Origin of the sequence: Martinezella rhizogenes, assembly GCF_007002745.1 — a bacterium.
Classification (GTDB): Bacteria; Pseudomonadota; Alphaproteobacteria; order Rhizobiales; family Rhizobiaceae; genus Agrobacterium; species Agrobacterium cucumeris.
The window spans coordinates 1-57,553 of sequence record NZ_SGNY01000006.1 but is presented as its reverse complement, the minus strand read 5'-3'; the positions used below and the strand labels follow the sequence as shown (position 1 = coordinate 57,553).

Here is a 57,553-nt window from a genome sequence, read left to right as displayed (position 1 = left end):
TGAGGGCCGGCGAGCACGCACCGATGCGATAATACGGGCAACCGGCTTTACGGCATATTCCTCGAATTCCTTTTCACCGAGCACGCCGGCCCAGGAATCGAAAATCTGCACCGCATCAGCACCGGCATCGATCTGCGCCACCAGATAATCGGCGGAAACATCGGCAAGAAAAGCCAGCAGCTTTTCCATGGCTGCGGGTTCCTGATACCCGAACAGCCGCGCTGGCGCCTGATCCGGTGTCCCATGGCCGGCGATCATATAGGTCGCAACTGTCCAGGGCGCACCGCAGAAGCCAAGAAGCGTCGTTTCATCCGGCAACGTCGTGCGCAGACGCGAAACGGTTTCGAAAACGGGCGCAAGATGCGCCATCACATCCGTCGAATCCAGCTTCTCGATGCCGCGTACATCGATCGGATCCATGGCCGGACCCTTTCCTTCGCTGAAGGATACATTGCGATGAAGCGCATCCGGTATCACCAGGATATCGGAAAAGAGAATGGCGGCATCAAGCCCGAACCGGCGAATGGGCTGAAGGGTCACTTCAGTTGCCAGCTCGGGATTATAACAGAGATCAAGGAAACTTCCCGCGCTCTTTCGCGTTTCCCTGTACTCCGGAAGATAGCGTCCCGCCTGACGCATCAGCCATATGGGTGGCGGTGTGACCGTCTGCCCGTTCAACACCATCATTACCTTGCGTTCGCTCATGGCACCCAACTTCTAAAAAATAAAATCAAAGAGATTTAAAAGATTTTCTATTTCTTAGAGTCTGTGGGTAGCAAGGATTAAAATCATTCCAGTCGAAATGCCGCAGCGGCAGGGTTTGATGACCACCAGCGGATATTGCTCGGCGCAGCATCGCGAGCTAAATGGGAAAACAGATATTTTCAGAATAATTTCAGTACTTTAGATTTCCAACCGAAATCATCCCATCTGTGGATAATCTGGGGAAAAGTTTGAACAGTTTTACATTCTTCCAGTAATTCACAGGCACGCCGGGCAGGATTGCAGCCACTTGCGGATTGTGGAAAAACACCACCTTATTCACGTCGCGGCTCGGCCCTCAGGACAATTTTGAAGTTTGTCCCGGTTTATCAACAGCGGGAGAAAAACAGCGTGGAGAACAAAAAAAGCTTCTTCCATCTGCACCTGATTTCGGACTCAACGGGAGAGACTCTCATGTCGGCGGGTCGCGCCGTCTCGGCCCAGTTCCATGCATCAATGCCGGTGGAACATGTTTATCCAATGATCAGGAACCAGAAACAGCTCGGCCAGGTCGTGGATCTCATCGACAAGGAACCGGGCATCGTTCTTTATACCATCGTCGACCAGCAGCTGGCCGAGTTCCTGGATCTGCGCTGCCATGCGATCGGCGTTCCCTGCGTTAATGTCCTTGAACCGATCATCGGCATTTTCCAGACCTATCTCGGTGCGCCATCGCGACGACGGGTGGGGGCGCAGCATGCGTTGAATGCCGATTATTTTGCGCGGATCGAAGCGCTCAATTTCGCCATGGATCATGATGACGGGCAAATGCCGGAAACCTATGATGAGGCCGATATCGTCATCATCGGCATCAGCCGGACGTCAAAAACTCCAACCAGCATCTACCTCGCCAACCGGGGAATAAAGACCGCGAATATACCTGTTGTTCCCAATGTGCCCCTGCCCGATAGCCTCTATGCAGCCACCCGCCCGCTGATCGTTGGTCTTGTCGCGACGTCAGACCGCATATCGCAGGTGCGCGAGAACCGCGAACTCGGTGTGACGGGCGGATTTGACAGCGGCCGCTACACGGATCGCGCCACCATCATGGAAGAGCTGAAATATGCCCGTTCGCTCTGCGCCCGCAACAATTGGCCGCTGATCGATGTCACACGCCGTTCCATTGAGGAAACGGCCGCTGCCATCCTTGCCCTTCGCCAAAGGACACGATAATCCGAATCTCACCATTCGGAGCAGACAGTCGATGAAACAAGAGTTGATCCTCGCCTCGTCCAGTGCATCCCGCCAGATGCTGATGCGCAATGCGGGGCTGACATTTTCTGCAATACCCGCGGATATTGATGAGCGTGCGCTTGATGAGCAGCTGGAACGAGACGGTGCGAACCCGGAAGAGGTCGCGCTGGAACTGGCAAAGGCAAAGGCCCTTGCAGTCGGCAGGCTGCATCCGGCGGCGCTGGTTCTTGGATGTGACCAGACCATGGCGCTCGGGACCCGTGTCTATCATAAGCCGAAAACCATGGCGGAGGCCGAAGCCCATCTGCTGTCATTGTCAGGTAAGGTTCATCGGCTGAACAGTGCTGCTGTTCTCGTTCATGGCGGTGAGGTGATATGGCAGACGGTCTCCAGCGCGGAACTTGCCGTGCGGATTTTGACCGCCGAATTTGTCTCCCGTCATTTGCAGCGGGTGGGTGACAGAGCCCTGACCAGCGTCGGCGCCTACCAGCTCGAAGGGGAGGGAATCCAGCTATTCACCTCCATCGAGGGGGATTATTTCACGATTCTTGGCCTGCCGCTTTTGCCACTTTTATCGAAACTGCGCGAGATGGATGTCATCGATGGCTGATTCACGTGAAACATTAACCATAAACGCCTTCGTCGCGGGTTACCCGATCAAGCATTCGCGCTCACCGATCATTCATTCCTACTGGCTAAAGAAATTCGGCATTGCCGGGTCCTATAGGGCTGTGGAAGTTTCTCCGGACGATTTTCCGAATTTCATTGCCACACTTAAGGAAGCCAAACCGGGTACGGCGGTTGGAGGCAACGTCACCATTCCGCACAAGGAAGCGGCTTATAACTTAGCCGACAGCCCCGATGCTCTGGCGGAAGAACTGGGTGCCGCCAACACCATCTGGGTGGAAGAAGGTAAGCTCCACGCCACCAATACGGATGGTTATGGTTTTGTCGCCAATCTCGATGAGCGCCATCCCGGCTGGGACAAGACCGACCGTGCGGTGGTTTTGGGAGCCGGCGGTGCGAGCCGGGCGGTCATTCAGTCCCTGCGCGATCGGGGCATTGCCGAAATCCACGTCCTGAATCGCACAGTTGAGCGCGCGCGGGAACTGGCCGACCGTTTTGGCCCCCGGGTTTTTTCGCACCCGCAGGCGGCACTTCATGAAGTCATGCGGGGTGCCAGGCTTTTCGTGAATACGACATCGCTCGGCATGGACGGCACCGAAGCGCCTGAATTCGATTTTTCGCCACTCGCCACCAACGCCGTCGTGACTGATATCATCTATGTACCGTTGAAAACACCAATTCTGAAGATGGCGGAAGCGCAGGGCATAACAACGGTGGATGGGCTCGGCATGCTGCTTCACCAGGCAAAACCCGGCTTCCAGCGATGGTTCGGTGAAATGCCGCAAGTCGATGAAACTCTCCGCTCCCTGATCATTGCGGACATGGAGAAACATTGATGATCGTCATCGGTCTCACCGGCTCGATAGGAATGGGGAAAACGACGACGGCGAAGCTGTTTGCCGAAGAAGGCGTTCCGGTTCTGGATTCGGACGAGGTCGTACACGCGCTTTATCGTGGACAAGCGGTTCCGCTGATTGAAGCGGCCTTTCCCGGTACCAGCATTTCCGGCGCTGTGGATCGGCAGAAACTCGCTGAAGTTCTGCGCGGGAATCCGGCTAATTTCAGCAGACTCGAAGCGATTGTCCACCCGCTGGTCCGTGAAAGCCAGGAAGCCTTTCTGGCGGAGGTGAGGGAAGATGGTCGCCAGTTCGCCCTTCTCGATATTCCACTGCTGTTTGAAACCGGGGCGGAGAAGCGTGTCGATAAGATAGTGGTGGTGAGCTGCGCGCCGGATATTCAACGGCAGCGGGTTTTATCCCGGCCCGGCATGACGCAAGAGAAATTTGAAATGATCTTGGCCCGGCAGATGCCAGACGCCGAAAAACGCCAGCGCGCCGATTTCGTCATCGATAGCGGAAATGGTGTCGAAGCGGCACGGGATCAGGTAAGAGGAATATTGCAGAGATTGGCCAAGACGGGTCACGGAGAGAATAATGCGTGAGATCATTTTCGATACGGAAACCACGGGCCTTGAATCGAAACTGGATCGTGTGATTGAAATCGGCGGCATTGAGCTTATCAACCATTTTCCGACCGGCCGGACGCTGCATCTTTATATCAGCCCGGAAGACCGCAAGGTTCATCCGGACGCGCTTGCGGTTCACGGCATCACCGATGACTTCTTGAAAGACAAGCCGAAATTCGCCGAAGTCGTCGATCAGATCCGCGATTTTTTCGAGGGTGCCCGCTGGGTGGCGCATAATGCGACATTCGATATGGGTTTCATCAATGCGGAATTTGCCCGTCTCGGCATTGAGCCAGTTGCAGCCGATCTGGTGACGGACACGCTTTCGCTCGCCCGTCGCAAGAACCCGATGGGACCGAATTCCCTGGATGCGCTTTGCCGGCGTTACGGTATCGACAATTCCCATCGCACAAAGCACGGCGCGCTTCTCGACTCCGAATTGCTTGCAGAAGTTTATATCGAAATGATCGGCGGGCGTCAGACGGCCCTCGGTTTCGGTTCCGCCGCCAAGCAGGAAGCAGTCATCATTGAGGACGATGTGCCACTCGAGCCGCTACAGAGGCCGAGGGCATTGGCGTCGCGGCTGGATACGGAGACGGTTGCAGCCCATGGCAAGCTCGTTCTCGGCATGGGCGACAAGGCGATCTGGAACCGTTACCAGAATTGAAGATCTGCTCAGACCCAAAAACTGCGAATGCCGAAAAAGAAAAATGAAGGCAAAGAAAAACCCGGGCGAAGAACCCGGGTTTGTTTTTTTGAAGGCTGTTGAAGGCTTCAGTTCGGTACGGCCTGAACCTTGGCTCTGGCCTGCTCTTCGGCAACGCGCTGGGCGAACATCTGAGCGAAATCGATCGGGTCGATCATCAGCGGAGGGAAACCACCGTTGCGGGTAACGTCCGCAATGATCTGGCGGGCGAAGGGGAACAGCAGGCGGGGGCATTCAATGAACAGCACCGGCAGCATGTGCTCCTGCGGGAAACCGGCAATGCGGAACACGCCGCCATAAACCAGCTCGGCCGCGAACAGGACCTTGTCACCATCCTTGGCTTCCGCATTCAGCGACAGAACAACGTCGAAATCCGAACCGGAGATCGGGTTTGCGTTGACATTGACGTTGATGTTGATCGCCGGCGCATTGTCACGAGCCTGAAGCGAACGAGGTGCGCCCGGATTTTCAAAGGAAAGATCCTTGATGTACTGGGTAAGAATGTTGAGGGAAGGACTAACTGCGCCCTGTGCACCATTTTCAGCGGTCATTACGTTTCCTCGCGGCGTGAATTCGTGGATGGCGGTCTATCATTTCGACCGGAGCCTTACAACCCTTCGTGATCGGGGCCTTACATCGGTTCTGAGGGGTGGATCAGGGCTTGGGCAGATCGCGATCATCCGGCTTGTGCGACCATGGAGAGCCCTTCTGCTCTTCACGGTGAAACTCCTCCTCGTCCAGATCAACCACTTTCGAATTGCCCGCATGTTCCGAACCATTGCGGAACCCGGAATAGTCTCCCGGCTGTGGACCGGCCTGATGACCTGATTGCCGGCCCGATTGGCGGAACGAACCCGCCACGACGACACGCGGTCCGAAAGCCTTCCAGAAAAAACGCCGCACCGTGGTCGACAGAAGCAGAAGGCCGAGGATGTCAGTGATGAAACCGGGGATGATAAGCAGGATCCCGGCAACGACCCGCATGGCGCCATTGACCAGCTCGTCCGCCGGCTGGGCGCCGGTGCGTCCCGCATCCTGAAGATTTCTCACCATGCCGATGCCGCCGAGGCGCAGGATGAGCAATCCGAGAAACGACGTGAAGAGAACGAGTGCCAGGGTCAGCCAGAGGCCTATGGCTTTGCCGACAATAATGAAGCCGGCAATTTCGAGAATGGGCATCATCAGGATGACAATGGGGAGAAAGGAAAAACGCATCTTCTAGCCTTGCGTGTGCATCTCTGGCAGATTGCCGGTTCCTGAGGACACCCTGGGACACCAATGATTGAATCTGCACATTTGAATGATGATAAGATGCAGACTATATGATGGTGTGGTTTTCGAATTTAAATGGCGGTTTTGGTAAAAGATGGGCTTTAGCGACTTTATCACATTGTTTTTTCTCGTTGCGGCGGTGCTGATATTCCTTCAGTTGCGCAGTGTTCTCGGCCGCCGGACGGGCAATGAGAAACCGCCATTCGATCCCTATAGCCCGCGCGATGTCGCCAAAGGCCCTGTAACGGATGATAACAAGGTCGTGACCCTGCCGAAACGCGGTGAGGCCGAGGATGAAAATCCCTTTGCCGAGGCGGATGCTCTGGCGCCGGTGGATTCTCCCTTGAATGCGTCCCTGCGCGAGGTGATGACCAAGGACCCGACGTTCCGGCCCAAGGAATTCCTGAACGGTGCTCGCATGGCCTATGAGATGATCGTCATGGGTTTTGCTGATGGCGACCGGAATACTCTCAAGAATCTCTTGTCGAAAGAGGTCTTCGAAGGCTTCGAGGCGGCGATCTCCGAACGCGAAAGCCGCGGTGAGGTCGTTAAATCCACTTTCGTGGGTATCGAGAAAGCCGATATCACCCAGGCCGGCATTCGCGATTCCGAGGTGCAGATCACGCTGAGGATCGTCAGCCAGCTGATTTCGGCAACCTATGACAAGGACGGCAAGCTGGTGGATGGCGACCCGGATGCGGTTGCAGAAGTGGACGATATCTGGACCTTCTCGCGTGACATGCGCTCGCGCGATCCGAACTGGAAGCTGATCGCCACCGAATCCGAGCAATGACCGCGCCCTTTTCGATCGAGGAAGTTGCTTTCCAGAACCTGCCCGGCTGGCAGGAAGACGATCCCGGCAAGCTTTTTCCGGTGATGCGGACGGTTCTGTCTCATCTCCGGAATGCGAAACCTTACAGGAGCGGTGCGCTGGGTCTGACCGCTGCTGAGCTGGTTTCTCTTCTGGAAGTGGCCAATGAGAAGGACGGAGCTAGTCCGGAACAGGCCCGCCGCTTCTTTGAGACAAATTGTGTACCCTTTAAAATTTCTCCACCTGGAGGAAAAAGCGGTTTTGTAACCGCCTTCTATGAACCCGAGCTGGAAGTCTCGTCCGTTCGTGATGATGTCTGGTGCCACCCAATCTATCGCAGACCGCCTGAGCTGGTGGATATAAACGACGACAATCGTCCCGCCGGTTTCGATCCGTCCTATGCTTTTGCAAAAGCGGAAGAGGACGGCATTTCCTATTTTCCCGATCGCCGGGCGATCGATGAGGGATATCTGGAGGGTAGGGGTCTTGAGATCGCCTGGGCGAAATCGAAAGTCGACCTGTTTTTCGTCCACGTTCAGGGTGCGGCCCGTCTGGTGTTTCCGGATGGTACGGTAAAACGCATCACTTATGCGGCCAAGGCCGGGCATCCGTTTTCACCGATCGGACGGCTGCTTCTGGATCGCGGTGAACTGGACCCGAAAACGATCTCGATGCAGACGATCCGCAAGTGGCTTGCCGACCACCCGGATGAGGTAAATGAGGTGCTGTGGCATAACCGCTCCTTCATTTTTTTCCGCGAGGCAGATGTCGTGGATGAGGACATGGGACCGATTGCCGCCGCCAAGGTGCCGCTGGTTGCCGGGCGGGCGCTGGCCGTGGACAGGCTTATCCATACTTTCGGTTTTCCCTTTTTTATCCATGCGCCAACCCTGACCCATCTGGATAATGGAAAACCCTTCGCCCGTCTGATGCTGGCGCTCGATACGGGCTCGGCTATCGTCGGCCCGGCGCGGGGCGATATTTTCACCGGCTCCGGTTTCGAGGCAGGAGAGCTTGCCGGAACGGTGCGTAATGAGGCCGATTTTTATATACTGTTGCCGCGCATTGCTGCGGAAAGGTATCGGCGATGAAAGGCAGTCGAAAGCTTGGCAAGGAAGAACGCATTCTGTGGGGCAAGGTCGCAAGAACCGCGCGACCTATCTCCGGCAGGCTGGAGGATTTGCTGGCTTTCGACGACATAGAAGAGGCCCCGACGGAGGCCATTATCCCGCAAACCGGCAGCAGCCCTTTTCCGCGCATGCTTGTGGAACCGGTCGACGTGCCGCCGGCAACTTTGGACAAGAAGCCGAAAATTCATCAGCCGATGGAAAAACCGGTCAAACGCAAACTAACCCGTGGCCGGTTGCCGCTGGAAGGGCGTATTGATCTGCACGGCATGTTTCAGAGCGAAGCCCATGCGGTGCTCTTGGATTTTCTATTGCGTGCGCATGAGCGGGGTCTAAGGCACGTGCTTGTCATAACCGGCAAGGGTCGCTCGATCGGCAGCGATGGCGCGCTGAAGAGAGCCGTGCCCATGTGGTTTTCCAAACCAGAATATCGCCACCTCATTTCGTCCTACGAGGACGCATCCGCCAATCATGGCGGCGACGGCGCCCTCTATGTGCGGCTGGCGCGCCGGCGGGGCGAAAAATCATGACGCCGTTTGCTGAGGCCGTGCGGCAGCTTCGCGAACGCAAGGGCGTGACGCAGAAGCAGATGGCGGCGGCAATCGGTGTGTCGCCCGCCTATCTCTCGGCGCTTGAGCATGGCAAACGCGGCAAGCCGAGCTTTGATCTGCTCCAGCGTATCGCCGGATATTTCAACATCATCTGGGACGAGGCTGAGGAATTGTTCTTTCTGGCCGGCTCGTCCGACCCCAAGGTGGTGATCGATACGGTCGGGCTTGCGCCGCAATATACGGCTTTCGCCAATCGCCTGGCGCGGGATATTCGCAAGCTGTCGCCGAGTGTGATAGAGGAACTGTCAGCGGTGCTGCAAAAAAGCCGTTCTTGCGATTGAAACCCCCTCTATCCCCTGCTTTATGCAGCATCCTGAAGCATGCGGCCTTTGGGATTGGGTGTAGAATTTCTATAGTCGCATGTCGGATTTGAGTGATTCGCTGGCTTCAGGCCTTCTCACTGGAAAACCTGGCCAGGAAACTTTGGAAAGAGTACTTATGACCGAAACATCGTCAAGCGAAGTCGGCGTGAACACGGAATACGGAGCCGATTCGATCAAGGTCCTCAAGGGTCTTGATGCCGTGCGCAAGCGGCCCGGCATGTATATCGGCGATACCGACGACGGTTCGGGCCTCCACCACATGGTCTACGAAGTGGTCGACAACGCCATCGACGAGGCGCTTGCCGGTCATGCCGATCTGGTGACGGTGACGCTGAACGCCGATGGATCGGTGACGGTGACGGATAACGGCCGCGGCATTCCAACCGATATCCACCCTTCTGAAGGTGTTTCCGCTGCCGAAGTCATCATGACCCAGCTGCATGCGGGCGGAAAGTTCGACCAGAATTCCTACAAGGTGTCCGGCGGTCTGCACGGCGTGGGCGTCTCGGTGGTCAATGCGCTGTCCGTCTGGTTGAAGCTCAGAATCCGCCGTAACGGCAAGCTGCACGAAATTGGCTTCACCCATGGTGTTGCCGATGCACCGCTTTCGGTGATTGGCGAATATGAAGGTCGCTCCGGCACGGAAGTTACCTTCCTTGCAAGCCCTGAAACCTTCACCATGACGGATTATGATTACGGAACGCTGGAACACCGCCTGCGTGAACTGGCGTTCCTGAACTCCGGTGTCCGCATCCTGCTTACCGACAAGCGCCATTCGGACGTCAAGCAGCAGGAATTGCTGTATGACGGCGGGCTTGAGGCCTTCGTCCGTTATCTGGACCGCGCCAAGAAATCGCTGGTGGACAAGCCTGTTGCCATTCATGGCGAGAAGGACGGTATTACCGTCGAGGTCGCGCTGTGGTGGAACGACAGCTACCACGAGAATGTGCTCTGCTTCACCAACAACATTCCCCAGCGCGATGGCGGCACCCATATGGCCGGTTTCCGCGCGGCGCTCACCCGTCAGGTCACCTCCTATGCCGATACGTCAGGCATCATGAAAAGAGAAAAGGTAAGCCTGCAGGGCGAGGACTGCCGCGAAGGCCTGACCGCCATTCTCTCGGTCAAGGTTCCTGACCCCAAGTTCTCCTCGCAGACGAAGGACAAGCTCGTTTCGTCGGAAGTGCGCCCGGTCGTGGAAAGCCTCGTCAACGAGGCACTCTCCACCTGGCTGGAAGAGCACCCATCGGAAGCGAAGATCCTCGTCGGCAAGGTCGTGGAAGCGGCCGTCGCCCGTGAAGCCGCCCGTAAGGCGCGCGAATTGACGCGTCGCAAGGGCGCGCTCGATATTGCTTCTCTGCCCGGCAAGCTTGCCGACTGCTCCGAGCGCGATCCGGCTAAATCCGAACTCTTCCTCGTCGAGGGCGACTCCGCCGGCGGTTCCGCCAAGCAGGGCCGCTCGCGTGAAACGCAGGCCATCCTGCCGCTTCGCGGTAAGATCCTCAACGTTGAACGCGCCCGTTTCGACAAGATGTTGTCCAGTCAGGAAATCGGCACGCTGATCACCGCGCTCGGCACGTCGATCGGCAAGGACGAATTTAACGCCGACAAGCTGCGTTACCACAAGATCATCATCATGACGGATGCTGACGTCGATGGCGCCCATATCCGTACCCTGCTGTTGACCTTCTTCTTCCGCCAGATGCCGGAACTGATCGAGCGCGGCCATCTCTATATTGCCCAGCCACCGCTCTATAAGGTGACACGCGGCAAATCGGTGCAGTACCTGAAGGATGAGAAGGCGCTGGAAGAATACCTCATTTCCATGGGTCTTGAGGAAGCATCGCTGACCCTCGGCACCGGTGAGGTTCGAGTCGGCGCCGATCTTCGCGAAGTCATTCTCGATGCGCTGCGCATGCGCTCGCTGATCGATGGTCTGCATTCCCGCTACAGCCGTTCAATCGTCGAACAGGCTGCCATTGCCGGTGCGCTTAATCCGGAGCTTTCGGCCGATGCGGCCCGTGCTCAGGAAACCGTTGCCGAAGTGGCCCGACGTCTGGACATGATTGCGGAAGAAACCGAGCGCGGCTGGTCCGGCACGGTGCTGGAGGATGGCGGTCTGCGCTTCGAGCGCATGGTGCGCGGCGTCAAGGAGGTCTCGACGCTGGATATGGGGCTGCTCGGTTCGGCCGATGCCCGCCATATCGATCAACTCACGGCCCGCACCCGGGAAATCTACGCCACGCCGCCGGTCCTGCAACGCAAGGACGGCACACTGGAACTGGCAGGACCGCGCGCCCTTCTGGATGCGATTTTCGCCGCCGGTCGCAAGGGTCTTTCCATGCAGCGTTATAAGGGTCTCGGCGAAATGAACGCCGAGCAGCTGTGGGAAACGACGCTCGACGCCAATGTCCGCTCGCTGCTGCAGGTCAAGGTCAACGATGCAACCGACGCCGACGGCCTGTTTGCCCGCCTGATGGGTGACGAGGTGGAACCGCGCCGCGACTTCATCCAGGAAAACGCGCTCAGCGTCGCCAACCTCGACATTTAATCCTGTGCAGCGTCTCGCGTAGCGATTCACGTGAAACGAAACTTTAACAAAAGGCCCGGCGATCAATAATCGCCGGGCCTTTTCTTCTCAGAATCGCCCGATATCAATCGGCCTTGCCGGTGAAGCGCCCCTCGAAAGCCACGTCCGCAAGCGGCAGGCGCTTGCTCGGCACCTCCCTTTCCGCCAGATCGTTCGGAAGGACGGAACTGTCGGTCAGCGTACCGATGGCGATCCCGGCTTCCACCTTGTAGCCTTCAGGAATACCCAGCGCTTCAACGATCCTGTCCTTCAGGATGCCGCCCATGCCATGGGCCTGATAACCCAGCAGATGCGCCTGCATCGCGAGTGAAAACCAGGCAGCGCCAGCGTCGAAAGAATGGGTCGCGGAAGGTTTTTTCTCGCCTTCGCGGGAAATATTGTAGCCCCGGGAAACCACGAACAGCAGCACTGAGGCATTTTTTGCCCAGCGCTGGTTTCCTTCCATCAGCAGCTCCACGAAGAGCGGCCAGTCTTCGCTGTCCTTGTGGGCATAGACAAATCGCCATGGCTGCAGGTTGGATGCCGAGGGCGCCCAGTGAGCCGCATCCAGAATGGTCAGCAGATGTTCCTGCGATATGGCGCTGCCATCAAAGGCGCGTGGAGACCAGCGGTCGAGGAAGAGGGGATCGACGGGATATTCGGATTGCCGGGAATTGCTGTTCGTCACGGGCCATGTCCTTTTGGTTGACGGGAAGGAAAAGGTATTTTTCGAAACTTGCCGCAGTCAAGGGGTGACAAGGATGAATGCATCGTTCATATATGCATCATCTTGTCTGACAACCGGGAGAGAGTTCCATGAAATTGATGCGCGTTGGCCAACCCGGCCAGGAAAAGCCTGCTATTCTCGACGCGGAAGGAAAAGTCCGCGATCTGTCCGCCCACGTGAAGGATATCGGCGGCGACGCCATCTCTCCCGAAGGCCTCAAGAAGATTGCTGCCATTGATCTTGCCACGCTGCCGGTTCTGAACGAAGAGCGCATCGGCGCCTGCGTTGCGGGAACCGGAAAGTTCATCTGCATCGGCCTTAATTTCTCCGACCATGCCGCCGAAACAGGTGCGACCGTACCGCCGGAGCCTGTCATTTTCATGAAGGCGACCTCGGCCATCGTCGGCCCGAATGATGACGTTACCATTCCGCGCGGCTCCGAAAAGACCGACTGGGAAGTCGAGCTTGGTGTCGTCATCGGCAAGACCGCGAAATATGTCTCCGAAGCTGATGCCCTCGATTATGTCGCTGGTTATTGCGTTTCCCACGATGTTTCCGAGCGCGCCTTCCAGACGGAGCGTGCCGGGCAGTGGACCAAGGGCAAGTCCTGCGACACCTTCGGCCCGATCGGCCCATGGCTGGTAACGAAGGACGAAGTTACGGATCCGCAGAACCTCGGCATGTGGCTGAAGGTGAATGGCCAGACCATGCAGGACGGCTCCAGCAAGACCATGGTTTATGGTGTTGCCCATGTGGTTTCCTATCTTAGCCAGTTCATGTCGCTGCATCCCGGCGATGTCATTTCCACCGGCACGCCTCCGGGCGTCGGCATGGGTCAGAAGCCGCCGCGTTATCTGAAGGCCGGTGATGTCGTGGAACTCGGCATCGAGGCCCTCGGTTCCCAGAAGCAGACTTTTGTCGCCGACATCTGATTGTTGCCGGGCATTCAACTGAAATTGAGGCGTCGGCGGGAAACTGTCGGCGCCTTCGATTTTGTGCACTTGCGAAAAGCTGCTATGGTCAAAAAAAGAGCTTGATCCGCGAGGGAGGCGTCATCAGTGTTCTACCATCTTTATGAAATGAACCATGCGGCCATGATGCCGCTGCGCGCCGGTGCCGATATGATGCGCCAGGCTTGCAATAATCCGCTGAACCCGCTTTCCAGCACTGCCTTCGGCCGTAGCCTTGATGCCGGTTTCGAGGTGTTCGAGCGACTGACCCGACGTTACGTCAAGCCCGAATTTGGTCTTGGCAGCACGATCGTTGATGGCCATAGCGTCACTGTGGCGGAAGAGATCGTATGGTCGCGTCCGTTCTGCAATCTCGTTCATTTCAGTAGAGAACTTGATGCGGCCCGTCAGTTCGATCCGAAGGTTCTGCTGGTGGCGCCGATGTCCGGTCACTACGCCACCCTGCTGCGCGGAACGGTAGAGGCCCTGTTACCTTCAGCGGATATCTACATCACCGATTGGACTGATGCCCGCACCGTGCCGGTGAGTGAGGGGACTTTCAATCTCGACGATTACATCAGCTATGTCATTGAGATGTTGCAACAGATCGGCCCGGGCGCGCATGTAGTCGCCGTGTGTCAGCCATCCGTGCCGGTGCTGGCCGCCGTTTCCCTGATGGAAGCGGATGGAGATCGTTTTGCGCCGGCATCCATGACGTTGATGGGCGGGCCAATCGATACGCGCATCAATCCCACCGCCGTCAATGGTCTGGCCAAAGCCAAGCCGATTGAATGGTTCCGCGACAACGTCGTCATGCAGGTGCCGTGGCCGCAGCCTGCCTTTGGCAGAAATGTCTATCCCGGCTTCCTGCAACTGTCCGGTTTCATGTCCATGAACCTCGACAAGCACATGACGGCGCACAAGGATTTTTACCTCAACCTCGTCAAGAATGACGGCGATTCCGCCGAAAAACATCGCGAATTTTACGATGAATATCTGGCAGTCATGGATTTGACGGCGGAATTTTATCTGCAGACGGTGGAAACCGTCTTCATTGACCATGCGCTTCCCAAGGGAAATATGCAGCACCGGGGCAGGGCGGTTGATCCCACCGCCATTCACAATGTCGCATTGTTCACCGTGGAAGGTGAGAATGACGATATCTCAGGCGTCGGCCAGACAAAGGCCGCCCATGATCTTTGCCGAAACATCCCAGATGAAAAACGCGCGCACTATATGCAACCCGATGTCGGCCACTACGGCGTGTTCAACGGTTCGCGGTTCCGCAAGGAAATTGTGCCGCGCATGATGGATTTCATCCGCAAACACCAGACCACATAGGGGTGAGACCGCAGGCGGTGCCGCGCATTTGCATGGCCAAACCGGCGGCGAATCGGCTATGAACAGCGCATGTTTTCGCTCTTCGGAAAATCCGTGAAATCGCCGGCAGCCAAAAAGGCCGCACCCAGCCAGCGCACTGTCGCCGTGGCGGGCAGACAGGTGCCGATCACGGTAAGGGAAAACCCACGTGCCACCCGCATTACCCTGCGTATTGAACCCGGTGGCCGGGCGCTGAAGCTGACGATCCCGATGGGACTCCACCACGGCCAGGTTGATGATTTTCTCGAAAGGCATCAAGGCTGGCTGGAAGGCAAGCTTCTGAAATTCAGCCCCGATGACGGTCTGCATCCCGGCGCGGCCATCGATATTCGCGGCATACCCCATCGCATAGAGCACACCGGCAGCCTGCGCGGCCTGACCCATGTTGCTGAAGACGCAGACGGCGCGGCCATTCTGAAAGTCAGCGGTGCGCCGGAACATCTGAGACGGCGGATCGCAACTTTCCTGAAAAAAGAAGCGAAGGCTGATCTGGAAAGGCTGGTTGCGGTCCATGCGACCGCGGCGGGCCGGCCGGTGCGGTCGATCAGCATGAAGGATACCCGCAGTCGCTGGGGCTCGTGCTCTCATGATGGAAATCTGAGTTTCTCCTGGCGCATCGTCATGGCCCCGGAAAAGGTCATCGATTATCTCGCCGCCCACGAGGTCGCTCATCTCAGGGAAATGAACCACGGCCCGAAATTCTGGGCTCTATGTGAAAAGCTTTGCCCGCACACAGAAGAAGCCAAGGGCTGGCTGAAGCGCCACGGCTCTAAACTGCACGCCATCGATTTCGATTGAAACTTGAGGTGCGGATCGCCATCTGGATTCACGTGAAACATTCCATAGACGAATGCGATTTGGCTCGACTCTCGTCGCATTTCATGTCAGGTCGCGGGTATGAAACCGGATATCAAGATTTGCGGATTGAAGACACCGGAAGCGCTGGAGCGCGCCGTCAGGCGCGGCGCGTCCCATGTCGGTTTTATCTTCTTTGAAAAAAGCCCGCGCAACATCGAGCCCGATATCGCAGGCAGGCTCGCGGATGACGTCCGTGGCGCCGCCAAGGTTGTCGCCGTCACCGTCAATGCTGATAATGATTATCTCGATGAGATCGTCGATCTCGTAAAACCGGATATCCTGCAATTGCACGGTAGCGAAAGCCCGGAGCGACTGCTGAACATCAAGGCGTTGTATGGCCTGCCTGTCATGAAGGCCATTTCCATTCGTGATGCCGCTGATCTTGCCAAAATCGACCCTTATATCGGTATAGCCGACCGTTTCCTGCTGGATGCCAAGGCACCCGCCGGTTCCGACCTGCCGGGCGGTAATGGTGTTTCCTTCGACTGGACCATCCTGCGCTCTCTTGACGGAAGTATTGATTACATGCTTTCCGGGGGGCTGAACAAGGACAATGTCGCGGAAGCCCTGGCGGAAACCAGGGCAAGCGGATTAGATTTATCGTCCGGCGTCGAAAGCGCACCGGGCGTCAAGGATCTGGCCATGATCGATGCATTTTTCGATGTGGTGAATGATTGGTCGAAAGGCCCAAAGGGAGCTTGAAGTGAACGACGCGCCAACACCCAATTCTTTCCGCGCTGGTCCCGATGAGGACGGCCGTTTTGGCATTTACGGAGGCCGCTTCGTTGCCGAAACGCTGATGCCGCTTATTCTGGATTTGCAGGCGGAGTGGGACAAGGCCAAGAACGATCCCGAATTTCAGGCGCAGCTGAAATATCTCGGCGCTCATTACACCGGTCGTCCGAGCCCGCTTTATTTCGCGGAGCGCCTGACGGCGGAACTCGGCGGCGCGAAGATTTATTTCAAGCGCGAAGAGCTGAACCACACCGGCTCGCACAAGATCAACAATTGCCTCGGCCAGATCCTGCTTGCCAAGCGCATGGGCAAGACCCGCATCATCGCCGAAACCGGTGCCGGCCAGCATGGTGTGGCCTCGGCCACCGTTGCCGCGCGTTTTGGCCTGCCTTGCGTGGTTTATATGGGCGCGACGGATGTGGCCCGCCAGGCCCCGAATGTTTTCCGCATGAAGCTTCTGGGCGCTGAAGTTAAGCCGGTAACGGCTGGCCACGGCACCTTGAAGGACGCCATGAACGAGGCGCTGCGCGACTGGGTCACCAATGTCGATGATACCTATTATCTGATCGGCACTGCTGCCGGCCCGCATCCCTATCCGGAAATGGTCCGTGATTTCCAGGCTGTCATCGGCGAAGAAGCCAAGGCGCAGATGCTGGAGGCGGAAGGCCGCCTGCCGGATCTGGTCGTGGCGGCTGTTGGCGGCGGCTCGAACGCCATCGGCATCTTCCATCCTTTCCTCGATGACAAGAATGTCCGCATCGTCGGCGTTGAAGCCGGTGGCAAGGGTCTTTCAGGCGACGAGCACTGTGCATCGATCACCGCCGGTTCGCCGGGTGTTCTGCATGGCAACCGCACCTATCTGCTGCAGGATGAGGATGGCCAGATCAAGGAAGGCCACTCCATTTCCGCCGGTCTCGATTATCCCGGCATCGGCCCTGAACATTCCTGGTTGAACGATATCGGCCGCGTCGAATATGTGCCGGTCATGGACCATGAAGCGCTGGACGCCTTCCAGATGCTGACCCGCCTCGAAGGCATCATTCCAGCACTGGAGCCGAGCCACGCATTGGCTGAGGTCATCAAGCGCGCACCGAAGATGGGCAAGGATGAGATCATCCTGATGAACCTTTCCGGTCGCGGCGACAAGGATGTCCACACCGTCAGCAAGTTCCTTGGAATGGATGTATAAGATCATGACTGCACGTATGGACAAGCGCTTCGCCGATCTGCGCGTTGAAAATCGCCCGGCCCTGATCACCTATTTCATGGGCGGCGACCCGGATTTTGAAACCTCGCTCGGCATCATGAAAGCGCTGCCGGAAGCGGGCGCCGATATCATCGAACTCGGCATGCCGTTTTCTGATCCGATGGCGGACGGCCCGGCTATCCAGCTGGCCGGACAGCGGGCGCTGAAGGGTGGCCAGACGCTGAAAACCACGCTCGATCTCGCGCGTGAATTCCGCAAGGGTGACGATGCGACCCCGATCGTGATGATGGGATATTACAATCCGATCTATATTTACGGTGTCGACCAGTTCCTGGAAGATGCGCTGGCAGCCGGCGTCGACGGTCTGATCGTGGTCGATCTGCCGCCGGAAATGGATGATGAGCTTTGCGTTCCGGCTCTTGAGCGGGGTGTGAATTTCATCCGCCTCGCGACCCCGACGACGGATGGCAAGCGTCTGCCTGCCGTTCTTAAAAATACCTCAGGTTTCGTTTATTATGTCTCGATGAACGGTATTACCGGTTCCGCGCTGCCCGATCCCTCGTTGATCTCAGGCGCGGTCGGTCGTATCAAGGCGCATACGGAACTGCCGGTCTGTGTCGGTTTTGGTGTCAAGACGGCCGATCACGCGAAAGCAATCGGCGCCGTGGCGGATGGTGTGGTGGTCGGTTCGGCCATCGTCAACCAGATTGCCGGCAGCCTGACCAAGGACGGGAAGGCGACCGCAGATACCGTGCCAGCCGTTACGACGCTGGTAAAGGGACTTTCAACGGGCGTGCGTGCGTCGCGCCTTGCCGTTGCGGAATAAGCGCGGCTCAGTCAAGGAGTAATTGATTGAACTGGATCACCAATTACGTTCGGCCCCGGATCAATTCCATGCTTGGCCGCCGTCCGGAGGTTCCGGAGAACCTGTGGATCAAATGCCCGGAAACGGGTGAGATGGTCTTCCATAAGGATCTCGAGGATAACAAGTGGGTTATCCCGGCCTCGGGCTATCACATGAAGATGCCGGCAAAGGCGCGTCTCGTCGATCTTTTCGATGGCGGTGTCTATGAGGCTCTGCCGCAGCCAAAGGTGGCGCAGGACCCATTGAAGTTCCGCGATTCCAAGAAATACACCGATCGCCTGCGTGACAGCCGCACGAAGACCGAGCAGGAAGACACGATCCTTGCTGGCGTCGGCCTCCTGAGAGGCCTGAAGATCGTTGCCGTCGTGCATGAATTCCAGTTCATGGGCGGCTCCTTGGGCATTGCCGCCGGCGAAGCCATCGTCAAGGCATTCGAGCGCGCCATTTCCGAGCGTTGCCCGCTCGTCATGTTCCCGGCCTCCGGCGGTGCCCGCATGCAGGAAGGCATTCTTTCGCTGATGCAGCTGCCGCGCACGACCGTTGCAGTGAACATGCTGAAAGAAGCCGGCATGCCCTATATCGTGGTTCTGACGAACCCGACGACCGGTGGCGTGACCGCTTCCTACGCTATGCTGGGCGATGTTCATATCGCCGAGCCGGGTGCGGAAATCTGCTTTGCCGGCAAGCGTGTGATCGAGCAGACCATTCGTGAAAAGTTGCCGGAAGGTTTCCAGACATCCGAGTATCTTCTGGAACACGGCATGGTGGACATGGTGATCGACCGTCGCGAAATCCCGGATACGCTGGCCAATCTGCTTAAGATCATGACCAAGGCGCCTGCTGACAACGCAAACGCTGTCGTACCGCTGGCCGCTTCGGCCTGAGCAAAAAAATATGTCGCCCGAAGGCCTGAACGGCCTTCGGGATGATGCTATACGTTGCATGATTTCATCTTTGGTGCGGCGGACAAATGGCAAGCAAAACGCCTGAAAGGCGAACAGAAGACATGACGAAGCCCGCGATTAGTGAGGCAGAGAAGATCATTGAAGAGCTGATGCAGCTCCACCCCAAGGGTTTTGATCTTTCACTCGACAGAATTTCCCGTCTTCTCGAAAAACTCGGCAATCCCCAGAAGAGGATGCCGCCCGTTATTCATGTGGCGGGCACCAACGGCAAGGGTTCGGTCACCGCCTTTTGTCGTGCTTTGCTGGAGGCCGCAGGCCTTTCCGTCCACGTCCATACCTCTCCGCATCTCGTAAACTGGCATGAACGCTATCGCATCGGCGTTCCCGGCGATAAGGGCCGGTATGTCGAGGACGAGGTCTTTGCGGATGCGCTTCGCCGTATTGAAGCTGCCAATGGCGGCCAGATGATAACGGTTTTCGAAATCCTGACCGCCGCGATGTTCGTGCTCTTTGCGGAACAGCCTGCCGATGCCGCCGTTGTCGAGGTTGGTCTCGGCGGGCGCTTTGATGCGACCAATGTAATCAACAATCCTGCCGTGTCGGTCATCATGCCGATCTCGCTGGACCACCAGGCCTATCTCGGCGACCGTGTGGAGCTGATCGCCGCCGAAAAGGCGGGCATCATGAAGCCCGGTTCCCCCGTTATCATCGGCCATCAGGAATATGATGCGGCTCTGGAAACTCTTGTTGCCACGGCCGAACGCCTGGGTTGCCCGGCATCGGTCTATGGTCAGGATTTTTCCGCCCATGAAGAATTCGGCCGCATGGTCTATCAGGATGAATATGGCCTGACCGATGCGCCGCTGCCGCGGCTTCCCGGCCGCCACCAGCTTGCTAATGCCGCCGCCGCGATCCGCGCCGTTAAGGCCGCCGGTTTCGAAGTGACGGAACGGATGATCGAAAAGGCCATGACCTCCGTAGAATGGCCCGGTCGTCTGCAACGCATTCAGACCGGCAAGATTGCCGAGATGGCTCCGAAGGATGCGGAAATCTGGGTCGATGGTGGTCACAACCCCGGCGCTGGCGAAGTGATTGCCGAGGCGATGGCCGGGTTTGAGGAAAAGACGCCCCGGCCGCTGTTCATCATCGCCGGCATGATCAATACCAAGGATCCCGTGGGCTATTTCAAGGCTTTCGCCGATATTGCCGAATATGTCTTCACCGTACCGATCGGTGGCACGGATGCGGCGATTGATCCTGTCGTGCTCGCCCATGCGGCCTTTGATGCCGGTCTGGTCGCGGCACCGACCTCATCGCTTACCGAGGCGCTGGACGAACTGTCCCGCCGCCTCGATCCGGAAGGACCACCGCCGCGCATCCTGATCGGCGGATCGCTTTATCTTGCCGGAAATGCCCTTGCATTGAACGGCACGGTCCCCCAATAAAAAAGCCCGGCAGTGATGCCGGGCTTTTTTCATTCCATAAAATGGCTTATGCGGCGCCGGAAATCCAGGCGGAAAGCGCTGTCTTGGGTGCAGCACCTACCTTGATATCGGCCACTTCGCCGCCCTTGAACATGGCGAGCGTCGGGATCGAGCGAACGCCGAACTTGGCGGCCAGTTCCGGGTTTTCGTCGATGTTGAGTTTCGCGACCTTGACCTTGCCGGCAAGCTCAGACGCGATTTCTTCAAGGCTCGGCGCGATCATCTTGCACGGGCCACACCATTCGGCCCAGAAGTCCACCACAACGGGTTCGGAGGATTCGAGGACTTCGGACTGGAAGTTGGCGGCGTCGACTTTTACGGTAGCCATATCTGGCTCTCCTTTCAGCTAAACTTTTCCGCTATCGATGTGATGCGGGCGCGTCGGAATTTCAATGCCCCGGTATCTCACTTTGTCTTTATTGCGGCAAGAGCCTCTCTCATCGCATCATCGCCAACCGTCACAAAACTGGCATTTTCCGTATAGATCAGCGCGCAGACAAATTCCTTGCCGGGATAAAGCGACGCCAGAATTTCCCGATAGATGGCAAGCTGGGCCACGTGGGAGTAGGGGATCTCACGGGCTTCACGTGGAGGAACACGGTTCGTTTTGTAATCCACCAGAATGACGCGGTCGCCATCCACCGCCAGCCGGTCGATACGGCCGGACACGGCATATTGCTGCCGGCCAATCGTCATCGTGCCCATGATGGATATTTCCGCGCGGCTGTTGGCGGAAAAGGCCGGTTGCACCGCCGGTTCGGACAGAACCCGCAAAACCGCCTGTATCAAATATTCGCGCTCGGCAGGAGGCCAGAAACGCGCCGCCCGTTCCGCATAACGCCGGGCCGCCGCTTCCCGTTCGCTCTCGGCGAAATCCGGCAGGGCCTGCAGCATGCGATGCACCAGTCGGCCGCGTTGCAACGCCAGAGAGGAGGCATCGGCTTTTTCGCCAAATAGCGGTGAACGCACGGCCAGATCGTCCGCGCCGTCATCGATGATGGTGCCCGCACCGGAAGGGCTGAGCGGTCTCGGTAGCGAAGGCAGGGCCGGCAAGGGGGCAAGAAGTCCCGCCGGAAGGGCGTAGTCTTCATCTTGCTGCGGTTCTGGCACCCTCTGCGGCGCAGGTGTCGAGCGAGCTTCGGACTTGCGCCAGACAAGCCCCTGCCATTCTTCGCCATCGGCTGCGAACTGCTGCGGCTGGCAGTGATCCTGATTATCCGCAAGCGCTGCCTTGACGATGGCGTGCCAGCATTCGGGATTTTCTTTTTGGCCGCGATAACCACAGATAACCAGATGATCGGCGGCACGGGTCATCGCCACATACAGCAGCCGGCGATATTCGTCTTCGGCGGCCGTCTTCAGGCGTTCCTCATCCAAGCGAATGAGATGATTGGAAAAGCCGCTGCCGGGCAGCCAGACCGGGACGGCGTCCCCTTCCGCTTCGATGAAGCGCAGCTTCGGCACATGGCTGTGGTTGAAGGCTTTCGAACCGCCATCGACGACAAAAACGACTGGTGCTTCCAGCCCCTTGGAGGCATGCACGGTCATGATCCGCACTTCGCCACGGTCCTTGTCCTGCTCACGCTTCACTTCAGGCGAATCGGTCTCCAGAACGGACAGGAAAGCTTGCAGGCCGGGCAGGCCGGTTCTTTCATGGTCCAGCGCAAACGACAGGAACTCGTCCAGTACGTCGCTTGCCTCGTTGCCAAGCCGCCCGAGGAATTTTTTGCGCCCATCATGCAGTGTCAGAACCGCCGCGAAGAAATCATGTACGGTGGCCGTTCTTGAAAGCGTGATGAAGCTTTGCAGTTTTCCGGTAACGACGGAAAGGTGGCTGTTCTCTTCCCGCGAAAGCACCTGCAGCCGCTGCCATACGCTCTCCGTCTCGGATCGCGTCGCGGTGATCTCGAAGACATCATCTTCGGTCAGGTTAAAGAGCGGGCTCTTTAACAGTGCGGCAAGCGAAAGATCATCCTCCGGCAGCACCACGAAACGGCCAAGCGCCAGAAGATCCTGCACGGCAATGTGGTCGGTCAGGCGAAGACGGTCGGCGCCAGCGACAGGAATGTTTTTACGTCGTTTCAACTCCCGCGTCAGCGCATTAACGAAGGCATGGCGTTTTCTCACCAGCACCAGAATGTCGCCTGCTTCGACGGCGCGTTCCACGCCCTTCTCAATAATAGTTTCGCTTCCGATCATGTCGGCGATCCGCGCAGCGATACGGCGGGCGACGATGGTAGCGGGTGCGCTTTCCCTCAAGGCATCGAAAGGCGCCGTCCAGTCTTCTTGGTCATCGGCAGTTTCCGGCGCCACCATGTCCCACACTTCCACGGTGCCAGGGTGTCCTGCGCGGTTGGAGCGGTGTTCGACGGGCTCGTTATCGGCACTGAGGCCGCTGGCATTTTGTGGGATCGAGAAGACCTGATCGACAGCGGCCAGCACGTCCTCCGTCGAACGGAAAGAGAGCGGCAGGCGGATGCGGTGAAAAGCCTGCTCCACCTGATCGACGCGCCTTTTGGTCTCATCGCGCTCCTGCGAGAACCGTTCCGGCCGCGCGCCCTGAAAGGAGTAGATCGACTGTTTTTCATCACCCACGGCAAACAGCGTGCGCCGCCCCATGCGGGCGCTTTCGCCGGTGAAGAAATCCGCCGCCAGCGACTGGATGATCGACCATTGTACGGGGCTTGTGTCCTGCGCCTCGTCGACGAGAATATGGTCGATGCCCTGATCCAGCTTGTAATGCACCCAGGCACCCGCGGTATCGCGGTTGAGGAGATTGGCGGCGCGTTCGATCAGATCTTCGAAATCGAGCTGGCTACGCTGCTTTTTCAGATCCTCGAAATCACCGATCAGCCTCTCGGCCAGAACAAGCGCGCATTTCGTCGCCGCCAGCATCCGCACCAGACGATATCGGTTGCGGCAGGCAACGACATGATCCCGCGCCAGTGTTAGCGCGTCCACAAGATCGGGGGCGGATTTCTGCATGCCCTTGTTGATGACATAGGCATCCGATTTCTTCTCGCCCTTGGCCGTCAGCAGTGCTGCTTCGATGAACTCCATCCGCCGCACCGGGTCCGTCTGCCGTTTCGCTTCCCTTAGCGCATAAGCGACATCGATGACGCGCGATCCGCCCACCTCATCGGCAAGCGTCAGATAGGTGTCGAGCGCAAGGCCGGAAAGACCGGGCAGGGGCCAGAAGGCCGCCGCCGCCGTTTCCTCGGTTTCCTCATGATCGATCTGCATAGCCTGCCGCAAACGGGTATCGATGCCGCCGGATTGTTTTGCCTCGAGCAGAAAGGCGCGAAGGGCGCTGCGATTGGCGATAATGGCGGAAAGCAGCGATTCCAGTCCGCTTTCGTCGGCGAGATCAAGCACATAGGCAAGCGACTGCGCCAGTTCCGTGTCGCCTCCTGTCGAAACCGCCGTCAGAAGAGAGCGGCGGGCCTCGGCCAGCAGGGTAGTGGCTGCGCGGTCATCGAGAACCGAGAAATGGCCGGCGACATTGGCTTCCAGCGGAAACTGATGCAGCAGGGCCTCGCAGAATGCGTGGATGGTCTGAATTTTCAGCCCGCCCGGCGTTTCCAGTGCCTTGGCGAACAGCCGCCGCGCTTCGGCAAGCTTTATGCGATCTGGCACTTTGCCTTCAATGACTGTGATGCGATCCCTGAGATCGGAATCCGGCAAAGTTGCCCATTCCGCCAGCCGGTCGAAGACACGGCTCGACATTTCAGACGCGGCAGCCTTGGTATAGGTGAGGCACAGGATCGCCGACGGGCGGCATCCGGCCAGAAGCAGACGGATGACGCGCTGCGTCAACACATGTGTCTTGCCGGAGCCGGCATTGGCCGACACCCATGCGGAACTTGCCGGATCGGAGGCAAGCCGCTGCCGGGCGCTGGTCCAGTCGATCCAGCTTTCGGGTGTATCGGCGGCGGGGCCGTGATCGACAGGATCAATCGTCATCGCCGTCTCCCGGTTCCGCCGTGGACCATTCCGAAACCCGGGCGAGATGGTCATATTCCCCCCCATAGGATTGTTGCTCTTCCGGCACCAGCCGCGAGGCGAAACCGTTCTCGCCTTCGCGCAGTGAGCGCACGAATTTGGCAAGTTGCTCGATCGATTCCGTCGCCAGTTCAATGGCCGATTTTGGCGGTCTTTTGCCGCTGCGACTGGAATGTTCGTTATTGACCTGGTCGGGAAAAAAACGATCGCCCGGCCGCAGGCGCACATAGATAAGGTTTTCCGGCGTGGGCGAACCGGCTTCGCGGAAGGCTCCGCGCATCAGCGCCGCCGCTTCCAGCGCCAGTTGTGGGTCAAGCAGCGCGCGCGCCTGATTGACCGAAGGCGCAAGCCCGGTCTTGTAGTCGATAATATCCGCGTGACCGTTTGACTTGATGTCGATGCGGTCGGCAATTCCGGTCAACCTTATCCCCGCTTCGGCTATTTCCTGGCCGGCGCGTGCCTCGAAAAAGCTGTGGCGAATGGATGGATGACGTTCCTTCTCCCAGTCGATGAAGGCACGTGCCACCGCCGCAAAACGTGGCCGCCAGATGACATCCACATGCGGCGGCAGGTTTTCCGCGTCGAAACATTCGTCCAGAATGCGTTGCATGGCGTCGAACGAAGCCGGCGTGCCGGGGATGTGCCCCTCACGCGAATAACGCTCGATGATCGCGTGATAGAGCGTGCCGCGATCAGCGGCACTTGGATCGCGGTTGAAGGGCTCGAGCGGGTCAAGCTTCAGGATACGCCGCGCATAGATCGAATAGGGATCGCGGCGCAGCCGTCCCACTTCGCTGAAGGAATAACGGGTTGGCTGCAGATTAGCCGGCGGCTTGGGGGCAGGGCGCTTTGCCGCGTCCTGATCGATGCTTTCATCCATCAGACCGGCCCAATGCCGATAGGTCTCGCCACGCTTCTTCAGTTCTCCGGCGAAATCCTCACCACCCAGTGCCAGCAATCGTTGCAGCCAGCGAGAAGCGACAGCCGGCGTTGAGCCCTGCCTCAACGCCCGGGTGTAAAAGATTTGTCGGGTGCCGTTGGCCATCTCAAAGTCATGTGCCAGCTGGCCGATGCGCCGTTCCGGCGGCTCAAGTCCGATAGCGGTCTTCATGGTGCGGGACAAGAATGGGTTATTCGCCGTCTGGCCCGGCCAGAGGCCTTCATTGAGCCCGCCAATGACGACGGTGTCGACGCTTTGCAGGCGGGCTTCGAGCGCACCGAAGATAAAGATGCGTGGATGACGCATGGATCGCGGTTTGATCGATTCCCCGGCAACCAGCGCCGCAAATATGTCAGCCCATTGAGGCCCGTCCGCATCGAGGATTTCGCCGCTTTCCATCAATTCGCCGAACAGGCCGGAAAGCGTATCACCAGCCTCACCGGACCAGAGCGCGGCAAGATCATTGTTTTCATCCGCACAGATGGCTTCGATCACGCGGCCCGTCCGCTCCGCCCAATGGGAGAGTGGTAATTTGTCGGTAAAGGCCCGGCCAGATTGATCCCGACGCACGAAGGCAGAACCAAGCGGCTCGGTTGCAACGGCGATCCGCTGCGCCAGATCGCGGGCTGCTTCAAGGCTTCCTTCCGGCAATGCCAGCCGCCAGGCGGGTGGGTGCCGGTCATCGTGCTGCGCCAGCAGCTGCGCCTCCAGAACCGCTTCCAGATTGCCGATTTCGGTTTCGACGCGGCCGCCACGCAGTGCTATGAGTTCCAGCGCTTTTGAGGCTTGTGTGAACGCCGCCTCCGAAAGCCCGAAACGGGAGAGTGGATGCTTCAGAAGCGAAATGATCGGCACCGGGTCTCCGGGCCGCAGGATCGCTTCCAGCGCCAGTTGTGTCAGCCCGGCCCGCGGTGTGGCAGAAAGTGGCGTACCGGCCGAATCGTCGGCCTCTATGCCGAAACGCTGCAATTCCGTCGCCACCCGCCGCGCCAAGCCGCGGTCGGGTGTTATCAGTGCGGCCTGCGAAGGACGTCCGGCACCCGGAGCTTCCAGCGCCAGCCTGAGCGCCACCGCGATGGCGGTTGCCTCTTCGCGCTCGTTGGCGGCTTCTATCAGTGTGGCCGCCGCAAAAGCTTCATCGAAGAAGCCGGGGTCCCTGTCTTCGCGCCACCGGTTCCAATCGCTGGTGGACTTGGCCGGAGCGAGCGCCGCTGAAAAAACGGCCGCGCGTTTTTCAAGATCGCTATCGATAGCTCCGATCTGATCCACGTCGTCGCGTAGGATGCCGAGCTTCTGCAGCAGCATATAGAGCCCGTATTGCGAATGGGTACGGCTGGAAGGGTCGGTCGGGTCTTCGGCAATTGCCTCCCATTGCTCCTCTGACATGGCAAGATCAAGCCCCGGAAGCACGACGACGCCCTGCGGCAAGGCGGCAACGGCGGCGATGAGGTCGGCTGCGGCCGGAATGGAGCCGGTAGACCCGGCCACGATGATCGGTCCCGTATCCGGCAAATTGGCAAGTCGGTTTGCCTCGGCCCGCAAGATGCCGTTTCGATGCCGGCCGGCCGAGGAGCGGTTGAGTTCGGCAAGGCGCGCCGGCCAGAAGACGCTGGCGATCTTCAGGAAATCCGCCGTCAGCTGCCACCATTGCGCATGTTCGCCGGTATCGAGATGCTGAAGCGCTTCCCAATCCTTTTCTTCCGTATCCATCGCATCGATCACCTCGCCAAGCGCACGCGCCAGCCATATGGCATCGGCGGGGCTGGCGGGGGCAACGAGCGGCGAATCCGAATGGATCGCCCGGATGGCGTCCGGCAGGCTGTTGCGCCAGGCCAGAATAAGACGCGCCAGTTCGATCAGCCGGCCGGTGCCGGAAATCGGTGGTGCGAGATCCATGATCTCAGGATTTTCGATATCGAAAAAGCCGCTATCATCGTCCGTTTCGCCGAGCGGTCGGATCAGCGGCAGAATGGCGGATCTGCCTCCCAGAAGGTCGACGAATTCGGAGCGCAGTACGCGGGCGGAACGTCGCGTCGGCACATAGATCGTCACCTTGGCCAGTGAAAGCGGGTCGGCTGGGTCATATCTATAGCCGGCTGTCAGTGTCCCGTCACACAGCGTTTCCGCGAGCGTTTTGAGGAACGGTGTTCCCGCAGCGATCGTCAGGACGCGCTTTTCGTGGCGGGACGTGGTCATGCAGAGCGTTTTTCCCTGAATTGCTGGATGATGTTTTCTGCGTCTTCTATCGCATCGGGCGTGCCGACGGTGATCCAGTGCCCATCAAGCGAAATCCCGGAAAGCCGGTCATTTTTAATGGCGCGGTCAAAATAGATGTTGAGGTTGAAAGCATCCGTCGGCGCATCTTCAAGCAGGCGCGAGTCCATGGCAATGGCGCCGGCATAAACCACGGGGTTTGGGTCACCATCGCAATACCGCACCAATTTACCGTCGTCAGAAAGGTTGAAATCCTTTTTGCCGTTATGACCGGTGGTGCGATCCATATCAACACAGAGCAGGACCATATCCATGCGCTCCGGATCGAAGAATTGCGCAAGCTTGCGCAGGTTGCTGACTGCATTCAATTGCTCGCCGATCCAGAATAGATCGGCATTCATGACGAAGACCGGGCCGGGTTCCAGCAGCTTCAGACCCTTGGCAAGCCCGCCGCCGGAGTTCATCAGTTGCGCCCGCTCGTCTGAAATCAGGATTTCGACGTCGGAGCGGTGCTCCAGATGAGCGATCATCTGATCCGCATGGTGATGCACATTAACGACGATCGTCTCAGCCCCGGCTTCCACAAGCGCGTCGAGCGCGTAATCGATCATCGGCTTGCCGGCAATCTTGACGAGCGGCTTCGGGATCGTATCGGTGATCGGGCGCATCCGCGTGCCAAGCCCGGCGGCCAGCACCATGGCGTTTTTGATCGTCATCGTCGTCAACCGTCTTTCAGTCGTTGAATTCCATGCCCATGCAGACACACCAGTCTCGAAGAGGCTGAAGCTCCGGATGCGAAAGCGCCGCGGCAAGATAGCGGAACGTCCTCGGCATATGTTTCATATAACCGGGTTTTTGATCCCGTTCCAACAGCCTCACCCAGATACCGGCAAGCTTGCAGTTACGCTGCGCCGACATGATGGCGAAAGCCTTGAGGAAAGCGGCCTCATCGAATGAAGGTGTGTTTCTTCTGCTGTCGAGATAATGCGAGAGCAGACGCGCCTGCAGCTCGGGTTCGATGGTAACCCGGGCATCCTGCACGATGGAGGCGAGATCATAAGCGGTGGGGCCGATCATCGCGTCCTGAAAATCGATCAGGCCGACCTGCCGAATACCGCTATTCTGCGCCTGCCAGAGAAGGTTGGGTGAATGGAAATCGCGCAGCAGAAGCCCTGTTTCACAATCAGCGAGCGAGTCGATCAGGCTATCCCACAGGGCGTAATAGTCACTCTTCTCGCTATCGGTGAGCGGCTTGCCGCGTTTGTGGGGAAGATACCATTCCGCCAGCAAAGAGACTTCGATCTTCATCGCCTGCCGATCGAAGGGGGGAACCTCATAGGCGCTGCCGTCAATCACCGGCAACAGGTCGGGTCGCGGGGTCTGATGAAGGGCTGCGAGGCAGGCAACGCTCTGGAGATAACGTTCTTCTATCGGCGTTCCCTTGGGCGCAAGCACCCCGTCGCGCCCCAGATCCTCCAGCAGGAGAATGCCCTGATCGATATCCGCTGCCAGAAGCTCTGGCGCGCAAAAGCCGCTGTTTCGCAGATACTCGCCGATCGCCACGAAAGAACGCGCATCCTGGGCAAGATGGGCGATTTCCGCATAGGTCTTGCCATCCGCAATGATCGCGCCTCTCAAGGGGCGTCGCCAGTCCATCAGGATAAGGTCCGGGCCATCGGCGGAAATGGTCTCATAGGCACGCGTTGAGGCGTCACCACTCAGGAAACGGCGGGTCGCATCGCCCCTGCCATTTTTCGCGAGGAATTCGCGAATGGCGAAAACACGCTGAAGCCGCGCTTTCAGTTTTGCCGGAGCTTCGATGGCGGCCAGCCGTCCTTCGCCGGAATGCGTCAGCCGAAGCGTGACGGTCTGTTCCGGCGGCAGAACCTCGGCGGCGATATCCGGCCATTCGATCAGGCAGACGCCGTCCTCCAGCATCTCGTCGATGCCGAGCTCGTACAGTTCGGAGACATCAGAAAGCCGGTAAAGATCGAGATGGGCAACCGGAATGCGAGTGGAATAGGTCTGGATGATCGTGAAGGTGGGACTTGGAACTTCGAGATCCGGCTCATCCGCCATCGCCCGGATGAAGGCGCGGGCGAGTGTCGATTTACCGGCGCCGAGATCGCCGATCAGCGCCAGGCAATCGCCGGGTTTCAATGCCAGCGCAAGGTCTTCACCGAGCCTGATGGTATCTTTTTCTCCCTCAAGGGAAATAGTGATCGGCAAGATGTCTTGGCTCATTCTGCGGCGATGGAATGCGGGCGGGTGCCGGAAGGAATGCGGCAGGTGACGATGGTGCCATTGCCGGGGCGGCTATCGATGCTGACCGTGCCATGATGGAGGCTGACAAAGCTTTCGACAATGGAAAGGCCAAGCCCTGCGCCAGTCCGCCGACCGCCATTGCCGCGTGTCGCGAAGCGGTCGAAGACGGTTTTCAGCATGTCTTCCGGAATGCCCGGGCCCTTATCTGCCACCGAGAACAGGAAGTCGCCCTCGCTACGCTGGCACGACAGTTCAACGGCGGAACCTTCCGGGGCGAAGTTGATCGCATTGGTAAGCAGCTTGATGAGGATCTGCTTCAGACGCTGATGATCGGCGACCAGGCTGCCAAGATGGGTCGGCGCGACGATTTCAAGCGAAATACCGCTCTCCTGCAGGCGATCTGCGATCTGCACAGAAACGTCTTCGAGCAATTCGTTCAAATCATTGTCTGAATAATTCAGCTGCATGATGCCGGCATCGACGGTCGCAAGATCGAGAATATCGTTGACGATGGTCAAAAGCACCGAGGACGACGTGGAAATATGATCGAGATATTCCGCCTGCCGGTCCGTCAACTGGCCGATGCCGGGCGTCTTCAAAAGGTCGGTAAAACCGATAATATTCGTCAGCGGCGAACGCAATTCATAGGAAACATGCTGAACGAAATCATTCTTCAGCTCGTCGGCCTTCAGAAGTGCATCGTTCTTTTCCTTGAGCGCCCTTTCGGCCCGCACGCTGTCGGTCATGTTGACGAAGGTCAGCATGGTCTGCGCATCCGGCAGCGGAATGATAGCGAAATCAAGCACGAGACCGGAGAGCAGTTCGAGCGTTCCCTGTTTGGATGGGCGCTCATCATCAAAGCTGGTGATGAACTGGCTGAAGGCGCGCCAGCCGTCCGGCCTGTCATAGGATTGTGTGCAGGCTGTTTCGATGGCGCGGATATGGGTGCCCGTTTCCGCCTCTTCGGAGGTTACACCCCAGAGCGCCCGGAATGCCGGGTTGGAGAGGCGAATACGGCCATCCGCACCGAACACCGCCACACCTTCGGCCAGATGATCGATGGTTTCGCCCTGTACCTTCACCAGCGTGTTGTAGCGCATCTGCAGGTCGACCTGTTCGGTCAGGTTCTCAAAAACCCAGGTCGCGCCGCCCTGTGGATGGGCGGTTGCGATGACCCGCAGTGTCTGCCCATTCGGCAGGTGCCAGAGATCGGTTTTGGTATCGAGCGAACGGTAAACGGCGAGCGCCGTCTCCTTCCAGTTTTTCCAGTTCAGCTGCTCGGGCAATTTGCCGGCGGTGCGCAGCCTGTCCAGAAGCTCGGAATTGTCAGGACCGGATTCGAGGAAAACCAGATCGAGACCCCAAAGGGTCGCAAAAGCCTGATTGTAGAATTGCAGCCGCTGCCGGCCGTCGAAGATGGCAACAGGCGTTGCCAGATGATCCAGCGTTTCGGCGTGGCTTTTCAGAACCCGCTTGAGTTCTTCGCTGATGGTTTCCGCTTCGGTGGCATCGATGGCGATACCGGCCGAACCCGCCGCAGTCTTGATATCCACGACGTCGAAGAAGGTACGGTTGCCGGAAACCACAGTAGAAATGCGGTCATGATAGGGTGATTCCGGCGTCGCGGCCGCGCGTATCTTCTGCCGGGTAACCGTGTTCAACAGCTCGCGTTTTTCAAGTACGGCCTGATCGGCATCGCGTGCATCCACGGCCTGCGCATAGGCGTGGTTGACCCAGGTTAGCTCACCTTCGCCATTGCGGCGCCAGACGGGCTGTTCGATGGAATCCAGAAGGTCCTGAAACGTCGAGACCGAGGTGATCAGACGCTCGCGTTCCACCTGCAATTCTGCAAGCTCGGCGCGCAGATTATTAAGCGCGACGAAACGTGCAAATGCATTGCCGCCGGAAACCCGGCCTTGAACTTCAATGACTTCGCCGCGCTGCGTCTCGATGGTCAGATCGAAACTCTGCGCATGGCTGCGAAGTTTTTCGAGGGATTTTTCAAGCTGGCTCGCGGAGGATGGCTTCAGCCAGCGCCCGAAGGCCAGAAAATCATGATCCGCTTGCGGTGCGCCGGCCTCCACGGGCAATTGCCCCAGAAATTCGGGCCGCTTGTCAGCCCCATCCCAGATAACGATGCGCCGGCCCTTATCGGAAATCAGTGCTTCGTATTTGGCGATCTTGTGGTGGGTCTCGGCAAGCGCCTTGCGGTATTCACTGCTTTCCGACTCGATATTGCCGCGTTGGCGCACCAGCCAGACGACGGAAAACAGCGTCGCCGAAAGCATGCCGACAAAGAGCGAATAGGTGATTGTTTCGCCAGAGGAGAACAGCCGCGCACCGGTCTTGGCAACAAGGCCGTCCTGCGCCAGCGCGACACTTGCCGAACCGGCAAGAATGGTCCCCGACATCAGCACGGGAAGCCGCGAAATGCCTGTCCGGACCGCACTGATCGCCAGTCGGCAATGCGCCAGAACCTGCGCGCTCAATGCCACGCAGCCTTGCGTGTTTTCAACGCGTTGAACTGTCTGCTCGCGCAGATCCGAATTGTGAACCGTCATCCCCGGTCTGTCTCCGTCCTATGTGCCGCATCTTCGACAAGACATCCCATTTCGTCCCCGCCGCCCTTTGGCGTGTCCGAATCAAGTCCGATGACAATACCGCCTTCATAAATCTGCGGAAAGGGAGGGCGCAAAAAAGATGCCGCGCACTTTGTCAAGTGCGCGGCATCTAGATGTTGTGTAATTTCAGTGGATATTAACTATGATATTAATATCTGTAGTGTTCAGCCTTGAACGGGCCTTCCTTGGAGATGCCGATATAATCTGCCTGCAGATCGGAAAGTTCTGTTAGCCGCACACCGAGCTTCTCGAGATGAAGGCGCGCAACCTTCTCGTCGAGATGCTTCGGCAGCACGTAAACCTCGTTCTTGTATTCGCCCTGCTTGGTGAAGAGCTCGATCTGGCCAAGCACCTGGTTGGTGAAGGATGCAGACATGACGAAGGACGGGTGGCCGGTGGCATTGCCGAGGTTCAGCAGGCGGCCTTCGGACAGAAGGATGATGCGGTTGCCTTTCGGGAACTCAATCATGTCGACCTGCGGCTTGATGTTCGTCCACTTCAGGTTCCGCAGCGAGGCGACCTGAATTTCATTGTCGAAATGGCCGATATTGCCGACGATAGCCATGTCCTTCATCTCGCGCATATGCTCGATGCGGATGACGTCCTTGTTACCGGTGGTGGTGATGAAGATATCGGCGGAAGAGATGACATCTTCCAGACGAACGACTTCAAAACCGTCCATGGCAGCCTGAAGCGCGCAGATCGGGTCGATTTCGGTGACCTTCACGCGGGCACCGGCGCCCTGCAGCGAGGCGGCAGAACCCTTGCCCACATCGCCGTAACCGCAGACGACGGCGACCTTGCCGGCCATCATCACGTCGGTTGCACGACGAATGCCGTCCACCAGCGATTCCTTGCAGCCGTATTTGTTGTCGAACTTCGACTTGGTGACGCTGTCATTAACGTTGATCGCCGGGAAGGGCAGGAGGCCCTTCTTGCTGAGATCGTAAAGACGGTGAACGCCCGTCGTGGTTTCTTCGGTAACACCCTTCAGCGCGTCGCGCTGCTTGGTGAACCAGCCGGGAGAAGCCTTCAGGCGCTTGTTGATCTGCGCGAAAAGAATTTCTTCTTCTTCAGAGCCGGGATTGGACAAAACGTCTTCGCCGGCTTCGGCGCGTGCGCCAAGCAGGATGTACATGGTGGCATCGCCGCCATCGTCGAGGATCATGTTGGACAGACCGCCATCGGTCCACTGGAAGATCTTGTCGGTATATTCCCAATATTCCGTCAGGCTTTCACCCTTGACGGCGAAGACCGGAATGCCAGCCGCTGCAATGGCCGCTGCTGCATGATCCTGCGTCGAGAAGATGTTGCAGGAGGCCCAGCGAACGTCCGCGCCCAGTTCCTTCAGCGTTTCGATGAGAACGCCGGTCTGGATCGTCATGTGAAGCGAACCGGTGATGCGTGCGCCCTTCAGCGGCTTGCTTTCGCCGAACTCCTTGCGGCAGGACATCAGGCCGGGCATTTCGGTTTCGGCGATGTCCAGCTCCTTGCGGCCAAATGCGGCAAGGTTGATGTCGGCGACAATGTAGTCCTTCTCAAGGCTCATGAAGTTCTCCAGATCAGAATGCCGCGCCTGTTGGCCCGGCTTTTAAACGTAGCAGCGGTTTAGCAGGCCACAAACGATCTGGCAATGATGATATAAAGAGGTCTTTATGTCTTTATATGTTGCTGGCTCAGGCTTCTTCGCCGAAGCGGTCGGCCACCAGAGCTTCCAACGCGGCCAGCGCCTCCGACGCCTGATTGCCGCTTGCCTCGACATAGACGCTGCAGCCGGGGCTGGCCGCCAGCATCATCAGGCCCATGATGGAAGTGCCGCCGACGGTCATGCCGTCCTTGGAAACCGTGATCGTTGCGTCGAAGCCCTCGACCATCTGAACGAATTTTGCAGATGCCCGGGCATGGAGACCGCGCTTGTTGATGATCGGCAATTCCCGGGAGAGAGGCGACATGGGCTGACTTCTCACTTGCCGCTTAAAACGCGGCTGGCGACGTTGATATATTTGCGGCCGGCATCGGATGCATCCTGAAGGGCCTTGTCCATATTGTCTTCGCTGCGAACACCGGCAAGCTTGATCAGCATGGGAAGATTGACCCCGGCGATGACTTCGACATTGCCGTTATTCATGACGGAGATTGCAAGATTGGACGGTGTGCCGCCGAACATGTCCGTCAATATGATAACACCATTGCCATCATTGGCACGCGCAACGGCGTCGATGATATCCTGCCGGCGCTGATCCATGTCGTCTTCGGGACCGATACAAACCGTCTCGATCAATTTCTGGGGACCAACGACATGCTCCAACGCATGGCGAAATTCCTCAGCCAGCTTGCCATGGGTGACAAGCACTAGTCCGATCATGAAATGCTCCCTTGCACACGCACTCTCATTGCCGACTATCGCAACGCGGCAATCCTGTCCATCGGTGGGATTTCATCTTGATGAGGAAAATGCGAATCGCAAGCCTAAAATCGCCCGAATCATCGTCACTTCACATTCGTTTTAAAAAGATTCTGAGCAAGTGCAGCAAATTTTCCATAGGGCGTAAGACTTGCAAGCGGTATGCGCAGAAGTGGAAGATGCCCACCACAGGGCAGCAAAAACACTTCGTCATCTTCGGGAAGTCTGGGATTTTCCGGTGAAAGAACTGTCGTGACGGCAAAATGTAGTGGAGCGCTCGCAACGCTGCTGAGCGAAACAATGCCGCTTCCGCGCAATTCCAGCAGCCCGGCAATCGCTTGCGGCCGCTCGGCAATGATGTCTTCGCCGTCGCGATACACGAAAATCTGATCGTCCGCGATCAGCGCCGCCGGCAATCCGCAACGTTCAGCCTCGGTCAGAAAACTGAAGGCAAGCTCGCTCTTGCCGCTGCCGGATGGTCCCGTGAAGAGGATTCCCGTGTTTTGAACGATGATGGCGGTGGCATGCAGGTTGAAGCGTTCAGCGTTCATGGGTTTCGGCCGCCGGTAGCGACAGGGTGAAGCGCGCGCCTGATATCACGCCATATTTGTCGACGACATTTTCCGCCCTCAGGCTGCCGCCATGGGCTTCGGCGATCTGCCGGCTGATGGAAAGACCAAGGCCGGAATTCTGGCCGAAGCCTTCGCTCGCCGGTCTGTCCGTGTAAAACCGTTCGAAAATCCGGTCGATATCTTCGGCCTGAATGCCGGGTCCGTTATCTTCCACCTGCACGAGGCAGCGATCCTTGTGGCGGGAAAGACGCACGGTGATGCGACCACTTTCCTCTGACACGAAAGAACGGGCGTTCTCGATCAGATTGGTGACGATCTGGCTGAGGCGAAGGTCGTGGCCATTCACCACGAAGGAGGTTTTGGCTCCGGCCTTCCTGTCGGCCACATAGTCGATTGCCACGCTTTTCTTCTTGGTGCTGATCTGGCGGGATATGTCTACCAGCCCTTTCATCAGCACATCAAGGTCGAGCGGCGAGGCATCGGCGCGCGCCAGTTCGGCATCGAGCCGCGACGCATCCGAAATATCGCTGATCAGTCGGTCGAGACGCCGAACGTCATGGAAGATGATCTCGGTCAGCCGTTGCTTCGATTCTTCGGTTTTGGCGCGCGGCAGGGTTTCCACGGCGCTGCGTAGCGAGGTCAGCGGGTTCTTGAGTTCGTGGCTGACATCGGCAGCGAAGCTTTCGATCGCGTCGATACGGTCGTAAAGCGCCGTCGTCATTTCACGCAGCGCAATCGAAAGGTTGCCGATCTCATCCTGACGGGCCGAAAAATCCGGTATCTCCTCGCGGGTTCGCGCCCCGCGACGCACACGGATCGCGGCGGCCGAAAGCCGCCGCAGCGGCGTGGCGATGGTGGAGGACAGAAGCAGCGACAGAACGATATTGACGAGGGTGGCGATGCCGAAAACACGCATGATGGCCAGGCGCTCCGCATGCACGATCTTGTCGATATCGCCCGCCTGGGTGGAGAGCAGCAATACGCCAAGCACCGCCCTGAAGCGTTGCACCGGCACGGCGACCGAAACGATCAGCTCACCCTTTTCGGTGACGCGAACGACCGCGCCGCGCACGCCGGTCAACGCATTCATCACTTCCGGATAAATCGAACCGTCGCCACCAGGCGCTTCCTTGTATTGCGGCAGACTGCTTGGCTGCAGCATGCGGTTGAACATGCTGGTGAACCACTCACCCCAGGTCTGGGTTTCCGGCGTTACCGGCGGCAGATCGAAGCGCAGAACCTGTCCGCGCGAATAAAGATGGCGGGAATCGAGCAGCAGATTGGCATCGGCATCGAACAGTCGCGCGCGGGTGCGCGTCGGTGAAATCAGCCGCCGCAGCACTGGTGCCACCCGTTCGGGATTGATCGGAAAACTTAAGTCCTCGTCATTGGGAGCGGGCGTGATGCTTTGCCCCGCCTGCAATTCGAGAAGCTTTTCGGGGTTGATGGTGATCGAATTGGTATCGACCGAAGCGGAGGCCGAAATCGCGCCGGCGATGATTTCGCCCTGCGTCAGAAGGCTTTCGACGCGCGCATCGATCAGCCCCTCACGGAACTGGTTGAGATAGAGAATACCGCCGACCAGAACGACCGTCGCCGCGACATTGAAGAAAAGAATGCGGCGCGTCAGACTGGAAAACACCGCATTGCCGAAAATGCGCCGGATGATCGTCAGCGGATGGATACGATGGCGGCGTTCGTTGCCGCGTTCTTCGGCATCGTCGCTATCCGAGACGGTTTCCGGCGTTTTCTTCAGCACGTATTTAAGTCCTCGCCACCACTCTTCGGGTGGTCTCTTCCGATTTGCGTGCCGATTCAGGCCGCTTCGCGGAAGCGATATCCTACGCCATAAAGCGTTTCAATCATATCGAAGTCGCCATCGACCAGTTTGAACTTCTTGCGAAGGCGCTTGATGTGGCTGTCGATGGTGCGGTCATCCACATAAACCTGCTCGTCATAGGCGGCGTCCATCAGCGCGTCGCGGCTTTTCACCACGCCCGGCCGCTGTGCCAGCGAGTGCAGGATGAGGAATTCGGTAACGGTGAGTGTTACCGGTTCGCCCTTCCAGGTGCAGGTATGACGCTCCTGATCCATGGCGAGTTGCCCGCGCTCCAGCGTGCGGGCCTGCTGGTCCGCCGTCGGCTTTATTGCGCCGCCGGCCGCTGGCGCGGCATCGCGGCTGCTGGCGCGGCGCAGGATTGCCTTGACGCGTTCAACCAGAAGGCGCTGCGAGAAGGGTTTGGTGATGAAGTCATCCGCGCCCATTTTCAGGCCGAACAATTCATCGATCTCCTCATCCTTGGAGGTGAGGAAGATCACCGGCAGATCCGATTTCTGACGCAGGCGCCGCAAAAGCTCCATGCCGTCCATGCGGGGCATCTTAATATCGAAAATGGCGAGCTGCGGCGGACGGGCGATCAACCCGTCAAGCGCGGAGGCGCCGTCCGTATACGTTTCGACCCGGTAGCCTTCGGCTTCGAGCGCGATCGATACCGAAGTGAGAATATTCCGGTCATCGTCGACAAGCGCGATCGTCTGCATGTAGTTGGTCTCCATCGTCATTTTCTCGTAACTCCCGACATTCACCCAGCCAGGTTGTGCGCCGCGAGCCACTCTCTTGAGTATAAAGGTGGAACAAATTGTGGCAAAGGAAAACTCGCCCCAAAATCGTGCGGGTGCGGTGGCCGGATTTCGTGAAACCGCCGCAGCTGGATTTTAATGCGTCTTCAACCGATTTAAAAAGAAATAAAATCTTTTAAATCGATTAATATATTGAAATCACTAAGTTTTTTAAAGTTCGGCTCTTGCGTTTCCAAAAGCTGCCACGTATTTTTCCGTGAAAATTTCAACGGCCTTATCGTCATTTACAAGGAACGCGTCATGAACGAGCTTGGGGTTCATAATCCTGCCAATGGAGTTGCGGAACTCGGACTGGGCGAGGCTTCCCGCGTCTTTTATAACCTCAACGAGAGCGAATTATACGAAGAGGCGATCCGCAACGGCGAGGCCGAACTGACAATCGATGGCGCTCTTCGCGCCGTCACCGGCCAGCACACCGGCCGTTCGCCGAAGGACAAATTCGTTGTGCGCGACGCTTCCACCGAGAACACCATCTGGTGGGATAACAACAAGCCGCTGTCGCCGGAAAACTTCGAGCTGCTGCATAAGGACATGCTGGCCCACGCCGCCGGCAAGACGCTTTACGTGCAGGACCTGATCGGCGGCGCCGATGAGGAAAATGCGCTGCCGACACGCGTCGTCACCGAGCTTGCCTGGCACTCGCTGTTCATCCGCAATCTGCTGATCCGTCCGAAGCAGGAAAAACTGGCTGGTTTCAAGCAGAAGCTCACCATCATCAACCTGCCGAGCTTCAAGGCTGATCCCGCCCGTCACGGTGTGCGTTCGGAAACCGTCATCGCCTGCGACCTTACCAACGGTCTCGTCCTCATCGGCGGTACCTCCTATGCCGGTGAAAACAAGAAGTCGGTCTTCACAGTGCTGAACTACCTTCTGCCGGCCAAGGGCGTGATGCCGATGCATTGCTCGGCCAATGTCGGTCCTGAGGGTGATTCCGCCGTGTTCTTCGGTCTCTCCGGCACCGGCAAGACCACGCTGTCTGCAGATCCATCACGCACCTTGATCGGTGATGACGAACATGGCTGGGGCGAACATGGCATCTTCAATTTCGAAGGTGGCTGCTATGCCAAGGCGATCAAGCTTTCGTCCGAGGCCGAGCCGGAAATCTACGCCGCTACCAATCGTTTCGGCACGGTTCTCGAAAATGTCGTGCTGGACGAAAACCGGGTTCCCGATTTCAACGACAACTCGCTGACGGAAAATACCCGCAGCGCCTATCCGCTGCACTTCATTCCGAATGCATCGGAAACCGGCATCGCCGGTCATCCGAAAACGATCATCATGCTGACGGCGGATGCCTTCGGTGTGCTGCCACCAATCGCGCGGCTGACGCCGGAACAGGCCATGTACCATTTCCTGTCCGGCTACACCGCAAAGGTCGCCGGCACGGAAAAGGGCGTGACCGAGCCGGAAGCCACCTTCTCCACCTGCTTCGGCGCACCCTTCATGCCACGCCACCCGGCGGAATATGGCAACCTGCTGCGTGAACTGATCGGCAAACACGGCGTTGATTGCTGGCTGGTCAACACCGGCTGGACCGGCGGCGCTTACGGCATCGGCAAGCGGATGCCCATCAAGGCGACACGCGCGCTTCTGACGGCTGCGCTCACTGGCGAGCTGAAGGATGCACAATTCCGCACCGATGCGAATTTCGGCTTCGCGGTGCCGCTGTCGCTTGATGGCGTGGATAGTGCAATTCTCGATCCGCGTTCAACCTGGGCCGATGGCGCAGCTTACGACGCGCAGGCGAAGAAGCTGGTCTCGATGTTCGTCACGAACTTCACCAAGTTCGAAGATCACGTCGATAGCAAGGTTCGCGACGCAGCCCCGGGCCTTCTGCTCGCGGCTGAATAATAAAGCCTCATTTGTGAGGAGGAGGGGACCCGGCCTTGTGCCGGGTTTCTTTTTGCCGGTCTCTCGATTCTGGCCACTGTTTTCATTTCACGCGTTCTGTGGCATCACCGGCGCGGAGAAAGATCATGGCCAGCGACCCGCTTTATATCAGCAACCGTATCACTATCGCCGGCTGGGAGCTGACGGAGCAATTCGTGCTGGCCGGTGGGCCGGGCGGCCAGAACGTCAACAAGGTCTCGACGGCGGTTCAGTTGTTTTTCGACATCGCCAATTCACCGTCCCTGTCCGATCGGGTGAAGGTGAATGCCCTGCGCCTGGGGGGGCGACGTGTTTCGAAAGATGGCGTGCTGATGATCGAGGCAAGCCGGTTTCGCAGCCAGGAGCGCAATCGCGAAGATGCGCGTGAGCGGCTGAAGGAGCTGATCCTCGAAGCCGCCGCCCCGCCTCCGCCAGTGCGCAAGGCCACCAAACCCACCAAGGGATCAGTCGAGCGCCGTCTGAAGGCAAAATCCGGCCGTTCCGATGTCAAGAAAATGCGCGGTAAGCCTTCGGGGGACTAGGTGGCAATCCTGCGCGAAATCTTTCGCCCTTGTCATAGAGCTTCAAATATCGTCTGGTAATCCTCCCTACAACCAAGGAGGGTGCTATGGGTCTGTTCAATTTCATCAAGGAAGCGGGAAAAAAGCTTGGTATCGGCGGCGATGACGCACCTGATGTCGATGCGGTCAAAAAGGAACTCGCTTCCCACGATCTCGGCACGGACAAGGTTCAGGTCGAGGTGGTGGACGACAAGGTCGTTCTGAAGGGCGAAGTGGCCGATCAGTCTGTTTTCGAAAAGGCGGTCATTGCAGTCGGCAATACGCTCGGCATTTCCAAGGTCGAGGCCGGTGAACTGAAAGTGGCCGAAGCCCCGGCAAAAGAACCCGTCTTCTACACCGTCAAGAAGGGCGACAATCTCTGGAAGATTGCCGAAGCCCAGTACGGCAAGGCAAATGGCGCGAAAAACAACATTATCTTCGAAGCCAACAAGCCAATGCTGACCCATCCCGACAAGATTTATCCCGGCCAGGTTCTGCGTATCCCCGACCTCGCATAATAACGGGTTAGCCACTGGAGATGCCGCCCACGCGCGGCATCTTTACAGTTTGCGAAGCGCCACCGTATCGATCAGGTGGTTCTTTCCCTTTCGCAGAATAAGGTCCGCACGCGGGCGCGTCGGAACAATGTTCTGGCGCAGGTTCTTCAGGTTGATGTTCTGCCAGAGACCCTCGGCAATGCTGAGCGCCGCTTCTTCACTGATCGACGCATAACGGTTGAAGAATGAATTGGGATCGCGGAAAGCCGTGTTTCTCAGATTCATGAACCGGTTCACATACCAGTTGTGAATGAAATCCTCGTCGGCATCGATATAGATCGAGAAATCGAAGAAGTCGGAAACGATGGGCACGATCCGCCCGCCCGCCGGCAGGTCCCGCGATTGCAGCACATTGATGCCCTCGAAAATAAGGATATCCGGCTGGTCGATGACGGTGAACTCGTTCGGCAGCACGTCATAGGTCAGATGCGAATAACGCGGCGCTTTCACATTCGGCTGGCCCGCCTTGATGGCCGACAGGAAGCGTAACAGCGCGCCGATATCGTAGCTTTCCGGAAAGCCCTTGCGCTCCATAAGGTTTTCACGCCGCAGCACCTCATTCGGATAGAGAAATCCGTCCGTGGTGATGAGATCGACCTTCGGGCTGGAGGGCCAGCGCGCCAGAAGCTCTTTCAGGATACGCGCCGTCGTTGATTTTCCAACCGCGACTGAACCGGCAATGCCGATGACGAATGGCGTCTTGTTGACATCCCCCATGTTGAGAAAGCGGTTGCGCTGCTCGAAAAGCAGTTGCGATGCTTCCACATGCGAAGATAGCAGGCGCGACAGCGACAGATAGATGCGCCGCACTTCGTCCAGATCAATCGGATCATCAAGCGAGCGCAGCCGTTTGACCTCGTCGGCGGAAAGCGTCAGTGGCGTATCGGCGCGAAATTTCGCCCATTCTTCCGAACTGAAGAAGTGGTAGGGCGAATATTCATCGGGCCGGAAATGATCGATTGTGCTCGGCATGCCTCTCTCCCCACTGCCTGCCGTGACATTCATGATTTGGGCCTCGCCGCCTTTTCCGCAAGGCCGGTCTGGCCCGTCCGGCGCTCCAGCTCGGCAAAAACGTCGCTCAAGGGAATGTCGGCGATCTTCAGTACTACCAGCAGATGGTAAAGCAGGTCGGCGGCTTCATTCTTCAGCCCGTCGCGGTCTTTCGCGATGGCAGCGATGACAGCTTCCACTGCCTCTTCGCCCAGTTTTTTAGCCGCCCGTTCCTGCCCGGCCGCGACGAGTTTGGCCGTCCAGGATTCGTCAGGAGATGCAGCGGCGCGGGTTGCGACGATGCGTTCCAGATCGGAAAGGGAAAATGCGCTCATGAGATGTTCCTGCAATCAGTCGAGACGCATGGCGATGCCATGCTCGGCCATGTAGCTCTTGGCTTGCCCGATCGAATAGGTGCCGAAGTGGAAGATGGAGGCGGCGAGCACCGCCGTCGCGTGACCATCACGAACGCCTGCCACCAGATCATCCAGCGTGCCGACGCCGCCAGAAGCGATGACGGGTACACGAACCTGATCGGCAATACTGCGCGTCAAGCCGATATCATAGCCGCTCTTGGTGCCGTCGCGATCCATCGAGGTAACGAGCAATTCACCTGCGCCGCGCTCCACCATCTTGATGGCAAACTCCACGGCGTCGATCCCGGTTGGCTGGCGTCCGCCATGGGTGAAGATTTCCCAACGGTCGACTTCTCCGTCCTTGGAAACCCGCTTGGCATCGATGGAAACGACGATGCACTGGTTGCCAAACTTGTCGGCAGCCTGCGCCACGAAATCCGGATCCTTGACCGCTGCGGAATTGATCGAGACCTTGTCGGCGCCGCATAGAAGCAGCTTGCGAATATCCGCAACGCTGCGAACCCCACCACCAACCGTTACCGGCATGAAACAATGATCGGCCGTGCGCGAAACCACCTCGAAGATCGTGTCGCGATTATCCGAGGAGGCGGTAATATCGAGAAAGCAGAGTTCATCGGCTCCCGCTGCATCATAGGCTTTCGCCGCCTCGACGGGATCGCCGGCATCGATCAGATCGACAAAGTTGACGCCCTTGACGACGCGGCCGTCCTTTACATCGAGGCAGGGAATAATACGGGCTTTGAGGGTCATGCGCTTACTTCCTTCGCAGCCTTGATGAGGGCAAGCGCCTCCGCGGGGTCGATACGCCCATCATATAGCGCGCGGCCTGAAATCGCACCTTCGAGCTTTGCGGCATCCGGCTGCAGCATGCGCTTGATGTCATCGATGGAGGCAAGGCCGCCGGACGCGATGACCGGAATGGAGACGGCATCCGCCAGTTCCAGGGTCGAGGCCCAGTTGATGCCGGCAAGAATGCCATCGCGATCGATATCGGTATAGATGATGGCGGCGACACCGGCACCCTCGAAGCGCCTGGCAAGTTCGATGACGCCGAGTTCGGAAGCTTCCGCCCAGCCTTCAACGGCAACCTTGCCGCCCTTGGCATCGATGCCGACGGCGACCTGGCCGGGGAAACGCTTGCAGGCTTCAATGACCAGAACCGGATCGCGCACCGCGACGGTGCCGAGAATGACACGGGCAAGCCCGCGGCTCAGCCACGCTTCAATGTGATCAAGCGTGCGGATGCCGCCGCCAAGCTGCACCGGGTTTTTCGTGGCTTTGAGAATGGCATCGACCGCCTCGCCATTCACGGTCTGGCCGGCGAAGGCGCCGTTGAGATCGACGACATGCAGCCATTCGAAGCCTTGGTCTTCGAAGGCCTTTGCCTGTGCACCGGGATCCTCGTTGTAAACGGTGGCCTGGTCCATATCACCAAGTTTCAGGCGAACGCACTGGCCGTCTTTAAGGTCGATTGCGGGAAAAAGAATCATGTCAGGGCTTCCAGCGCAGGAAATTGGAAATCAGGGCAAGGCCGAGCGTCTGGCTCTTTTCCGGGTGGAACTGCGCGCCCGCCATATTGTCACGACCTACGAAAGCCGTCATCGCGCCACCATAATTGGTGGTGACGATGACATCCGTCGAGTGCTTGGCCGCCAGATGATAGGAATGCACGAAATAGGCATGCAGCCCGTCCGCGCCGGTCTTGATGCCGTCAAACAGCGGGTGGGCGTGGCGGATTTCCAGCGTGTTCCAGCCGATCTGCGGGATTTTGAGGCTGGTATCGGAGGGCGTCATTTCCACGACGTCTCCCTCAATCCAGCCAAGCCCGGCACTGACGGTCTTTTCCAGGCCGCGTGAGGACATCAGCTGCATGCCGACGCAGATGCCGAGGAAGGGGTGGGCTTTTTTCTCGACGGCTTCGACAAGCGCCTCATGCATGCCGGGAACGGCATCAAGACCGGCGCGGCAATCCGCATAGGCGCCGACACCAGGCAGGACGATACGGTCCGCCGTAGCGACGTGATCCGGCCTGTCGGTCAGATCGATGGTGGCATTGATGCCGGCCTCACGGGCGGCACGCTCGAAAGCTTTGGTGGCCGAACGCAAATTGCCCGAACCGTAGTCGATGATCGCGACACGCATGTCAGCGCCTTCCATTCAAGTCGAAAAGAAACGATCCGGCGGGATCGTTGACGAAGTTTTTGCCACCGTTCTTCTGCGGCGAAGGGGTCCAGACCGGCTGTGAAAGCTGTTCCGTCGTTTCCGTGTTTTCTGAGAGTTTGGAGAAATATATGTCTTCCGCACTCGAAAGATCAGGGGCGGCGATGATCGATGTCATCTTCCAGCCTTTTCGGATCAAGTGCCGCACGAGAAAATCGCGTCCCTCCAGTGCGGTGATAAGGGAAATGGCAAAGCCGCACAGAATGCCGACCGGTTCGAATCCGGGTAACATTGATGCCTGACCGGCCAGAACGAGGGCGATAAAAACGACCACCGCCGCCAGCCACGCGCGGTTGATCGCGAGCCACAACCACGGCGCAATCAGAGCCAGCCAGACGAAACGGTCTGCAATGAAACGGGTCGTTTTGTGGTCCCTGTCCGGCCCGTTTCGGGCTTCCAGAACGAGATAGCTTGTCATGGGCTTCCTGACAGCTTTGGCGTCAGGCCAGCATACCCTTTGTGGAGGGAACGCGGCCTGCCTGCCGGGGGTCGATCTCGGTTGCCGTACGAAGAACGCGGGCAACGGCCTTGAAGCATGTTTCGGCGATATGATGGTTGTTGGCGCCGTAATGGTTCAGGATATGCAGCGTAATACCGGCATTCTGGGCCAGCGCCTGAAAGAACTCGCGCACCAGTTCCGTGTCGAAAGTGCCGATCTTCGGTGCGGAAAAATTGACGTTCCAGACGAGAAAGGGCCGGCCGGAAATATCGACGGCAGCCTTGGTCATCGTCTCGTCCATGGCAAGATCAAGCGAGGCATAACGGGTAATGCCGCGACGGTCACCCAGCGCCTTGGCAATCGCCTGGCCGATGGCGATGCCAGTATCTTCCACGGTGTGATGGTCATCGATATGCAGGTCGCCCTTGACCTCGATGTGCATGTCGATCAGCGAATGGCGGCTCAGCTGGTCCAGCATATGGTCGAAAAATCCCACGCCGGTGGAAATTGTCGACTTGCCGGTGCCGTCGATATCCACACGCACCGAAACCGAAGTCTCGTTGGTGGTGCGGATAATCTCGCCTTTACGTTCTGCCATTTTGGCCGCTCCGTGAAAATGTTGCCGTTCCTTATCAGCACGGGACACAAATATCCAGTTGTTCCATCATCTTGCCCGACATGCCGAAAACGGTGCGTCGCCTCGAAGATTGCAATCGCGAAAAGCAAACTTACATAGAACTCGAGAAGGGCTGCATACCGGCCCGTTAACCGCAGGCCCGACAGGGCAGACAGGTGTTTGATGACAACGATTATTACAGTCAGAAAAGGCGGCAAGGTCGTCATGGCTGGCGATGGTCAGGTAAGCCTCGGCCAGACCGTCATGAAGGGCAATGCCCGCAAGGTTCGCCGCATCGGCAAGGGTGAAGTAATTGCCGGTTTTGCCGGCGCGACCGCGGATGCCTTCACGCTGCTTGACCGTCTTGAAAAGAAACTAGAGCAATATCCGGGCCAGCTGATGCGCGCCGCAGTCGAGCTCGCCAAGGATTGGCGCACGGACAAATATCTGCGCAATCTCGAAGCCATGATGCTGGTCGCTGATAAATCCACCACGCTTGCCATCACCGGCAATGGTGATGTGCTGGAGCCGGAGCACGGCGCGATCGCCATTGGTTCCGGCGGCAACTACGCCTTTGCGGCTGCCCGCGCCATGATGGACACGGACAAGTCGGCCGAAGACGTAGCGCGCCAGGCGCTCGATATCGCCGCCGATATCTGCGTTTATACCAACCATAATCTCGTCGTCGAAATGCTCGACGCCGAATAAGCGAATTTTCTCAACCATGGGTCCTGTGGGCCGGGCCGGAATGGCCGGCCGGAACAGGAAAGCCGAGAGGATAGAATGACCACTTTTTCACCCCGGGAAATTGTCTCGGAACTGGACCGCCACATCATCGGCCAGCATGATGCGAAACGTGCGGTCGCGATCGCACTGCGCAACCGCTGGCGTCGCCAGCAGCTCGATGAGAGCCTGCGCGATGAAGTGATGCCCAAGAATATTCTGATGATCGGGCCGACCGGTGTCGGCAAGACGGAGATTTCCCGTCGCCTGGCAAAGTTGGCCGGCGCCCCGTTCATCAAGGTCGAGGCGACCAAGTTCACCGAAGTCGGTTATGTCGGCCGCGATGTCGAACAGATCATCCGCGATCTCGTGGAAATCGGTATAGGCCTCGTGCGTGAAAAGAAGCGCGCAGAAGTACAGGCCAAGGCGCATGCCAGCGCTGAAGAACGGGTACTCGATGCGCTTGTCGGTACGACCGCGTCGCCCGGCACCCGCGAAAGCTTCCGCAAAAAGCTGCGTGATGGCGAGTTGGACGACAAGGAAATTGATATCGAGGTTGCCGATAGCGGATCGGGCATGCCCGGTTTCGAAATTCCCGGCATGCCGGGCGCCAATATCGGCGTCCTCAACCTGTCGGAAATGTTCGGCAAGGCCATGGGCGGACGCACCAAGAAAGTGCGCACCACGGTCTCGAAATCCTATACCGATCTCGTCCGCGATGAATCCGACAAGCTGCTCGACAATGAAATGATCCAGCGCGAAGCAGTGAAGTCGGTGGAAAATGACGGCATCGTCTTCCTCGACGAGATCGACAAGATCGCGGCGCGCGATGGCGGCATGGGCGCTGGCGTTTCGCGTGAAGGCGTGCAGCGTGACCTCCTGCCGCTTGTCGAAGGCACGACGGTTTCGACGAAATACGGCCCTGTCAAAACCGATCACGTCCTGTTCATCGCGTCAGGCGCGTTCCATGTGGCAAAGCCATCCGATCTTTTGCCGGAGCTTCAGGGCCGCCTGCCGATCCGCGTTGAGCTGAAGCCGCTGACCAAGGAGGATTTCCGCCGGATCCTCACCGAAACGGAAGCAAGCCTCATCCGCCAGTACAAGGCGCTGATGGCGACGGAAGAACTCGATCTTGATTTCACCGATGATGCGATTGACGCTTTGGCCGATGTGGCCGTTCATCTCAATTCGTCGGTTGAGAATATCGGTGCGCGTCGTCTGCAGACGGTGATGGAGCGGGTTCTGGACGAGATTTCCTTCAACGCGCCGGATCGCGGTGGGTCTGCCATCAAGATCGATCAGGAATACGTCAAAAAACATGTCGGCGATCTGGCCGCCGATACGGATTTGTCGCGTTATATTCTCTGAAGACTTCAGGGAGAACGAAAGAAGAGTGCGGCCATATTTGCCGCACTCTTTTATTTTATCTGCCTCATCTCGCATTCAGCCCGCATTTTGTTTATGGGAAGGGCTGCATTCCGGTTGGAACCGCTTTCGTGGAATGGTCTGGTTTTCCTCTTTCGCAGGGAAGCCACAGGCTTGAGAAAAGGCATTCGCTCGTGCGCAAAACTCTTCTGGCATTTGCCGCTGCTTTGACGTTCACCGTCGTCTCGTCTTCTTACGTCGAGGCCGCAACGGTCGTTCCGCCGGGCAATCGCAATGCCGAACAGCCCGGTGTCCCCGGTGCTTCCGCGCGCAGGACGAAGGCGTCCAACAGCTCTTTCGAACGTAAATATCAGAAGGTGATCGACCTCTTGTCCTCCGACAAGGCGCTGATCGCCAAGATCAAGTCGACGGCCGGGCGCTACGGCATCGATCCGATCCATATGATCGGTGCGATCGTCGGCGAGCATACTTATAATGTCGATGCCTATGACCGGCTGCAATCCTACTATGTCAAAGCCGCCTCCTATGCCGGCAGCAGCTTCCGTTTCGGGTATAAGGACGAAACCATCGCGCAGTTTCTGACGCGCTCGCAATTTACCAAATGTCAGTCGAAGAAGGATTCCTACGGCCTTTGGAACTGTCGGGAAGATGTCTGGGACGACAGCTTCCGCGGCAGGACGGTGGATGGCGTCGCCTATCCGAACAACCGTTTCAGCGCCGTATTTTTCCAGCCCTTCTATGCCGGGCAGACCTTCGGTCTCGGCCAGATCAACCCGCTGACGGCGCTGATGTTGTCCGATATGGTGTCGAAAACGTCGGGCTATGACAGGTTGGACGAGAACGACGCCACAGCCGTCTATACCGCCATCATGGACCCTGATCGTTCGCTGGCCTTTATGGCCGCCTCCATCCGCAAGTCGATCGACGATTACAGATCGATTGCCGATATGGATATTTCGAAAAATCCCGGCGTCACCTCCACGCTTTATAATGTTGGCGGCTCGCAGCAGCGCGCGGCCGCTCTCGCCCAGAAGAACCGCCAGCGCGCCGCAGGCGGGGAGCAGCCCCTGATGCCCGAAGAAAACTATTACGGCTGGCTGGTGAATGACCGCATCAAGGACTTGCAGGCGCTTTTGTAGAAAAAGACGACTATCGGCCGCATTGTTTCCAAAATGGAAATAATATTTGGCTGCCTGCCGCAATTGACGAGCGCCCTCTTCAACGTCCAATCTGGACGCCTAGAATAGAGGAGGCGCATGTGAGCCGCACGAATAAATTCGGTCTTTCTATCGATGACAAGCTTTATGCTTTTTTGACGGATGAAGTGCTGCCGGGCACGGGTCTGGACAGCGAGGCTTTCTTCGAAGGCTTCTCGGCCATCGTCCACGAGCTTTCTCCGAAGAACCGCGAATTGCTGGCAAAGCGCGATGCGCTGCAGGAAAAACTGGATGGCTGGTACCGGCAGAACGGCGCTCCGGTGGATTTTGCTGTCTATGAGGGCTTTCTGAAGGAAATCGGTTACCTGCTGCCGGAAGGCCCCGGCTTCCAGGTGGAAACCGGCAATGTCGATCCGGAAATTGCTGCCGTCGCCGGCCCGCAACTCGTTGTTCCGGTGATGAACGCGCGTTATGCGCTGAATGCCGCCAATGCCCGCTGGGGTTCGCTTTACGACGCGCTTTACGGCACCGATGCCATCTCCGATGCTGATGGTGCGGAAAAGGGCAGGGGCTACAATCCGAAGCGCGGCGAAAAGGTCATCACCTGGGCGCGCAACTTCCTCGATGAATCGGCGCCGCTCGAAACGGCAGGCTGGTCCGATGTGTCAGGCTTCAAGATCGTTGACGGCCTGTTGCAGCTTGCAATCGGCGACGCCACGACGGGGTTGAAGGACGCTGCACAATTCAAGGGCTTTACCGGTGAGGCGGAAAAGCCGGAAACGATCCTGCTCGGCAGGAACGGTTTGCACACCGAGATCGTCATTGATCCGTCGACGGAAATCGGCAAGGGCGACAAGGCGGGCATCTCCGATGTCATTCTCGAATCCGCGCTGACGACCATCATGGATTGTGAAGATTCGGTCGCTGCCGTCGATGCGGAAGACAAGGTTCTGGTTTACGGCAACTGGCTTGGCCTGATGCGCGGCGATCTGACGGAGGAGGTTGCGAAGGGTGGCAAGACCTTCACGCGCAGACTGAATCCGGATCGTTATTATACCGCGCCCAATGGTTCGGCGCTTACTTTGCCGGGTCGCTCGCTGATGTTGGTGCGCAATGTCGGTCATCTCATGACCAATCCGGCAATCTTCGACAGGGATGGCCGCGAGGTTCCGGAAGGCATCATGGATGCTGTCGTCACCGCACTGATCGCGCTTTACGATGTCGGTCCGTCCGGGCGGCGGCACAATTCCCGCGCCGGCTCCATGTATGTCGTCAAGCCGAAGATGCACGGGCCAGAGGAAGTCGCTTTCGCCAGCGAGATATTCTCGCGCGTCGAAAATCTTGTCGGCGTGGCGCCGAACACCATGAAGATGGGCATCATGGATGAAGAGCGCCGCACCACGGTTAACCTCAAGGAAAGTATCCGTGCTGCGAAGGATCGCGTTGTCTTCATCAACACCGGCTTCCTCGACCGCACGGGCGACGAAATCCACACCTCGATGGAAGCGGGGCCGATGATCCGCAAGGCCGACATGAAGCAGGCCGCCTGGATCGCGGCTTACGAGAACTGGAACGTCGATATTGGTCTGGAATGCGGCCTTTCCGGCCACGCGCAGATCGGCAAGGGCATGTGGGCCATGCCGGACCTGATGGCGGCGATGCTGGAGCAGAAGATCGCGCATCCGAAAGCGGGCGCCAATACCGCCTGGGTGCCGTCGCCGACGGCGGCGACGCTGCATGCCACGCATTATCACAAGGTCGATGTCGCCGCCGTTCAGGAAGGCTTGAAAAGCCGAGGTCGCGCGAAGCTTTCCGATATTCTGTCGGTGCCGGTCGCGCCGCGTCCCAATTGGACGCCGGAGGAAATCCAGCGCGAACTCGACAATAATGCGCAGGGCATTCTGGGATATGTCGTGCGCTGGGTCGATCAGGGTGTCGGTTGCTCCAAGGTGCCTGACATCAACAATGTCGGACTGATGGAAGATCGAGCGACGCTGCGCATCTCCGCACAGCACATGGCGAACTGGCTGCGCCATGGCGTGGTGACGGAAGGGCAGATCGTTGAGACAATGAAGCGCATGGCTGCCGTAGTCGACGGGCAGAATGCCGCCGACGCTGCCTATCTGCCGATGGCGTCCGATTTTGAAGGATCGATCGCATTTCAGGCGGCTGTCGAGCTTGTGCTGAAGGGCCGCGAACAGCCGAATGGCTACACAGAACCGGTCCTGCACCGCCGCCGTCTGGAACTGAAGGCGAAGCAATCAGCCTGAAACCGAGCCAGGCGTTTAGATAAATAAAAAAGCCGCCGGGAAATTCCACGGCGGCTTTTTCTTTGTCTTCTATCTGATCTTACTGGATCACGACGACCTTGGAGCTGCGGCCCGGGCGGACACGGCTGTAAAGATCCATGACATCCTGGTTGATCATGCGGATGCAGCCGGAAGAGGCGGCGGTGCCGATCGAAGCCCATTCGGGCGAACCATGGATGCGGAACAGCGTATCCTGTCCCTTTTCGTTAAAGAGATACATGGCGCGTGCGCCGAGCGGGTTGGACAGGCCGGGGCCCATGCCTGCTTCGACATATTTCGCGACTTCCGGCTTGCGGTCCGCCATTTCCTTCGGCGGATGCCACATCGGCCATTCCTGCTTCCAGGCAACATAGGCCTCACCGGCCCAGGCAAAACCTGCCTTGCCAACGCCGATGCCGTAACGGACGGCGCGGTTACCGGACAGGATATAATAAAGGTAACGATCGCGCGTATTGACGATGATCGTGCCGGGACGTTCGTTCGTCTGGAACTCAACGATCTGACGACGGAACTTCTCGTTTACGCGATTGATCGGAATGGCCGGCAGCGCATAGCCCGCATCGGTCACAGGACCGTATACGTCATTGAAAATCTGGACGGTTTCGACCTTCGCCGGAACGGGGTCGGCAACCGGCACTGACGCCGCGATCTTGCCGGATGTCGGGCGAGTTGATTGGGAGGTGGTTTCAGCGCAGCCGGCCAGAGCCAGTGCTGCCGTCAGACCAAGTGCGGTCAATGAAGTACGGATGCGCATGTTGTTCTCGCGGAAAATTCGCCAAATTGTGCGAAGGAGTAGGCTTAATTGGATAAATCGGTTATTTTCCATTCAGCCGCTCTTGGCAAGCCGTTGCGCCGCCGCGAGACGGTCGCGCATTTAAAATTACCGGTTGATTGCCTTTTTGCAACAATAGGCCAAACGCTTCAGCAGCCTTTATCCATGACTATTCTTTCCGTTACCAACAATAATCCCTTAATAGACGGCCGCCAGTCGGACAAGGCGATGCTGGTGCGTCGGGGCGTTCAGGTCCTTTTGCACGAGATGCGTCATTCTGTACTGCCGGAGCTGCCGCTTGCGAGCGGACGAAGGGCGGATCTCATCAGCCTGTCGGTCAAGGGGGAGATCTGGATCATCGAAATCAAATCTTCGATCGAGGATTTTCGTGTCGATCGCAAATGGCCGGAATACCGATTGCATTGCGACCGGCTGTTTTTCGCCACCCATCCGGAAGTGCCGACCGATATCTTTCCGGAAGAGTGCGGATTGATCCTTTCGGATGGATATGGTGCCCATATGCTTCGCGATGCGCCGGAGCATAAATTGCCGCCGGCGACCCGCAAATCGGTGATGCTGGATTTCTCGAGAACCGCTGCAACCCGGTTGATGCTGGCGGAATGGACGACCGGGCGCAGCTTCGGAGAGTGATTACTTCGGTGCGCGCTTGGCGAGAATGCGCTGCAAGGTGCGCCGGTGCATGTTGAGACGGCGGGCGGTCTCTGAGACGTTGCGTTCGCACATTTCATAAACGCGCTGAATATGCTCCCACCGCACCCGGTCGGCTGACATGGGGTTCTCAGGGACTTCGGTCTTTTCGCCCTTGCGCTGCGTCAGGGCATTAAAGACATCGTCCGCATCGGCGGGTTTGGCCAGATAATCCAGCGCTCCAAGCTTCACGGCGGTAACGGCGGTTGCGATGTTGCCATAACCGGTCAGAACGACGATCTGCGTATCGTCCCGGTTCTGCCTGATGGCTTCGATTACTTCCAGTCCGTTGCCATCGGCAAGCCGCAGATCGACCACCGCATATTTAGGCGGTGCGGCCTTGGAGCGGGCAATACCATCGCTGACCGTCTCGGCAGTGTCGACGGCAAAGCCGCGCGTTTCCATTGCCCGGGCAAGCCGGCGCAGAAACGGGCCGTCATCATCGACGATCAGCAGAGATTTGTCGGGTCCGATGGGGTCGATATCGTCCGCAGGTGCGCTGGTGGTTGGGGTCTGGTCTTCTGTCTTCATGTTTCCGGCCTTCCGGCAACTTCGTCGGCTTTGTTTCTTCTTCTTATCGCCGCTTCAACGTGGATGGTAAAGTCAACGGTTTCTTTTATCGTCCATAAGCGCGCGAGGCCAGATGATTGTGACCCGCGCCCCGGTTTTGCTGGAGCCGCGATTTTCGAAGGTAACGGCGGCGCCGGATCGCTCAAGCAGTGTCTTGGCGATAAAAAGGCCAAGTCCCAGCCCGCCCGCCCGGGTGTCGTTGTGCCGTTCCGTCACATAGGGCTCGCCGATACGGGCAAGCACGTCATGGGCATAACCCGGCCCATCATCCTCGATGAGGACCGCGACATTCTGCGAATCATGCTCCACCGTCACCGTCACCTTCTCCCGCGCATAGTCCACGCCGTTTTCGATGAGGTTGCCCAGTCCGTAGATGATGCCGGCGTTGCGAATGCCGACCGGTTCGTCGGCCCGGTTGCTCTTTTCCACGAGCTCAAGGCGAATGCCGAATTCCCGGTGCGGCGCCATCACCTCCTCGATCAGCGAAGACAGCGGCAGGCGACGCATATGTTCCTCATTATCGGCGGATAGCGATGTGAGGCGGCGCAGAATATCGCGGCACCTTTCACTCTGGCTGCGCAGCAGCGCTATGTCTTCGCCATATTTTTCATCATTTCCAAGCTCGCGTTCCATTTCCTTGGCGACAACGCTGATGGTCGCAAGCGGCGTGCCGAGCTCATGCGCTGCGGCGGCTGCCAGCCCATCCAGCTGCGAGAGGTGTTTTTCCCGCTCCAGCACCAGTTCGGTTGCAGCCAGCGCGTCCGCCAGCTGATTGGCCTCATGCGAAACGCGATAGGCATAAAAGGCCGCAAAGGATGTGGTGGCGATGATCGCGACCCAGGTACCGACATGCAGCAGAAGCTGGATCGGCAAGACCTCGCCGGGATACCAGGGAACCGGAAACGGCGAAAAGGCGATCGCAGTCGAGCAGATGACGGCAAAAGCAAGAAGAATAAGCGAATGCCGCAGCGGCTGCGAGGCAAACGCGATGATGACCTGCACGCAGATCAGCGGCGCGAAAGGATTGGAAAGGCCGCCGGTAATATAGATCAGCGCCGTCAATTGCAGCAGGTCGAAGGCCAGCAGCAATGTCGCTTCCCAGGGTTCCAGGCGATAGGTGGAGGGAAAGCGGGCGGTGAGAAACAGGTTGGCAAGCGCCAGCGCCGCAATCAGCAGGCCGCAGGCCAGCAGCGGCAGGGGGAAGTTCAGCCCGAAAGCAACGAAAAGGATCGTCGCTGTCTGTCCGGCAACCGCCAGCCAACGCAGCCAGACAATCGTCTGCAGCCTTATTCTGCGGCTGGCGCGGCCAAGCCTTGTGGTTTCGATCGGATGACCAGCCACCTTCGTCTCCTTTACCCTATTCATCGTCGTCACGTTCCGCGCGGTTTCGCACGGCTGGTCGGCAGGGCCGCTGCCGGGTCCTCCGGCCATGGATGACGCGGATAACGCCCACGCATATCCGCCCGCACATCTTTCCACGATCCCGCCCAGAAACCGGGAAGATCGCGAGTGGTCTGTATCGGCCTGTGTGCGGGCGAGGTCAATTCCAGCAGTAGCGGCAAGCGCCCCTGCGCGATCGCGGGGTGCGACGTCAGCCCGAAAAGTTCCTGCACGCGAATGGAAAGGGTCGGTTCGCTGGCGTCGTAGCGGATTGGATGCCGCTGGCCCGTCGGCGCCTCGAAATGTGTCGGCGCTAGTCTTCCGAGGTCTCGCGCCACCTCGTGTGGCACGAGAGACATAATCCCTTCGGAAAGGCTGCCGGGTCGAATGTCCTGCAGGCTACGCGCACCGTGTTGGAAAGGAACGAACCAATCTTCAAGTCGCGAAAGCAATGCTGCATCGCTGACGTCCGGCCAGGGTTCACCGATGCTCGCGTTCAGAAAACCGATCCGGTCGCGCAGCTGCTGGGTTTCTTTCGAAAAGGGCAGAATGCCGATGCCGAATTCCTGAATGCCATTGGCCAGCGCCTGTGCGGCCTTTTCGCCTTCCGGGCGGGGCAGGGGCGTTTCATCGAGGATGATGGCGCCGAGGCGCGTGACCCGGCGCGCACGTGCCTGGCCGCTTGCCTTGTCAAAGAGCAACTGGTCCTGCTGAACGATAAGGTGCGGCATCCGCTCTTCTATATCGGCCCTGTCGATGCCTGCTGCCGCAAGGATGCGTGGCTGCACCGCTCGCCCGGTAATGTCGGCCACGACAAGCATCCTGCTCGCCGCCAGCCGCTCGGTCTCGGCAAGTTCGGCACCCCGGCCATTCGCCATCACATAACGGCCGCGTGCTCCGCGCTGAAGCGCGATCCTGTCCGGATAGGCGTGCAGCAGCAGCGGGCCGGCTTCGCTTGGCAATTCGGCTGCCGTCTTTATATCGCCAATCGCATCGAACAGCCTCGATGCCAGCTTGCGCGCCGCCTGCGCCCTTTCGCTCCTGTCGGAAACAAAACGCCGTAGCCGTTCATCAAGATCGAGATCGTTTCCGCCCAGCCCCTGTTCCGTCAGCATGACGGCGAGCATCGCCGCCTTTTTCCCTGCACCCTCGCTTGCCGCTGCAATCACCATCGCCGCCAGCCGTGGCGGTAGTGAAAGGCCGCGCATCAGGCGACCGCGCTGTGTCAGTGCGCCACTTTCATCGAGAGCGCCGAGATTTTTGAGAAGCGCCACCGATTCCTTAAGCGCTGCTTCAGGCGGCGTGTCCAGAAAGGCAAGCATGGAAGGATCGTGAACACCCCAATGGGCGAGATCCAGCGCAAGGCCGGAAAGATCATTCGCCAGAATTTGCGGTGGCGTAAAGGCATTAAGCGCCGCCGTCTGTCCCGGATGCCACAGGCGGATTGCCACGCCAGGTTCCGTTCGCCCCGCACGGCCCGCCCGCTGATCTGCGGAAGCCCGCGATACCCGGACGGTCTCCAGCCTCGTTATTCCCGTTGCCGGTTCGAACACGGGTAGTCGCTGCAATCCGCTGTCAATCACCACGCGCACACCGTCGATGGTGATCGAGGTTTCCGCGATGGAGGTGGCAAGCACGATCTTGCGTCGCCCGGCCGCCGCCGGCTTGATCGCTGCGTCCTGCTCCTTTTGTGACAGGTTACCGTAAAGCGGGATGACGTCCGTATCATTGGAAAAGCGCCCCTCCAGCCGTGCGGCCGTGCGGGTGATTTCCGCCTGCCCCGGCAGGAAAGCAAGGATGGAACCTGTTTCCGCCGCATGGGCTTCGATAATTGCCTTGGTGACTTTCTCTTCAACCGGCGCGCCCTGCCAGCGATCCTCATAGCGGATATCGATTGGGAATGTGCGGCCGAGGCTCTGAACCACTGGCGCGTCGCGCATCAGCGTGCTGATGCGGTCCACATCAAGGGTGGCGGACATAACGAGGATACGCAGATCGTCTCGCAATCCATCCTGAACGTCGAGTGCCAGAGCCAGACCGAAATCGCCGTCGAGTGAGCGTTCATGAAACTCGTCGAAAATCACCGCCGAAACGCCGGCAAGTTCCGGATCATCGAGAACCATTCGAGCAAACACCCCTTCGGTCACCACTTCTATCCGGGTTTTCGAAGAAATACGATTGTCAAGCCGCATGCGGTAGCCGACCGTTTCTCCTACGCTTTCATGTAACAGATCAGCCATGCGCCCGGCCGCGGCCCGCGCGGCAAGCCGGCGCGGTTCAAGAAGAATGATCTTGCCGTCGCCTCGCCATTCCTGCCGCAGCAGGTGAAGCGGGACCAGTGTCGTTTTGCCTGCGCCGGGAGGAGCCGAAAGAACCGCGCGCTTCGCGCCTGCCAGCGCATCGGCAATATCGCCAAGAACATCGCTGACGGGAAGCTCGGGCAAGTCGTTCTTTATTGGGGCTGGTGTTCTGGTCATGCGAAGAGGCCTGCGGCATTGGGTTGGTATATGAGCGTCTTCATGCCGTTCTAAAGCACGACCCGGCGCTTGGACAGCGGACTATGAGGGTTTCGCCAATGCGCTTCTGGCAAAAGCAAGATCGCTCGCGCCCTATCTCGCATGGGAGATGGAAGGGTCACATCGTGTGCTTGATGAAAACGGCGAAAGATTCCGCCTTCCCGCCAC

General features: G+C 58.3%; 53 protein-coding genes (1 of these 53 cut by a window edge). 26 read left to right on the top strand and 27 right to left on the bottom strand.

What is annotated here, in order from left to right:
• On the bottom strand, positions 1-705 hold the 5' portion of the coding sequence (gene hemE / locus EXN68_RS17770; protein WP_142842135.1) for a uroporphyrinogen decarboxylase. The gene continues 330 nt to the left of window position 1, outside the view; only the first 705 of its 1,035 coding nucleotides appear in the window; its start codon is at positions 703-705; its stop codon lies beyond the left edge, outside the window.
• Between the two features lie 408 nt (positions 706-1,113).
• Here hemE and EXN68_RS17760 point away from each other — a divergent pair, with 408 nt between their 5' ends.
• The 5 genes from EXN68_RS17760 to dnaQ are packed head-to-tail and all read left to right on the top strand — an operon-like array spanning position 1,114 to position 4,715.
• Complete coding sequence (locus tag EXN68_RS17760) at positions 1,114-1,935, top strand: pyruvate, water dikinase regulatory protein (protein WP_142842134.1); 822 nt, start codon at positions 1,114-1,116, stop codon at positions 1,933-1,935.
• Positions 1,936-1,966: 31 nt separating this feature from the next.
• Positions 1,967-2,566, top strand: coding sequence for a Maf-like protein (locus EXN68_RS17755; RefSeq protein WP_142842133.1), 600 nt, complete (start codon positions 1,967-1,969; stop codon positions 2,564-2,566).
• Positions 2,559-3,419, top strand: coding sequence for a shikimate dehydrogenase (locus EXN68_RS17750; protein WP_142842132.1), 861 nt, complete (start codon positions 2,559-2,561; stop codon positions 3,417-3,419). The genes EXN68_RS17755 and EXN68_RS17750 overlap by 8 nt, the downstream gene beginning before the upstream one ends.
• On the top strand, positions 3,419-4,024 hold the full coding sequence (gene coaE, locus EXN68_RS17745) for a dephospho-CoA kinase (protein ID WP_142842131.1): 606 nt from the start codon (positions 3,419-3,421) through the stop codon (positions 4,022-4,024). The genes EXN68_RS17750 and coaE overlap by 1 nt, the downstream gene beginning before the upstream one ends.
• The gene (dnaQ, locus tag EXN68_RS17740; RefSeq protein ID WP_142842130.1) at positions 4,017-4,715 is read left to right on the top strand and encodes a DNA polymerase III subunit epsilon; all 699 of its coding nucleotides are present in this window, start codon (positions 4,017-4,019) and stop codon (positions 4,713-4,715) included. Before coaE ends, dnaQ begins: the two co-directional genes overlap by 8 nt.
• Positions 4,716-4,822: 107 nt before the next feature.
• Here dnaQ and secB read toward each other — a convergent pair whose 3' ends face one another.
• Both secB and EXN68_RS17730 read right to left on the bottom strand, forming a co-directional pair.
• Positions 4,823-5,305, bottom strand: a complete 483-nt coding sequence (gene secB, locus EXN68_RS17735) for a protein-export chaperone SecB (protein ID WP_046799707.1) — start codon at positions 5,303-5,305, stop codon at positions 4,823-4,825.
• A gap of 103 nt (positions 5,306-5,408) precedes the next feature.
• Positions 5,409-5,969: an FxsA family protein gene (locus EXN68_RS17730; RefSeq protein WP_142842129.1), complete on the bottom strand. Its 561-nt coding sequence runs from the start codon at positions 5,967-5,969 to the stop codon at positions 5,409-5,411.
• A 151-nt stretch (positions 5,970-6,120) separates the two neighbouring features.
• On the opposite strand from EXN68_RS17730, the gene EXN68_RS17725 reads away from it, so the two are divergent.
• The 5 genes from EXN68_RS17725 (at position 6,121) to gyrB (ending at position 11,449) form a co-directional block, all read left to right on the top strand.
• The gene (locus EXN68_RS17725; RefSeq protein ID WP_142842128.1) at positions 6,121-6,819 is read left to right on the top strand and encodes a Tim44/TimA family putative adaptor protein; all 699 of its coding nucleotides are present in this window, start codon (positions 6,121-6,123) and stop codon (positions 6,817-6,819) included.
• Positions 6,816-7,928 (top strand): murein transglycosylase A, encoded by a 1,113-nt coding sequence (gene mltA, locus EXN68_RS17720; protein WP_142842127.1) that lies wholly within the window; start codon positions 6,816-6,818, stop codon positions 7,926-7,928. Before EXN68_RS17725 ends, mltA begins: the two co-directional genes overlap by 4 nt.
• Positions 7,925-8,494 carry a Smr/MutS family protein gene (locus EXN68_RS17715; RefSeq protein WP_142842126.1) on the top strand — a complete coding sequence of 190 codons (570 nt, stop codon included), beginning with the start codon at positions 7,925-7,927 and terminating at the stop codon, positions 8,492-8,494. The genes mltA and EXN68_RS17715 overlap by 4 nt, the downstream gene beginning before the upstream one ends.
• Positions 8,491-8,856 carry a helix-turn-helix domain-containing protein gene (locus EXN68_RS17710; RefSeq protein ID WP_046799712.1) on the top strand — a complete coding sequence of 122 codons (366 nt, stop codon included), beginning with the start codon at positions 8,491-8,493 and terminating at the stop codon, positions 8,854-8,856. Before EXN68_RS17715 ends, EXN68_RS17710 begins: the two co-directional genes overlap by 4 nt.
• A 157-nt stretch (positions 8,857-9,013) precedes the next feature.
• Complete coding sequence (gene gyrB / locus EXN68_RS17705; protein ID WP_142842125.1) at positions 9,014-11,449, top strand: DNA topoisomerase (ATP-hydrolyzing) subunit B; 2,436 nt, start codon at positions 9,014-9,016, stop codon at positions 11,447-11,449.
• A gap of 103 nt (positions 11,450-11,552) precedes the next feature.
• Here gyrB and EXN68_RS17700 read toward each other — a convergent pair whose 3' ends face one another.
• Complete coding sequence (locus EXN68_RS17700; protein WP_142842124.1) at positions 11,553-12,155, bottom strand: nitroreductase family protein; 603 nt, start codon at positions 12,153-12,155, stop codon at positions 11,553-11,555.
• A 128-nt stretch (positions 12,156-12,283) separates the two neighbouring features.
• On the opposite strand from EXN68_RS17700, the gene EXN68_RS17695 reads away from it, so the two are divergent.
• From EXN68_RS17695 to EXN68_RS17660, 8 genes are all read left to right on the top strand, one after another.
• Positions 12,284-13,126 carry a fumarylacetoacetate hydrolase family protein gene (locus tag EXN68_RS17695; RefSeq protein ID WP_142842123.1) on the top strand — a complete coding sequence of 281 codons (843 nt, stop codon included), beginning with the start codon at positions 12,284-12,286 and terminating at the stop codon, positions 13,124-13,126.
• A 126-nt stretch (positions 13,127-13,252) separates the two neighbouring features.
• A complete protein-coding gene (locus EXN68_RS17690) occupies positions 13,253-14,485 on the top strand; it encodes a polyhydroxyalkanoate depolymerase (RefSeq protein WP_142842122.1) in 1,233 nt (410 codons plus the stop codon).
• A 69-nt stretch (positions 14,486-14,554) separates the two neighbouring features.
• On the top strand, positions 14,555-15,322 hold the full coding sequence (locus EXN68_RS17685; protein ID WP_142842121.1) for a M48 family metallopeptidase: 768 nt from the start codon (positions 14,555-14,557) through the stop codon (positions 15,320-15,322).
• Positions 15,323-15,421: 99 nt separating this feature from the next.
• A complete protein-coding gene (locus EXN68_RS17680; protein WP_142842120.1) occupies positions 15,422-16,084 on the top strand; it encodes a phosphoribosylanthranilate isomerase in 663 nt (220 codons plus the stop codon).
• Position 16,085: 1 nt separating this feature from the next.
• On the top strand, positions 16,086-17,306 hold the full coding sequence (gene trpB, locus EXN68_RS17675) for a tryptophan synthase subunit beta (RefSeq protein WP_142842119.1): 1,221 nt from the start codon (positions 16,086-16,088) through the stop codon (positions 17,304-17,306).
• Positions 17,307-17,310: 4 nt separating this feature from the next.
• A complete protein-coding gene (gene trpA / locus EXN68_RS17670; RefSeq protein ID WP_142842118.1) occupies positions 17,311-18,150 on the top strand; it encodes a tryptophan synthase subunit alpha in 840 nt (279 codons plus the stop codon).
• Between the two features lie 26 nt (positions 18,151-18,176).
• A complete protein-coding gene (gene accD / locus EXN68_RS17665; RefSeq protein WP_142842117.1) occupies positions 18,177-19,073 on the top strand; it encodes an acetyl-CoA carboxylase, carboxyltransferase subunit beta in 897 nt (298 codons plus the stop codon).
• A gap of 86 nt (positions 19,074-19,159) precedes the next feature.
• A complete protein-coding gene (locus tag EXN68_RS17660) occupies positions 19,160-20,539 on the top strand; it encodes a bifunctional folylpolyglutamate synthase/dihydrofolate synthase (protein ID WP_193559533.1) in 1,380 nt (459 codons plus the stop codon).
• A gap of 46 nt (positions 20,540-20,585) precedes the next feature.
• Here EXN68_RS17660 and trxA read toward each other — a convergent pair whose 3' ends face one another.
• From trxA to chvI, 12 genes are all read right to left on the bottom strand, one after another.
• Complete coding sequence (gene trxA, locus EXN68_RS17655) at positions 20,586-20,906, bottom strand: thioredoxin (RefSeq protein WP_142842115.1); 321 nt, start codon at positions 20,904-20,906, stop codon at positions 20,586-20,588.
• Positions 20,907-20,983: 77 nt separating this feature from the next.
• The gene (addA, locus tag EXN68_RS17650) at positions 20,984-24,541 is read right to left on the bottom strand and encodes a double-strand break repair helicase AddA (RefSeq protein ID WP_142842114.1); all 3,558 of its coding nucleotides are present in this window, start codon (positions 24,539-24,541) and stop codon (positions 20,984-20,986) included.
• Positions 24,531-27,716 (bottom strand): double-strand break repair protein AddB, encoded by a 3,186-nt coding sequence (addB, locus tag EXN68_RS17645; protein WP_142842113.1) that lies wholly within the window; start codon positions 27,714-27,716, stop codon positions 24,531-24,533. Before addB ends, addA begins: the two co-directional genes overlap by 11 nt.
• Positions 27,713-28,450, bottom strand: coding sequence for a nucleotidyltransferase family protein (locus tag EXN68_RS17640; protein ID WP_142842112.1), 738 nt, complete (start codon positions 28,448-28,450; stop codon positions 27,713-27,715). The genes addB and EXN68_RS17640 overlap by 4 nt, the downstream gene beginning before the upstream one ends.
• Positions 28,451-28,466: 16 nt before the next feature.
• Positions 28,467-29,978, bottom strand: a complete 1,512-nt coding sequence (tsaE, locus tag EXN68_RS17635) for a tRNA (adenosine(37)-N6)-threonylcarbamoyltransferase complex ATPase subunit type 1 TsaE (protein ID WP_142842111.1) — start codon at positions 29,976-29,978, stop codon at positions 28,467-28,469.
• Positions 29,975-32,560, bottom strand: a complete 2,586-nt coding sequence (locus tag EXN68_RS17630) for a sensor histidine kinase (RefSeq protein ID WP_142842110.1) — start codon at positions 32,558-32,560, stop codon at positions 29,975-29,977. Before EXN68_RS17630 ends, tsaE begins: the two co-directional genes overlap by 4 nt.
• A gap of 208 nt (positions 32,561-32,768) precedes the next feature.
• Positions 32,769-34,169: an adenosylhomocysteinase gene (gene ahcY, locus EXN68_RS17620; protein ID WP_046799728.1), complete on the bottom strand. Its 1,401-nt coding sequence runs from the start codon at positions 34,167-34,169 to the stop codon at positions 32,769-32,771.
• A gap of 127 nt (positions 34,170-34,296) precedes the next feature.
• Positions 34,297-34,572 carry an HPr family phosphocarrier protein gene (locus EXN68_RS17615; RefSeq protein WP_046799729.1) on the bottom strand — a complete coding sequence of 92 codons (276 nt, stop codon included), beginning with the start codon at positions 34,570-34,572 and terminating at the stop codon, positions 34,297-34,299.
• Between the two features lie 11 nt (positions 34,573-34,583).
• The gene (locus tag EXN68_RS17610; RefSeq protein WP_003505374.1) at positions 34,584-34,985 is read right to left on the bottom strand and encodes a PTS sugar transporter subunit IIA; all 402 of its coding nucleotides are present in this window, start codon (positions 34,983-34,985) and stop codon (positions 34,584-34,586) included.
• A 125-nt stretch (positions 34,986-35,110) separates the two neighbouring features.
• Positions 35,111-35,575, bottom strand: coding sequence for an HPr kinase/phosphorylase (locus EXN68_RS17605; protein ID WP_142842108.1), 465 nt, complete (start codon positions 35,573-35,575; stop codon positions 35,111-35,113).
• Entirely contained in the window at positions 35,565-37,355 is a 1,791-nt protein-coding gene (gene chvG / locus EXN68_RS17600) for a two-component system sensor histidine kinase ChvG (RefSeq protein ID WP_142842107.1), read from the bottom strand. Before chvG ends, EXN68_RS17605 begins: the two co-directional genes overlap by 11 nt.
• Before the next feature lie 56 nt (positions 37,356-37,411).
• Positions 37,412-38,137 (bottom strand): two-component system response regulator ChvI, encoded by a 726-nt coding sequence (chvI, locus tag EXN68_RS17595; RefSeq protein WP_142842368.1) that lies wholly within the window; start codon positions 38,135-38,137, stop codon positions 37,412-37,414.
• Positions 38,138-38,476: 339 nt separating this feature from the next.
• Between chvI and EXN68_RS17590 the strand changes: the two genes are divergently transcribed.
• The 3 genes from EXN68_RS17590 (at position 38,477) to lysM (ending at position 41,183) form a co-directional block, all read left to right on the top strand.
• Positions 38,477-40,087: a phosphoenolpyruvate carboxykinase gene (locus tag EXN68_RS17590; RefSeq protein WP_142842106.1), complete on the top strand. Its 1,611-nt coding sequence runs from the start codon at positions 38,477-38,479 to the stop codon at positions 40,085-40,087.
• A gap of 125 nt (positions 40,088-40,212) precedes the next feature.
• The gene (arfB, locus tag EXN68_RS17585; protein ID WP_142842105.1) at positions 40,213-40,647 is read left to right on the top strand and encodes an alternative ribosome rescue aminoacyl-tRNA hydrolase ArfB; all 435 of its coding nucleotides are present in this window, start codon (positions 40,213-40,215) and stop codon (positions 40,645-40,647) included.
• An 86-nt stretch (positions 40,648-40,733) separates the two neighbouring features.
• Positions 40,734-41,183 (top strand): peptidoglycan-binding protein LysM, encoded by a 450-nt coding sequence (gene lysM / locus EXN68_RS17580; RefSeq protein ID WP_142842104.1) that lies wholly within the window; start codon positions 40,734-40,736, stop codon positions 41,181-41,183.
• A 42-nt stretch (positions 41,184-41,225) separates the two neighbouring features.
• Here lysM and coaA read toward each other — a convergent pair whose 3' ends face one another.
• The 7 genes from coaA to hisB are packed head-to-tail and all read right to left on the bottom strand — an operon-like array spanning position 41,226 to position 45,846.
• Positions 41,226-42,227, bottom strand: coding sequence for a type I pantothenate kinase (gene coaA / locus EXN68_RS17575; RefSeq protein WP_193559532.1), 1,002 nt, complete (start codon positions 42,225-42,227; stop codon positions 41,226-41,228).
• On the bottom strand, positions 42,224-42,547 hold the full coding sequence (locus tag EXN68_RS17570; protein WP_142842102.1) for a phosphoribosyl-ATP diphosphatase: 324 nt from the start codon (positions 42,545-42,547) through the stop codon (positions 42,224-42,226). The genes coaA and EXN68_RS17570 overlap by 4 nt, the downstream gene beginning before the upstream one ends.
• A gap of 15 nt (positions 42,548-42,562) precedes the next feature.
• A complete protein-coding gene (gene hisF / locus EXN68_RS17565) occupies positions 42,563-43,339 on the bottom strand; it encodes an imidazole glycerol phosphate synthase subunit HisF (protein WP_142842101.1) in 777 nt (258 codons plus the stop codon).
• Positions 43,336-44,079, bottom strand: coding sequence for a 1-(5-phosphoribosyl)-5-[(5-phosphoribosylamino)methylideneamino]imidazole-4-carboxamide isomerase (hisA, locus tag EXN68_RS17560; RefSeq protein WP_142842100.1), 744 nt, complete (start codon positions 44,077-44,079; stop codon positions 43,336-43,338). The genes hisF and hisA overlap by 4 nt, the downstream gene beginning before the upstream one ends.
• Before the next feature lies 1 nt (position 44,080).
• Complete coding sequence (hisH, locus tag EXN68_RS17555; RefSeq protein ID WP_142842099.1) at positions 44,081-44,731, bottom strand: imidazole glycerol phosphate synthase subunit HisH; 651 nt, start codon at positions 44,729-44,731, stop codon at positions 44,081-44,083.
• Position 44,732: 1 nt separating this feature from the next.
• Positions 44,733-45,227 (bottom strand): DUF2628 domain-containing protein, encoded by a 495-nt coding sequence (locus EXN68_RS17550; RefSeq protein WP_142842098.1) that lies wholly within the window; start codon positions 45,225-45,227, stop codon positions 44,733-44,735.
• 22 nt (positions 45,228-45,249) lie between these two features.
• Positions 45,250-45,846 (bottom strand): imidazoleglycerol-phosphate dehydratase HisB, encoded by a 597-nt coding sequence (gene hisB / locus EXN68_RS17545; RefSeq protein WP_142842097.1) that lies wholly within the window; start codon positions 45,844-45,846, stop codon positions 45,250-45,252.
• A 201-nt stretch (positions 45,847-46,047) separates the two neighbouring features.
• Here hisB and hslV point away from each other — a divergent pair, with 201 nt between their 5' ends.
• The 4 genes from hslV to EXN68_RS17525 all read left to right on the top strand — a co-directional run bounded on the left by hslV (position 46,048) and on the right by EXN68_RS17525 (position 51,400).
• Positions 46,048-46,572: an ATP-dependent protease subunit HslV gene (gene hslV, locus EXN68_RS17540; protein WP_142842096.1), complete on the top strand. Its 525-nt coding sequence runs from the start codon at positions 46,048-46,050 to the stop codon at positions 46,570-46,572.
• A 75-nt stretch (positions 46,573-46,647) separates the two neighbouring features.
• Complete coding sequence (gene hslU / locus EXN68_RS17535; protein WP_142842095.1) at positions 46,648-47,955, top strand: ATP-dependent protease ATPase subunit HslU; 1,308 nt, start codon at positions 46,648-46,650, stop codon at positions 47,953-47,955.
• Positions 47,956-48,146: 191 nt separating this feature from the next.
• Positions 48,147-49,112, top strand: coding sequence for a DUF1402 family protein (locus EXN68_RS17530; RefSeq protein WP_142842094.1), 966 nt, complete (start codon positions 48,147-48,149; stop codon positions 49,110-49,112).
• A 119-nt stretch (positions 49,113-49,231) separates the two neighbouring features.
• The gene (locus EXN68_RS17525) at positions 49,232-51,400 is read left to right on the top strand and encodes a malate synthase G (protein WP_142842093.1); all 2,169 of its coding nucleotides are present in this window, start codon (positions 49,232-49,234) and stop codon (positions 51,398-51,400) included.
• A gap of 79 nt (positions 51,401-51,479) precedes the next feature.
• Here the strand turns inward: EXN68_RS17525 and EXN68_RS17520 are convergent, their stop codons facing one another.
• A complete protein-coding gene (locus tag EXN68_RS17520; protein ID WP_046799744.1) occupies positions 51,480-52,193 on the bottom strand; it encodes a L,D-transpeptidase in 714 nt (237 codons plus the stop codon).
• A gap of 183 nt (positions 52,194-52,376) precedes the next feature.
• Between EXN68_RS17520 and EXN68_RS17515 the strand changes: the two genes are divergently transcribed.
• Positions 52,377-52,862: an MmcB family DNA repair protein gene (locus EXN68_RS17515; RefSeq protein WP_004444350.1), complete on the top strand. Its 486-nt coding sequence runs from the start codon at positions 52,377-52,379 to the stop codon at positions 52,860-52,862.
• Here the strand turns inward: EXN68_RS17515 and EXN68_RS17510 are convergent, their stop codons facing one another.
• The 3 genes from EXN68_RS17510 to hrpB all read right to left on the bottom strand — a co-directional run bounded on the left by EXN68_RS17510 (position 52,863) and on the right by hrpB (position 57,346).
• Positions 52,863-53,450: an ActR/PrrA/RegA family redox response regulator transcription factor gene (locus EXN68_RS17510; RefSeq protein WP_065114473.1), complete on the bottom strand. Its 588-nt coding sequence runs from the start codon at positions 53,448-53,450 to the stop codon at positions 52,863-52,865.
• A 72-nt stretch (positions 53,451-53,522) separates the two neighbouring features.
• Entirely contained in the window at positions 53,523-54,830 is a 1,308-nt protein-coding gene (gene actS, locus EXN68_RS17505) for a two-component system sensor histidine kinase ActS (protein WP_142842367.1), read from the bottom strand.
• Between the two features lie 29 nt (positions 54,831-54,859).
• Positions 54,860-57,346 (bottom strand): ATP-dependent helicase HrpB, encoded by a 2,487-nt coding sequence (hrpB, locus tag EXN68_RS17500; protein ID WP_142842092.1) that lies wholly within the window; start codon positions 57,344-57,346, stop codon positions 54,860-54,862.
• Positions 57,347-57,553 lie beyond the last annotated feature (207 nt).

What these genes read in the sequence shown, in the direction of transcription:
- chvI (WP_142842368.1), bottom strand. Translation starts at nt 38,137, where the DNA reads ATGCAGACGATCGCGCTTGTCGACGATGACCGGAATATTCTCACTTCG.
- EXN68_RS17515 (WP_004444350.1), top strand. Translation starts at nt 52,377, where the DNA reads ATGACTATTCTTTCCGTTACCAACAATAATCCCTTAATAGACGGCCGC.
- hisA (WP_142842100.1), bottom strand. Translation starts at nt 44,079, where the DNA reads ATGATTCTTTTTCCCGCAATCGACCTTAAAGACGGCCAGTGCGTTCGC.
- tsaE (WP_142842111.1), bottom strand. Translation starts at nt 29,978, where the DNA reads ATGAGCCAAGACATCTTGCCGATCACTATTTCCCTTGAGGGAGAAAAA.
- trpA (WP_142842118.1), top strand. Translation starts at nt 17,311, where the DNA reads ATGACTGCACGTATGGACAAGCGCTTCGCCGATCTGCGCGTTGAAAAT.
- EXN68_RS17640 (WP_142842112.1), bottom strand. Translation starts at nt 28,450, where the DNA reads ATGACGATCAAAAACGCCATGGTGCTGGCCGCCGGGCTTGGCACGCGG.
- EXN68_RS17660 (WP_193559533.1), top strand. Translation starts at nt 19,160, where the DNA reads ATGGCAAGCAAAACGCCTGAAAGGCGAACAGAAGACATGACGAAGCCC.
- mltA (WP_142842127.1), top strand. Translation starts at nt 6,816, where the DNA reads ATGACCGCGCCCTTTTCGATCGAGGAAGTTGCTTTCCAGAACCTGCCC.
- EXN68_RS17710 (WP_046799712.1), top strand. Translation starts at nt 8,491, where the DNA reads ATGACGCCGTTTGCTGAGGCCGTGCGGCAGCTTCGCGAACGCAAGGGC.
- arfB (WP_142842105.1), top strand. Translation starts at nt 40,213, where the DNA reads ATGGCCAGCGACCCGCTTTATATCAGCAACCGTATCACTATCGCCGGC.
- coaE (WP_142842131.1), top strand. Translation starts at nt 3,419, where the DNA reads ATGATCGTCATCGGTCTCACCGGCTCGATAGGAATGGGGAAAACGACG.
- EXN68_RS17570 (WP_142842102.1), bottom strand. Translation starts at nt 42,547, where the DNA reads ATGAGCGCATTTTCCCTTTCCGATCTGGAACGCATCGTCGCAACCCGC.
- gyrB (WP_142842125.1), top strand. Translation starts at nt 9,014, where the DNA reads ATGACCGAAACATCGTCAAGCGAAGTCGGCGTGAACACGGAATACGGA.
- EXN68_RS17605 (WP_142842108.1), bottom strand. Translation starts at nt 35,575, where the DNA reads ATGAACGCTGAACGCTTCAACCTGCATGCCACCGCCATCATCGTTCAA.
- hrpB (WP_142842092.1), bottom strand. Translation starts at nt 57,346, where the DNA reads ATGACCAGAACACCAGCCCCAATAAAGAACGACTTGCCCGAGCTTCCC.
- EXN68_RS17520 (WP_046799744.1), bottom strand. Translation starts at nt 52,193, where the DNA reads ATGCGCATCCGTACTTCATTGACCGCACTTGGTCTGACGGCAGCACTG.
- EXN68_RS17755 (WP_142842133.1), top strand. Translation starts at nt 1,967, where the DNA reads ATGAAACAAGAGTTGATCCTCGCCTCGTCCAGTGCATCCCGCCAGATG.
- EXN68_RS17725 (WP_142842128.1), top strand. Translation starts at nt 6,121, where the DNA reads ATGGGCTTTAGCGACTTTATCACATTGTTTTTTCTCGTTGCGGCGGTG.
- EXN68_RS17510 (WP_065114473.1), bottom strand. Translation starts at nt 53,450, where the DNA reads ATGAAGACAGAAGACCAGACCCCAACCACCAGCGCACCTGCGGACGAT.
- EXN68_RS17680 (WP_142842120.1), top strand. Translation starts at nt 15,422, where the DNA reads ATGAAACCGGATATCAAGATTTGCGGATTGAAGACACCGGAAGCGCTG.
- trxA (WP_142842115.1), bottom strand. Translation starts at nt 20,906, where the DNA reads ATGGCTACCGTAAAAGTCGACGCCGCCAACTTCCAGTCCGAAGTCCTC.
- EXN68_RS17715 (WP_142842126.1), top strand. Translation starts at nt 7,925, where the DNA reads ATGAAAGGCAGTCGAAAGCTTGGCAAGGAAGAACGCATTCTGTGGGGC.
- EXN68_RS17590 (WP_142842106.1), top strand. Translation starts at nt 38,477, where the DNA reads ATGAACGAGCTTGGGGTTCATAATCCTGCCAATGGAGTTGCGGAACTC.
- lysM (WP_142842104.1), top strand. Translation starts at nt 40,734, where the DNA reads ATGGGTCTGTTCAATTTCATCAAGGAAGCGGGAAAAAAGCTTGGTATC.
- secB (WP_046799707.1), bottom strand. Translation starts at nt 5,305, where the DNA reads ATGACCGCTGAAAATGGTGCACAGGGCGCAGTTAGTCCTTCCCTCAAC.
- hisH (WP_142842099.1), bottom strand. Translation starts at nt 44,731, where the DNA reads ATGCGTGTCGCGATCATCGACTACGGTTCGGGCAATTTGCGTTCGGCC.
- EXN68_RS17695 (WP_142842123.1), top strand. Translation starts at nt 12,284, where the DNA reads ATGAAATTGATGCGCGTTGGCCAACCCGGCCAGGAAAAGCCTGCTATT.
- EXN68_RS17615 (WP_046799729.1), bottom strand. Translation starts at nt 34,572, where the DNA reads ATGTCGCCTCTCTCCCGGGAATTGCCGATCATCAACAAGCGCGGTCTC.
- EXN68_RS17610 (WP_003505374.1), bottom strand. Translation starts at nt 34,985, where the DNA reads ATGATCGGACTAGTGCTTGTCACCCATGGCAAGCTGGCTGAGGAATTT.
- coaA (WP_193559532.1), bottom strand. Translation starts at nt 42,227, where the DNA reads ATGAATGTCACGGCAGGCAGTGGGGAGAGAGGCATGCCGAGCACAATC.
- ahcY (WP_046799728.1), bottom strand. Translation starts at nt 34,169, where the DNA reads ATGAGCCTTGAGAAGGACTACATTGTCGCCGACATCAACCTTGCCGCA.
- hslU (WP_142842095.1), top strand. Translation starts at nt 46,648, where the DNA reads ATGACCACTTTTTCACCCCGGGAAATTGTCTCGGAACTGGACCGCCAC.
- dnaQ (WP_142842130.1), top strand. Translation starts at nt 4,017, where the DNA reads ATGCGTGAGATCATTTTCGATACGGAAACCACGGGCCTTGAATCGAAA.
- EXN68_RS17630 (WP_142842110.1), bottom strand. Translation starts at nt 32,560, where the DNA reads ATGACGGTTCACAATTCGGATCTGCGCGAGCAGACAGTTCAACGCGTT.
- EXN68_RS17730 (WP_142842129.1), bottom strand. Translation starts at nt 5,969, where the DNA reads ATGCGTTTTTCCTTTCTCCCCATTGTCATCCTGATGATGCCCATTCTC.
- EXN68_RS17685 (WP_142842121.1), top strand. Translation starts at nt 14,555, where the DNA reads ATGTTTTCGCTCTTCGGAAAATCCGTGAAATCGCCGGCAGCCAAAAAG.
- hisF (WP_142842101.1), bottom strand. Translation starts at nt 43,339, where the DNA reads ATGACCCTCAAAGCCCGTATTATTCCCTGCCTCGATGTAAAGGACGGC.
- hisB (WP_142842097.1), bottom strand. Translation starts at nt 45,846, where the DNA reads ATGGCAGAACGTAAAGGCGAGATTATCCGCACCACCAACGAGACTTCG.
- addA (WP_142842114.1), bottom strand. Translation starts at nt 24,541, where the DNA reads ATGACGATTGATCCTGTCGATCACGGCCCCGCCGCCGATACACCCGAA.
- EXN68_RS17550 (WP_142842098.1), bottom strand. Translation starts at nt 45,227, where the DNA reads ATGACAAGCTATCTCGTTCTGGAAGCCCGAAACGGGCCGGACAGGGAC.
- EXN68_RS17750 (WP_142842132.1), top strand. Translation starts at nt 2,559, where the DNA reads ATGGCTGATTCACGTGAAACATTAACCATAAACGCCTTCGTCGCGGGT.
- hslV (WP_142842096.1), top strand. Translation starts at nt 46,048, where the DNA reads ATGACAACGATTATTACAGTCAGAAAAGGCGGCAAGGTCGTCATGGCT.
- addB (WP_142842113.1), bottom strand. Translation starts at nt 27,716, where the DNA reads ATGACCACGTCCCGCCACGAAAAGCGCGTCCTGACGATCGCTGCGGGA.